Raw genomic sequence first — 57,671 nt, 5'->3', positions numbered from 1 at the left:
CAACTTGGAGGGTCTCATCAGGCGATAAATTTCCGTTCGGGAAAGGTTCCGCAGGGCGTCATTGCTGATGCGGCGGCGGTCGAGCCAGATTCCGTAAGCGGTGGGGTCGAGGTACTGATCGAGTTCGGCGGCCGTAATGGGTTGCACTTCTTCGGTCAGCCAGCGGAGGCGTTTTTCCGTTCGCGGCAGCAGCCATTCCCGGACCGTCAGGTCGGGATCAATGCCCTGGTGCATGGGGTAGGGCGTACAATCAGGGTTGCGTTCCTGTGCTTTCTTGGTCCAGACGTCCCAGTACGCAGCGTAGGTGAGGTCGAGGTAGGGTTTCAGCTGCTCGTAGGTGGGTGGGGGTGGTGGCGGACAGGGAACGGCCTGCGGTGGTGCCGGAGGAGCCGGCGGCGCGGGGGGAAGGGGACTGACGGAAGCTGCCGCGGGCGCGGGTGGTGCTGGAGGAGCAGGGGGCGCGGCCGCAGGTGCCGGGGGAGGCGGTGGAGACTGGGCGTAGGCGGTATGCCCGAACAGCAGTAGGAGCCCCATCCAGGCGGTAACGATCAGGCCCATTCTCAGGGTCAGGTTAGGGGTGGAAATTCCGGGATGCTGAAGCATGAGAAAGCGTTTTTTGGTGAAGGAAAAGGGGAGGTAACTTCCGAGTGGACTGCGGGCCCGATGGCCACTCAGGACCTCCAGCAAAGCCAGCTGATAACGGGTTGGGCTCAGACGCAGCGCGTGCATCGCGCCCGTATCGGCCAGTAATTCGTGGTTGTGGATGATGGCCCGTTCAAAGAAGAGGAGCAGGGGGTTGAACCACCAGATCACCCGCAGCAGCCGGATGAAAAGCCGGTCGAGGGTATGGCGCTGGCGGACGTGAACCAGCTCGTGGGCCTTCACCGCCGGTGCGGGTTCCCGTTCGGCGCAGTAGAAAATGCTGCTGCCGAAACTGTGCACGGCGACGGGAGCGTCAAGGGCGTACCAGTTGGCACCTCCCTGGGGGTAGGTCCTGATGGCCCGTTGCTTTTGGCGGTGAAGCCGCCACCAGGCCCGCAAAAGCCGGATCAGTCCAAACAGTACACCCACCAGATAAACGGTCAGGAGCAAGGTGGGAAGAACGGCTGCGTCGGCTTCGGGACCGGTTGAAGAGACAACAACTTCGGGCAAAGTGACCGGCATCAGGATTATTTCTCCGGGAGTGGGCACGACGATCGTCTGCACCGTGATGAACGGAACCAGGAAAGCGAAAGCCAGGCTCCCCAGCAGGTACCAGCGTTTGACCCGATGGTGGGGCGTGGAGGCCAACAGGAAGTGGAAGAGACCAAGGGCGCACAACTGCAGGAAGGCTACCTTGAGGAGATAGCTAAAGATCATCGCCGGAGAGTTTACGGTCAATAATGCGGCGGAGTTCGGCCAGCTGGGCTTCGTTGAGTTCGGTCTCTTCGACGAAGAGGGAAGCCAGGTCCGTGGGGGCGCCACCAAAGAAATCACTGATCATCCCCTTGAGCTGGTGGCCGAAGTAGGCCTGTTTGCTGACGCGCGAGAAGTATTCCCGGCTGTTGCCGTAGGTGCGATACCCCACCAGCTCTTTCTCGATCATGCGCTTCAGCAGGGTGGCCACGGTCGATTTGGCGGGGCGCGGCTCGGGTAGAGATTGCAGCAAATCCTTCATGAAGCAGGGTTCCTGCTCCCAGAGGTGCTTCATCAGTTGTTCTTCGGCTTTCGTCAGCATGTCTAAATTTGTAGCTTTTGTTCTACAAATGTAGACTTAAAATGCACGCACCGCAAGTTTTGGTGGGTACGGGGAGAAAAAATCGCAAAGTTTATCGGTTGACTGCGTGCACTGATGAGCAGCCCGGAGGAAGACCTATTCCGCCCAGATTCCGGTTTTCAGGGTCCAATCGTAATCGGTGTATTCCCGTTTGATGTCTTCTTTCTCGGCGGGAACCACCCCGAATTCCACGAGGAAATCGTCGATGCCGCCACGGTCGGCGAAGTCACCGCGGAACCAGGAGAAGAGGGGGCTGGTGTAGAGCACTTCCTTACCGTCTTCGGTTTTGATTTCACTGTGCTTAGCCAGGTACTTGCGGGTACTTTCGTTGATCTGCTCGTGGTAGGTTTCGGGGGAGTAGACGGCTACCGGCGGGCAGTCGGCGGCGCCACAATTGAGGGCAAAGTGAATCCGCGAGTCTCCTCCCTTAATCTTGAAAGTACGCTCAAATTTATTCTGGAAAAACTGGGGAATGATGCCGAGTCCGAGTCGGTTCTCTCCGCCCCGGATGATGCCGTGCTCGAGGTCGTTGGGACTCATGGTGTGCCCGGCGACGGTAAAGAGGTCGCCACTAAAAAAGGAACTCCGGTCGTCGTACAGACTCGGATCGTTGATCAGTAGGTGCTGCACCACACCGTTGTAGACGTTCACCCAGAAGGCCAGTTTTTCTTCCCGGGTTTGGAGGGCGGCCACCAGTTGGGAGGGTTCGTAGGCCGCGAGCTGGTCGATCATGGCCGTGGCGTCCTGTCCGGCCCGGATGGTCCGCAGAATCTCCTCACTCAACTCGTTGGGGTCGGGGGTGGAGTCGCTGGCGGAAAAGTCTTCGGCGGCCTGGTAGCGCCCGCAGGAAACAAAGAGCAGGAAGCTGAGCAGAACGAGGAAGGAGAAGCGTGACATGATAGCGTTATTATGAAGTGGAGACGGTCCCGAGTTTTGCTTCGCAGCTACCTTCGGTGGTCGCTTAGCTCGTCGGGATCGTTGATTTTTAAGAAAATGCAACGGCGTGCAGGTGCCATGAAGTTGGGAAAGAAGCATTGAATATAGGCATGATCGATTCATTCCGTTCATTGCTCCTTCGGTCATTTCCTTGCACCTGCGCGTAGGCGCCCTAACGTTCAGACAGGTTTTGTTCGTAAACGATCAGGCTACGTAATGGAGTAACAACATATACGGAGGAAACGTGCGGTGTGGATGCCGTGCTTGTCCGCAGGCGACAAACTTTTCCACTCCTTTGCTTCGGGATGTGGCGAAAAAAATGTGCGTATTTTGGCAAAAAAGATCATGCAAAGAAGAACCGTACTGGAACATCTGCTCCTGGGAGCAGGAGGCTTGATGTTACTGCCTGGCTGTACGGCCAGTAAGGAGGTAGCGGCCGCCCGGGAACGGGCCATCGGGGTCCAGCTGTTTACCATTCCCGGTCTGGTGGACCAGGACTTTTCCGGTACGCTCAAGCTGCTGGGAGACATTGGCTATCGGGAGGTAGAGACTTTCGGCCCCTATCCCTTCAGTGCCGAGGTCGCAAAAGAGCAATGGGCGGGAATGAAGCCCATGCTGGGGCTGAAGAACGATGCCTTCTACGGTTACTCTTCGGCGGAAACCGCCCGGATGATGAAGGATAACGGGTTGAGCGTACCTTCCGCCCACACGGACCTCATCACCCTGCGGACGGGCATGACCAAACTGCTCGACGGACTGGCTCCCCTGGAGCCCCAATACGTGGTACTGCCCGCCCTGAGTGACGTGAAGGATCGTGCGAATCTGGACGCCTACCGCCGCCTGGCCGAGGAATTTAACGGATTCGGGGAGCAGATGGCCAGCTATGGCATGCAGTTCGTGTACCACAACCACGGCTACGAACACATCGTCATGGACGGCCAGCAGCCCCTGGATTTTTTACTTGACAACACGGAGGAGGATAAAGTCGCCTTCGAACTCGATATGTTTTGGATGAAGGCCGCCGGAGCCGAGCCCATCAGCTACCTGAAAAAATATCCCGGCCGCTTCAAGATGCTCCACATCAAGGATGCTTCGGAGCCCTTCCGCTTTGCCGGAGACGGCAGCACCCCCGACCAGTGGATGGCGGGATTTGCGAAGATGGCCGATCCCGGAACCGGCGTCCTGGACGTAGCAGAAATCGTGGCGACGGCGGCAGTTAACGGGACGGAGCACTTCTTCCTGGAGCGGGACCTGGCCCCCGAACCGACCGAGACCCTACGGAATTCCTTTACGCAGTTGAAGGGGATGTAGGAGAGGGGGTAGTCTGTTGGTTCGTTGGTATTTTAGTCTGTTAGTCTGTTAGTCTGTTAGTCTGTTAGTCTGTTGGTTTGCTATTAGGCGCGACTGAACCAACAGACTAACGAACCAAATTACTAACAGACTAAGGAACCAAAATTACTAACAGACTAAGGAACCAACAGACCAAGCGTACTCCTTAAAACCACGTTTCGTTGAAAAGCGGGGGAGGCACCGCAAAATGTGGGTTTTGGCCGGGCGGTAGGGGGCATTCGGTAGTGTGTGGAAAAAATCCTTCATAGTTTACGTTCCGGTGAAGAATAAGGCGGGAGAAATCCTTTGTCACTTCGGGGAAAGGCCTTACTTTTGCGGCTCAATTGTGAATCCCCCGTACTCCTAAGTATCAATACATGGCTAACATCGGTCAAGTTAAGCAGGTCATCGGACCAGTTGTCGACGTAAGTTTCGACGGCGAAAATTCAACGCTGCCCGCGATCCTTAACGCTCTTGAGATTACCCGTCCCAACGGCGAAGTGCTCGTACTGGAAGTGCAGCAGCACCTTGGTGAAGACGCCGTGCGCGCCATTGCCATGGACGCTACGGACGGCCTTACCCGCGGAACGCAGGTAGCCGACACGGGACGTGCCATCGCGATGCCCGTAGGGGACGCCATCAAGGGACGTCTGTTCAACGTAGTAGGTGACCCCATCGACGGAATGCCCGCCGTAGAGAAAGGCGACAACGCCCGTCCCATCCACGCTACTCCTCCTGCCTTCGAAGACCTGGCTACCGAAAAGGAGCCGCTCTTCACGGGTATTAAGGTAATCGACCTGATCGAGCCCTACACCAAGGGTGGTAAGATTGGTCTTTTCGGTGGTGCCGGTGTAGGTAAAACCGTATTGATCCAGGAGCTGATCAACAACATCGCCGTAGGTTATGACGGTATTTCCGTATTCGCCGGTGTGGGTGAGCGTACCCGTGAGGGTAACGACCTTCTCCGCGAGATGTTGGAATCCAATATCATCAAGTACGGTGAAGACTTCATGCACGACATGGAGAACGGTGGCTGGGATCTCAGCAAAGTAGACATGAAGGAACTGGAGGACTCCAAGGCAACCTTCGTGTTCGGTCAGATGAACGAACCTCCCGGTGCCCGTGCCCGGGTAGCCCTCTCCGGTCTGACGATCGCCGAGTACTACCGCGACGGTGACCTGAGTGATCCTTCCGGTGGTCGTGACATCCTGTTCTTCGTAGACAACATCTTCCGTTTCACCCAGGCGGGTTCTGAGGTATCTGCCCTGCTGGGTCGTATGCCTTCCGCCGTAGGTTACCAGCCCACGCTGGCCACGGAGATGGGACTGATGCAGGAGCGGATTACTTCCACGAAGCGTGGCTCCATCACCTCCGTACAGGCCGTTTACGTACCTGCGGATGACTTGACGGACCCCGCTCCGGCAACGACTTTTGCTCACCTTGACGCCACGACGGTACTGAACCGGAAGATTGCTTCTCAGGGTATCTACCCCGCCGTGGACCCACTGGACAGCACCAGCCGGATTCTGGACCCCGCCATCATCGGTGAGGACCACTACAACACGGCCCAGCGCGTGATCAACATCCTGGCCCGCTACAATGAGCTGCAGGACATCATTGCGATCCTCGGTCTGGACGAACTCAGCGAAGAAGACAAACTCGTCGTTAGCCGTGCCCGCCGGGTACAGCGTTTCCTGAGCCAGCCCTTCCACGTTGCCGAGCAGTTTACCGGTCTGAAGGGAGTATTCGTAGACATCAAGGATACCATCAAAGGATTCAACATGATCCTCGACGGTGAGGTGGATAAGTACCCCGAAGATGCCTTCAACCTGGTGGGTAGCATCGAAGATGCCATCGCCAAAGGGGAAAAACTGCTGGCCGCAGCTCAATAAAAAGTACCGCGTAGTTTGCCGCCAGTGGGTGGCTGAATTGCCTGACTGTAATACGATAACATGACCATTTCCGTACTTACTCCCGATCGTAAGATCTTCGTTGGCCTGGCCAGTAAGCTTACGCTGCCGGGAACCGACGGTACGTTCCAGCTGCTTGACAACCACGCTCCTCTGGTATCCAGCCTTGCTGGCGGCCGGGTGGTGGTACAGGCCGGAGCCGGAGAATATACGTACTACGACGAAGCGAAGGACGAGGAAGCCATCGGCACCGAAAGCCGGAGCATCACCTTCACAATTGATGGTGGCTTCGTGGAGGTCCTGAATAATGAAGTAAATCTGCTGGTGCAGGGCGCGCGCAATATGCGCTAATGTCCGCCGGTAGTTGATACATGGCCGCCTTCCGAACGGGTTTCGGGAGGCGGCTTTTTGTTTGATCTGATGCTGCAATCAAAAACCACTCAATAGAAAAATGACCGGGGATAAGTCTCCGTTACTTTAGCAGAAGTAAAGCGTTAAGAAAATCTCAAACTCCGGCAACCTCCTAAACCCTCACTTCCCCCATTACTCCAAGGAGCGTAACTTTCAATACTATACCGATTGTACCATGAGAAATCCTAAGTACCTCCTCACCGCTCTCCTGATGGTGTTCACCTTTAGCCTCGCGTCCGCGCAGCTGGTCGTCAAAGTACGACCTAATGCTCCCAAGGCCGCCGTGCGGGTCGTGAAACCTGGCCCTGATTACATCTACATTGCTCCTTCCTGGGCGGTCAAGAAGGGCGTTTACGCTCCGGTAGTGGGCCGTTGGGTGAAGACCCGGCCCGGCTTCAAATACGTACCCGGAAAGTGGGTACGCGTTCAGGGTGGCTGGAGCTGGAGAACGGGAGTGTGGCAGCCCGTGCGTAAGGCCGTGCGTCGTGCGCGGAGAAATGGGTAGAAATTCTGTCTAAGTAGATCACGACTTTCGTGAGCGCCCCCTATCTTGCGGCCCATGAAAGCCATCATTCCCGTAGCTGGAACGGGCGTGCGGCTCCGGCCGCTCACCTACACCCAACCCAAACCCCTGATTCCGGTGGCGGGCAAGCCCATCATCAGTTTCATCGTGGAACAACTCATTGAGTTGGGCATCGAGGACTTCATTTTTATCATCGGCTACCTGGGAGAGAAAATCCGCGAATACATTGAGCGGACCTACCCGCAGCTCAACCTCACCTTCGTCACTCAGGAAGAGCGCATTGGCTCGGCCCACGCCATCTGGCTCGCCCGTGAGCACTACGCCGACGCCGAGGAGATCATGATCTTCTTCGGAGACGCCATCATTGATGCCGACCTGCAGGCCTTCAAGGACTCCAAGCTGACCACCATCGGGGTGAAAATGGTGGATGACCCCCGCAATTTCGGGGTGATTGAATTCGACGCCGACGGCAACATCCGGGGGCTGATCGAAAAGCCGACAATCCCCCGGTCCAATCTGGCCATGGTGGGGTGCTACAAAATCCGGGAGGTGAAGCAGTTCATTCAGGCCTGCACCCACAACCTGGAGCACAACATCCAGAGCATCGGAGAATACCCCCTGACCGACGCCCTGGCACGTATGCTGGAATGGGGCACCAAGTTGAGCCTGATCAAGGTGGACAACTGGTTCGACTGCGGCCGGCGGGATGTCCTGCTGGAAACCAACGCCATCTTTCTCGACCGCCCCGGCTTCGCCACCGACGATCCGCCACCCTACGATAACAGCATCATTATTCACCCGGTCCACATCGGGCCGGACTGCGACATCAGCAACTCCATTGTTGGACCCTACGTCACCCTGGGGGCCAACACCAGGTTAGAGCACGCCATCGTTGCCGACTCCATCATTGGCGATTACGCCCGAATCCACGATATCGTCCTGCGGAATTCCGTCGTCGGCAACGACGCCAGCATTGGCGGCCTGCAGCAGAGCCTCAACATTGGGGATAATACCGAAATCGACTTCAACGGGTAGTCTTCGGGCCTATCCCTCCCAGCCCAGAAAGGTCATCAGCTTCACGTAGTCCTCCGTCCGGTTGCGCAGCCGTTCCCGTTTGGCATACTGCTGGGCTTCCCGCTGCTGTTCCTGAGGAAGTAACGAGATGAGCTCCTTCATTTTGCCGATGGGCCGGGCTACGTAGGGCGCGATTAGGTATACCTCTTCGATGCGGCGAAGGCGCTTTTTGTAGTTGTCGGTATCGTAGGACGTTTTCTGGTAGTTGGGCTCCCGCCACTCAACGCGCTGGTAGAGGCACAATTTTTTACGGTCCGCTTCGGCCAACACTTCCAGCAGCGGCGCGGGTTGACCGACGATTAAGGGGCGGCGATAAGCGAGAAAACGACGGCCGTCTAGGGTGGTGATGGACTGTAAGGACTTGGCGTCAACCTGGAACTCCTTTCCATCCCGGATTACCTCCACGACCTGGTCGTAAAGTTGGATGCGGGCGGGCAGCGTATCCGTCAGTCCTCCCACCAGGGTAATAGAAGCGGGATGAAGCTCGGGATCGATGAAGAGCTTCTTTTTGTCGACTTCGTAGTCAATTTCCGGATTGTTTACGTAAAAGCCGCTACCGAAAATGAGGCGCTGTCCGAAATCCTGATTATCGAGCATCATCTGGGTGCTCTGGTCGACGGCAGACCGCCAGGGATTGGCCCCGACGCGGGTGCTGTCCTGCGCCCGCAGGCCGGATAGACTGAACGAAAGCAGCAGGAGGAGGAAGACAGGAAAAATATTGGTTTGGGGCATGATTTTGGGGCGTTAATGACCGAACGATATGAATTTCCTCGGAGAGTAACAAGATGACGAAACGCCCCGGCATTCGAGGGTGGAAATGCTCCCTCCTTTCGTCAGCGGGTAGACAATTAGGGGTGTTGAGGTGGCTTATGGTAGGTTGTTTTCTACGTCCCGAATGACCGATTTGACCATGTTAAACTTGGAGAGTTTGCCCCCAGAAAGGAGGCGGACAAACCAGTTTTCCTTCAGGCTCAAACGACGAAAAATTTCCCGGTCGCTACATCCCCTTTGGTGAAGAGTAGCAACGTCCTGAAAGAAGGCCTCCAGAAAGTGGAGCTTTTTGGTCAACTGTCGCTTTGCGTTGCTGAGCTGTGGCTTATGCCCGCAAAACATCACGTCAAAGTCCAACTCCAGGATTCTTTTGGTAGAGGCAATCTGTTCCGCCATACTCTCGTCGGCCAGGAAATAGTCGATGTAGGAGTTGATGTAGAGGTCGGCGGAAAAAAGCCAGCGTCGGTTGGGTTCGTAGAGGGCCACCATGTCGGGGGCGTGGCCCGGGATGGGAATGAGGTCAAAGGTGAAACGATGGGTTTCGATTCGCTCCACTTTGGGGATTAAATCCCGCTGGGGAGGCCGGTTTCCCCAGGTAATTTGCTGGGCCAGGCTCAGTGGGGGAGGGGAGTGCATGATCTGGCAGCATAGTGGGGAGGCGTAGACGGGGCACTGGTGGCGGGCCTTCAGGGCCCGCAGGTTGCCGGTGTGGTCTTCGTGGTGGTGAGTGATGAGTATTTGCTCGATCCCCAGCCCCTCCGAAGCCGATTGAACGTGGTGACGGACCCGGCTATGGCCCGTGTCGATGAGCAGTCCGTCGACGAAATACAGGTGGGAAAACAATCGCGGCCGGCCGATGGTCTGGTACCCAAACTTCAGGCCGAGAACTTCCTGATGCGTAAAGGAGTGGGTGATGAGCATGGCGGTTACCCGGTTTTGGAGGGAGCAAATGTAGGGATTAAGTGTAGCGTGCGGAGGTGAATTATCTTGGGTGGTTCAATGATCGCAAGGCCCTATCTGGAGCTGACGCTCCAGCTGCAGACCTTGCTCGTACAGGAGGACCCTTCCAGGGCCCTTCCCGTCAACACTGCATCCTGCGCTCCGGCGCCCAAATATTCAAGACCTTCCAGCAATAACTCATAAAACCCCGGCGATTAATCGGTGGCCGGGGGCGCCACGCCAATTGCCACTATCTTTGAAATACACCACCTGCCTTTTTCATGAGTTCAACGACTACTTCCTTCTGGGATCGCCTCAACAACTGGGCCCGTCGCTCGGTCACCCTGAAGCTGGCCATCATCGGCTTCCTGATCCTCTTCCTGCTCATTCCGACCAGTATGCTGGACGGCCTCATCTACGAGCGGCAGCAACTGCGGGATAACGCCCAGACCGAAGTGGCCTCCAAGTGGGGACTGGCGCAAACCGTCGGCGGCCCCGTGATCTCGGTGCCCTACTACTACGAGACCGCCGGAGGAGAAGACAAGATCATTCCCCATTCCGGCTACGCCCACTTCCTCCCGGACGATATCTCCATGACCGGCGAGTTGGTCCCCGAAGAACGGTACCGCGGCATCTACGTCGTGGTGCTCTACAACACTAAAATAGCCGTGGATGGCACCTTCGGTAATTTTGATGCGGCGGCCCTCAACGTCCCCGAAACCTCCCTGCGTTGGGAAGACGCCCTCTTTACGGTGGGCATCAGTGACATGACCGGCGTGCAGGCGGCCATCGACCTGCAATTCGGTGGCGAGACCTACGATCTCGGACCGGGCACCGTAACCAGCGACGTGTTCAGCAGTGGAGCGAGCGTGCCGATCAACCTGACCGCCGACCGGGATTCCATTGACTTCCGCTTCGCCCTCGACCTCAACGGCAGCTCGGCCATCTATTTCCGACCCTTCGGCAAACGAACGACCCTGGAGCTGACCGGCGGCTGGGCGAACCCCAGTTTCGACGGCACCTTCCTCCCCAAAGACCGGGAGGTCACCGGCGAGGGCTTTACCGCCAGCTGGGAGGTGCTGCAGCTCAACCGGAATTACCCGCAGCAGGGTACGGGAAGTTTTGCGCCTAAAGTACAGGGAAGTGGCATCAACGAATTCACAAATTCCTACCGGTACGACCAATACAGCGGTTTCGAGGACAACACCGACCGCTTTGGTTTGCGCCTCCTCCTGCCCGTGGACGAATACAAGAAGACCTACCGCAGCACCAATTTCGCGGTGCTGTTCATCTTCATCACCTTCCTGACCTTCTTCTTCATTGAGGTCCTCAACCGGCGGCGAGTGCACCCCATCCAGTACCTGCTCATCGGCGCGGCCATCATCCTCTTCTACGTGCTGCTGCTGTCGATCAGCGAGCACCTACTGTTCAACGCGGCCTACTGGATCAGTTGCGCGGCGATCGTGACCCTCATTACGGGCTACAGCTGGTTCATCCTGAAGAACGTCAAACTCACCGCCATTGTGGCCGGACTCCTGCTGGTGCTCTACGTGTTCTTCTACAGCCTGCTGCAGCTGCAGGACTACGCCCTCCTCTTCGGCTCCCTCGGACTGCTGCTCATCCTGGCGGTGATCATGTACCTGACACGGAACATCGACTGGTATAACTTGAATCAGGATTGAGGCTTGAGGATCTAGGATTTAGGCTTGAGGATGTAGGATTCAGGATGTTCCTTAGACCTAAATCCTCAAGCCTAAATCCTCAAACCTAGATCCTCTTTTTATGTCGCAGCGCGCAGGTGCCACCACCTGGGTGGGGCCGTGGTATACGTTAAAATTGGGTACCGGCCGTAACGGCCGGTAAAGTGTAGGCATTAAGGGGCAGTTTTTGGACGACCTCCCTTTGGTAAGCGCTCTCGGATTATCTGACCCTTTTAATTGCCTACCAATGCAACACTTATTTACCCGACCCCGAAGCCTCGGCTTCCTTTTGGTCTTACTGTTATCGTCCATGGCGCTCCAACTCCGCGCCCAGACCACCTTTGACTTTGAAGATTTTTCCGGCACCCTCACCACCAGTCCCGAACTGGAGGCGCTGGGTATTTCCTTCGGAACCCCCTCCGTAAACCTCAACGGCTTACCTCCCCTGACGAATCAGCCCCTTGGGCCGGTGACCGTATTCACCCGTGACGACGCGCCCTCCGGCCGCAACGTCGGGGCGAACTGCAGCAGCGGAATCGGCTGCGAATTTCCTTCCGGCGCGGTCCTCATTGAATTTGCCGAAACCACCGGCTCCATGTCCGTGGCCCTGCAGGGGTTCTCGGAGGACGCCTTTTTTGTCGTGTACGGCTACGACGAAAACGGCAACGTGGAGCGCCTGACCCGCGTACCCGTTTCCACCCAGTGGCAGACCGTCTCGGTACCCGGTGCTAAGGGCTACGTCATCGATATGGAGGGCGGCAACGCCGTACGTACCTTCTTTATGGATGACATTGTCTTCACGAGCCCGGAACCCGATCCCGGTCGGGAGTGCGGCACCGGAGACGAACTGCTGGAACGCCTCGAACTGGACCCGACCTTCCGCCAGGAATTTGAGCGCATCCGCCAGCTGACCGACACTTACCTGGAGGGACTGCTCAATGAACGCGGGGGACTCGCCTTCGGCGGGGAGGTGATCACCATTCCCGTGGTCGTCCACGTAGTTTACAACAACGCCACGGAAAACATCAGCGACGCGCAGATTCAAAGCCAGATCGATATCCTCAACGAGGCCTACCGGGCAACGAATACGGACATCAGTACCGTTCCCGCGGCCTTCGCCCCCCAGATCGGGGACCTGCGCCTCCAGTTTGCCCTGGCCAAACGGGATCCGGACTGTAACCCTACCACCGGCATCACCCGAACGGCCACGACGGCCAGTTCCTTTGACTTCATCTGGAATGCGTCCACCGCCACGGCCCGTAATCCCGTGAAATTCAACAGCACCAACGGGAAGGATGGATGGCCCAGTGACCAGTACCTCAACATGTGGGTCTGTGACCTGACCGGAGGCCTCCTGGGCTATGGCTCCTGGCCCGCCGACCTGGCCGGCCGACCCGCTGAAGATGGGGTCGTTATCGACTACCGCTACTTTGGTGATACCGGCACGGCGACCTCTCCCTTCGATCTGGGGCGCACGGCCGTGCACGAAGTCGGCCACTGGCTGAACCTCCGCCACATCTGGGGCGACGACAATCTGGAAACGGATAAATGTTCCTTCAGCGATGAGGTAGACGATACCCCCAACCAGCGCCTGCAGAATACCGGTTGCCCGACCTTCCCCAGCGTATCCTGCGAGAATGGCCCGAACGGAGACATGTTCATGAACTACATGGACTACGTGGACGATGACTGTATGACCATGTTCACCGTCGGGCAGCACGTTCGGGCGGCGGCGGCCCTGTTTACGGTGCGGACGGACATCCTCGGTTCGGAAGGAAGCCTTCCGCCACCCGAGGCCCCTAACACCCCCGATCTGTGGAGTTCCGATACCTACGATGACGTCGGAGATGAACCCAATGCGACCACGGAAGTGGTTTACCACAGTGCCGACATCTGGGTGCGCCCCACGAACGACGGGATGACCAATCAGGAGCACATCAACCCGGTCTACCGGGCGGACGGTACCCCGAATTACGTCTACGTACGCATCCGCAACCGCGGTTGCGGGGGAACGGAGAGCGGGAACGTTCGGCTCTACTGGGCCAAGGCCAGTTCCGGCCTTTCCTGGCCGGCGCCCTGGGACGGCTCCGTAGCCAGCCCCGCGCTGATGGGCTCTCCGCTGGGCGCCCAGGCCGTTTCCGTGGCCGGCGGAGAATTTACCGTGCTGGAATTTCCCTGGGTGGTCCCAAATCCGGCCGACTACGCCAGTTTCGGCGCGGACCGGGCGCACTTCTGCCTGCTGAGCCGGATCGAGGACGCCGACGGTATGACCTTCCCGGAGACGGGTAACCTGTGGAATAACGTCAAGAATAACAACAATATCGTCTGGAAGAACATCTCCATCGGCACGGAGACTACCCCCGGTGGTCGGCAGACCAACCAGGTCATCGTGGCCAACTACGAAGACGGTGAACGCCTCATTAACCTGGATTTTGACCTTCCGCAGGACGCCCAACGCTCCATTTATGATTACGGCCAGGTGTTTGTTAACCTGGGCCCCCTCTACGAACGCTGGGAGAATAACGGCGGCCAGGGGGCTGCCGTGGAGCCCCTGGGCGATGGCCTGGTAGCCATTTTGGACAAGGGGGCGAGCATTGAGGGCATCCCCCTGGAGCCCGGAGCACTTGTTCCGGTAGACGTCCTGTTTGATCCCTTTCCCCAGGGACAAATCAATACCGTTCACCGGTTGAACATGACGCAGGTCGAAGCCCAGACCAACGCACCCATTGGCGGTAACCAGTTCCGCTTTCCCACCTTCGCACCGGGGATTCTGTTCCCCGAACCCGGCGGGGGAACGGGGCAGAACTTCCCCCCGGTGTTCGTTGATTGTCCGGACGGCGTACCCACGGGCTGTGAGTTCCCCGTGACCGTCCGCGTGGACATGAGTAACGTTCCCGAGCCGGATAACTTCCTGGGTAACTTCACGGGCTTCCTGCGCTACGACCAGACGGTCATGGAGTACGTCGGCGGAGCGGAAGTACTCTCGGGATACGCCGGATTCGTCAATCCCCTGCCGGGAGTGATCGCCTTTAACGGGGCCGACGCCAACGGGCAGGCCGGAGACGTGGCGGTTTTCCGGGCGACCTTCCGGGCGCTGGCGGCCCCCGGGTCGGTGCTGGCCACCAATCTGGAGGTGCCCACCCTGGCCTCGGCGGTTACCTTCCGGGACCTTTCCACCACGGCCACCATCTTTGATTGTGAGTTCCCCGTCCTCGAAGAGCAGCTACTGGGCGACGTAAACGGTGATGGCCTCATCAACTCTACCGACGCCGCCATGATCCTGGCCTTCAGCGTCGGAAACCCCATTCCGGCCATCGCGCTGGAGCGGATTGAGGCGGGCATCGGCAACGTGGACGGTAACAACCGCACCAACGCCCGGGATGCCCTCATCATTCTGACCTACGAGATCGGGTTGCCGGTGGATTTCCCCGTCGGAACACCCGTTTGCCCGAATCAGTCCACGGATAGTTTCCGGGGAGAAGAAGGTGGCAGAAGTGCCCTGACGGCTCCGGTAGAAATCATGCCCGAGCTGGAGGAGGATGGTCAGTATCTGATTCCCGTGGTGGTGGATCTTTCCGACGCCCCCGAAGCGCTGGGCAGCTACCAGCTGCAGCTTGACTGGGACATCAACCGCTTCGCTTTCGCGGCGCTGGTACCTTCCCCAACCCCCGGTTTTGAGCGGGCCACGGTGAATGAGTCCCGCGTAGCCGAAGGCGTCCTTCGGATGGCCCACGCCAATCCGTTGGGTGCGGGCCAGCGCGTGACCATCGCCCAGCTCCGGCTGACGCCCCTAACCGACGAGGATCAACTGCCCGAAGTGGGGATTCATATCGAAGACCTGAGCACGGCTCATACCCTGCGGACCATTACGCCCGAGATCGTCCGTAACCAGACGACCTCCCTGGCTGACCAGGCCCTTTCCAACCTGAAGGTGACCGTGGTGCCTAACCCGAGCCGCGGAGAAACGCAGCTACAGTTTTACCTGCCCCAACCAACGCATCTGGAGGTAGCCGTTTTTGACGGACAGGGAAAACAGGTAGCGCTGGTGGCCGACGCAGCCTACGGAGCTGGACAACACAGCTTCCCCTGGCGTGCCCGGCAACAGTTGAGCAATGGCGTCTACTTCGTCCGGATCCGATCCGGGCAGGACGTACTTACGAAGCGCATCGTTTTGCTGCGCTGATGACCTAAGGAATGGGGGAAGTAACCCCGTAACGAACCCTCTCCGGTCCGCCGGGGAGGGTTTTTTATTACTGGTCTACCCGGCGGTTGCGGTAGGCGACCGCCGCCCGGTAAACGAGCAGACAGAAAATAGCGACCCCGATGCCGAGGTAGAGGTAATTGAGTTGGCCGGCCTTTCCCAGGACGGCCACGAAGGAAATCGTGACCAGGAAGAAGGTGGGTACTTCGTTCCACAGCCGCAACTGCCAACCGGAAAAGGGTGTTTGGCCGGCCTGCATGGGGCGCATGAGCTTCACTTTGGTGTAGATCTGGTAGCCTACCAGCATGACGAGCAGCAGCAGCTTCAGGTGCAGCCAACCGGGCGTTCCCGCAACGAAGTAGTTGACGTTGGCGGCGATCATCACCAGACCGGCGGTCCAGGTGATCATCATGGCGGGATTGACGATGATCTTGTAGACGCGGTCTTCCGTAGCGGAGTACTCCTCGTGCAAAACTTCCCGGCGAATTCCGTGGCGGAGCAGGGCATCCGCATCGCCCTCCGGCGCCGGTACGCTGACGGCCTCGGCGTGATTCACCAGCACCCGTCCGAGGTAGAAAAGTCCGGCAAACCAGGAGATGAAGCCCACCACGTGCAGGGCCTTACAGATCAGGATCAAGTTCATGGCCGCAAATTACGGTGCCGTCAGGTAGGAAACGGCGGATCAAATGGATCCGGCTCCGAATTTGAAGGTGCCCTGACGAATGGCGGTCCGGCGAACCTTTCCGCAGCAATTGAGGTTTGGAGGAATAACCGCCGGATACTCGCCGAATATTCTCGATTCCCCAAAGCATTGACCAAAAGAAACATTCTTAAAAAGGCCCTTAAATGGATTGGCTGGTTCATCACCGGCCTGGCAACCCTGTTGGTGGTGCTCTTTCTGGTCGTGCAACTTCCCTTCGTTCAGCAGTGGATTACGGGGAAGGTGGAAAATATCGCCCGAAAACAGCTGGATACGGATCTGGGCATCGGAGAAATCCGGTGGAAATTCCCTTCGGAGGTTTCGGTACGTGACGTTTATCTCAATAATCCCGCGGGAGACTCCATTGCCCGCCTGGAATATCTGCGGGTGGGCCTGAATATGTTTGCCCTGCTGGAAAAAGAAGTACTGATCACGGAGGTCACCGCCCGGGAGGTTTTTGCCGACATCAGAATGGGCGATTCCCTCGGTAATATTGGCTTCCTGCTGGAAATGGGCAGTCAAAGCGCAACGCCGGCCGCCGCCACGGACACCAGCACGGTCACCCCCTGGAGCATCCTGGCCAGTAACGCCAAGCTAGACCTGGCGGCAGTAGACATTTTTTACCAGGACGAAGCTACCGGAACCACCCTGTCCACCATCGCCGAACGCCTCGTGGGGCGGGTGGACGAACTCGACCTGGGGCAGCAAAAATACCTGCTCGACTACGCCGAATTGTCGGGAGCTAGCGTGAACCTGAGCCTGTTCCCGCAGGGCCCTACGGTTCCGGACACCACGGAATCCTCTCCTACGCCAATCGACCTGGCGGCGGAAGACATCACCATCACCGAAAGCGACTTCACGCTGCGGATGGATAGCCTGGGTCTGGCCCTGGGCCTTCCCCTGGCCCACCTCGACAACGGTACCCTGACCACGGAGGGGCTACTGGATTTCCGGGCGGCAGGATTCGAGCTCAGGGAGGCAAGCGTTCGCCTGGACATGCCCGCGCCACCCATTGCGGGACCGGGAATGGACTACAATCACCTGGACGTGTCGGCCATCAACGTGACCACCGGGGACCTGGCCTATCTCGGAGATTCTTTGCACCTGCGCTTGCGCCAATTGACGGCCAACGAACGTAGCGGACTGCAAATCCGGGAAACCGAAGGCACCCTCACGTATACGCCCGAATTCCTGGGGTTAGAGGAGTTTACTTTGCAAACCGGGGCGAGTAGCATCCGCAGCGATAATACCGCCATCAATTACGACTTTGCCGGGGGCTCCCCGGAGGACCTGATCGCCAGACTTCAACTGGATGGCTATCTGGGCCTGAACGACATTTATCTGCTGGCGCCGGAAATTGGGCGAGAACCGGTGATCGCCGGGAACCGCTCCCGGAAGTTGGATTTTTCCGTGCGGGCACGGGGCAGTCTGGCCGATATGGCCATTAGCCGGATCCAACTGCGGGGACCCGGCGTCCGGGTAAACGGAAGCGGACAAGTTCAACTCCCCCCGGACCAACGGAACATCAGCGGGCGTTTTTTTCTGAACGAGCTCAGTGTGCTGCCCGGCCCCCTGTTGCCGCTTATCCCGGAAGGAATGCTCCCCGGCGGTATCGACTGGCCGGAACGGATCGTGGCCGAAGGGCGGGCGGAGTACCGCAACGACCGGCTGCAACTCAACCTGTTTGCCGTGGAAAACCGCAGCTTCGGCAACGGTATGCAGTCACGGGTGCGCACCAATGGGGTCGTGGACGGACTGCAAAGTTACCCGCGAACCAGCCTGGACGTCAACCTGGATACCCTGCTGGCTACGCGCAGCACCCTGTTGGCCTACCTGCCACCCGGCACGCTGCCCGAGGACTACCGGATTCCCGACTTCGTCCGGGGCAGCGGAACGGTGACGGGGCCACTGGATTCTCTGGACGTGAACCTCCGGCTGTCCCTGCCGGGAGAGGAAACCTACGCCACCATCCGGGGGCAGATCAGTAACGTTTTGGAACCGGACAACTTACGACTGGACGTAGACGTATCGGACCTGGCCATCAACGTCAGCGACATTCGCTCCATCCTACCGGATAGCCTGCTGCCGGACAACCTCAACCTTCCAAACCTGAGCATCCGTAACGCCAGCATCTCCGGAACGCCGAACAACCTGACGTTTGACGTTCCCCTCAGCACCACCAACGGGCAGTGGACCATTCGCGGGAGGTACAATCCCAGCGACCTGGACGTCAAAGTAGACGTTAAAGACCTGAATTTGCCGGAGCTGTTTACCGGGCAGTACCGCGATACGCTCGAGACGCTACGTCTTGGCCGATTGGACATTGCGGCGGAGGTGCGCGGTCAACTCACGCCCGAGAACCAACTTGCCGTAGCGGCCTCGATCTCCGAAGCGGGCAGGGGAGAAATTATGGATTTGACGGCCACGATCAACGGAAGTGATTACGCCGGGGAGTTCAACCTGACCCATCCGGCATTCCTGGCCGAAGGTAGGGGTAACTACCGGATCGGACCCGACAGTGTCGTCCTGGCCGAAGCCGAACTGAACATGCGCCGGGTGGACCTGCAGCGGTGGGACATCACCGAGGCGGATCTGCTGCTGGAGGGCCGGTTGACGGCCCGCACCGTGGGCCTTGACCCCTACAGTACGGAGGCACTGGTGCGGTTTGAAGACGTTTTCCTGCGGGGCCCCGCCGGTAGCAGCTACGTGGATAGCCTGGTGGTGGAGGCCAGCCTGCAGGATTTGGACAACGAGATTTACGTACGCTCGGACGTCCTTGACGCGGAACTGCTCGGGCGGTTCGACCCCGTCAAGACGCCGGCGAAGATGGTGCAGTTCATCCGGGCTTACTGGGAGGAGGATTTACGGCAGCCCGTGCCCGTGGAGGACGGTGAGCGCCTGGATTTTACGCTACAGCTGAAGCGCCCGCAACCCCTCACCGGAGGGCTGATTGATGGCCTCGTGGCGCTGTCGCCCATGCAGGCGTCGCTGCTTTACCGGGATGCGAGCCCGGAGCTGCTGATGAACCTTGATTTGCCCGAGATCAATTACGCCGGGCTGGAGGCCCGGGGGCTGGCCTTCCGGGCCGTCGGGGATCCGGAGCAGTTGACGTGGGAAGCCGACTGGGCCGACATCAGCTACGCAGAGCAGGTCGAACTCGGGCGGACCCAACTCAGCGGAGAAACGGTCGATGACCAGCTGCTGGTGGAGCTGAAGCTGTATTCCGAAGAGGATAGCCTACGGCACTACCTCGGCCTGTTGGCCGATCCGGAAATGGATACCATTCGTCTGGCCCTGGAACCCGAACAACTGCTCAACTTTGAGCCCTGGGCGGTGCCGGTCGATAACGAAATTCTCATCGCGGGCGACCAGCTCATCGTCCGCAACTTTGCGCTGCGGAACGGCGAGCAATCCCTGGAAGCCAACAGCCTGGAACCGGGGGACGTTACCGTACGCTTTTCCGACTTTGAACTCCGCACCCTGAGCCGGATTGTGTTCTCCGAGGAAGAGGTCGCCCGGGGAGTGGTTAACGGAGAGGCGGAACTGGATAACGTCCTGACCAACTTCGGCCTGCAGGGAGACCTGCGGGTGGATAACCTGGGCTGGATGGGAACCAAAATCGGGGATTTGCGGGCGGAAGTCGGCAGTGCAGACGAGCAGACCTACCTACTGGACGTATCCCTCACCGACGCCGGAAACCGGCTGACGCTGGACGGGAGCTACGCCCTCGACGGTCCGATGGACCTGGACCTGAATATTGAGAAGTTGCAGCTGGCCAGCGCCGTACCCTTCAGCCTGGGCTACCTGGTGGACCCTACGGGCTACCTCACGGGGTCGCTGCAGCTGGGGGGCACCATCGCGTCCCCCACCTTCGACGGTAGCGCCAGCTTCCGGGAAGCGTCGCTGATCATCAGCCTGCTCGGAGAAAGGTTCCGCCTGGGCGAAGATCCCATCCGTTTCCAGAACAAAACCGTCAATTTCGGGGATAACTGGTTGATCTACGATTCGCGGGGCGCCGAGGCGCAGGTGCAGGGCAATGTGCGGGTGCAGTCCCTGGACCGCATCCTACTGGACCTTCGGGTGGTGGCCAACGATTTCCTGGCCATCAACAGTACGGAGGAAGACAACGAAGATTATTACGGCTATATGCCCGTAGACGCCGAGGTTGACATCGGAGGCACGGCCACCCTGCCGCGCATCACCGTGGACGCTTCGGCCAAGGAAAACTCCCGCATTACCTACGTTTACCGGATTCCCGAAGAAGGCCTGGTGGAAAGCGAAGGTGTGGTGGCCTTCATCGAGCAATACCGCTGGCGGGACGTTAACCGCAGGGATACCCTGAACCAGGATACCGTCGGGCTGCAGCGGACGGGCATCGACCTGGTGCTCAACCTGAGCGTTACGCCGGATCTCCTCGTCAACGTTATCGTAGACCCCATCAGCAAGCAGCAGTTTACGGGGCGGGCCACGGGTGACCTGACGATCCGGGTGTACCCCGACGGGCGGCAGGAAGCCGCCGGCCGGGTGGTGCTGACCGAAGGCTACTACGATTTCATTTATCAGAACATCATCAATAAGCGGTTTCAGGTGCTCGCCGGAAGCTCGGCGAGCTTCAACGGTCCGCTCATCAATCCTCAGTTGGACCTCAACATCCGCTACCTGTCCCGGACCTCTCCCTTGCCACTGGTTCAGGGCGTGCTGGGGGAAAGCGCTACCGTGGCCGGACTTCGGCGCCGGCAGACCTTCTACGTTGACGTTGGGTTGAACGGTGATTTACAGTCCAGCAACATTACCACCAATGTCTCCTATCCCGAAGACGCCGAGGGCAACCTCGGCCTGGACGTGGTCTCGGATGCCCTGGGTACCCTGCGCCAGGACGAAAGCCGGATGACCACCACGGCCTTCCAGCTCCTGGCCTTCAACAGCTTCAACGTACCCCTGCTAGAGCAGGGGGCCGGCCAGGAAAGCCTCGTCAACACCACCCTGGATCAGCTGATGGGCAACTACCTGAATAGTTTTGCCGATCAGCTCATCGGCTTCGTCGAGCTGGATTTCGGGGTAGACAGCTACCAAAACGAAAACACCGGTACGACGGAGCGGAACCTACGGGTAAGTCTGCGCAAAAGCTTGTTTGACGACCGGGTCATCATCAGTGTGGACGGCGTCGCGGGTACGGCAGAAGACGAACTGTCCGGAACCAATCAGACCTACCTCGATAACATCACGGCTGAATACCTCATCAACGAAGACGGCAGCTTCCGCCTGAAATTCTTCAATGACCGTGACCGCGACATCCTCGTGGGGGGTAACGTCGTTCGCTTCGGGGGGCGACTCACCTTTGGTAAAGACTTTGACCGCCTGGGGTGGAGCAGAAAGAAGGACCAAGAAAAAGAAAAGGAATGATGCCCGGGAAACACCACACTAATCATTTTCTTTTTGCGGGTCGGGAAGTCCGGCCGGAAGGGGCGGGTCCGTTCGGCTTACCCGTCTGGTTTTTCCTGTCCCTGTTGTCGCTTGCCCTGGGAGCAAGCAGCTGCAACGTGACCAAGTACCTACCCGAAAACGAATACCTCTACCGCGGGGCATCGGTGACCATTGAGGCCCCCGATTCGGTCAGCGTGGGGGATTTGGAGTTGGCGGCGAACGGCGTGCTGGAAAACAGCACGAACCAAAAAGTACCCCTGCTCGGCTACTATTCGGTGTGGCGCTATTACCGCTGGCAGGAAAAGGCAGACAAGCGCCCGGAGAAGTACGAGGGCCGCGAAGAGAAGGGCGACGAACCCATTTTCTATGACGATCGCCTGGCCGGAACGGTGAGCACCCTGCTCGAAAACCGGGCCAGCAACAGCGGATACTTCAACAATGAAGTTTCCTATCAACTGGACACCAACCGGCAGACCCGCGAGATCAGCGTCGCCTACGAACTGCGGGTGGGGCATCCCTACCGACTGGACTCCACGGCCTACTTCCTGACGGACTCCTCGGTAGCAAAAGTGATTCGGGACCCGGAGGTTCCCAACCTCCTCGAACCCGGCACCCAGTATAATCTGGACCTGATCAAAACCCAGCGGCAAAACTGGGAGTTGGCCCTGCGGCGTGCGGGCTATTACTACGCCCGCAGCGACGACTTTCTTTTTCTGGCCGATACCGTGGCGGGAAATCACCAGGTAGACATGCTGGTGAAACTAAAGGATGGCGTTCCGCCAAACCATCTGGCGCCTCAGCGGATCGTAGAGGTTAACGTATACCCAAACCGTGATCCCCAGGTCCGGGCTGCCGCCCGCCGTCCGGACACCACCCGGGTGGGCGGACTGACCATCATCTGTGAGGACTGCCCCCTGCGCCCGGAAATCGTCGATGAGGGTTTCGCACAATCGGCGGGTGATCTTTACAGTCCCGTAAAGCACGACAAGACCCTGCGGCGTCTGGCGGATTACAACACCTTCCGCTACATCAGCCTGAACTACGAGCGGGTGCCGGGGACGGATACGGCCCTGGTGCTCAACGCCTACCTGCAGCCCCGCCTCCGGCGAAGATTTGAGGGCGAAGTTGGACTTACCTACAATAACGCCCAGTATTTCGGACCCAATTTGCGGTTGGCCTACATCAACCGTAACCTGTTCCGGGGGGCGGAGTTGCTGCGCATTGAAGGAGACTTCAGTTACGCAGTCTTTCTGGGGGATGACAACAGTTCCCGGATTCCGCGCTCGGGTATCTATGGCCTGACGGCTAGTCTGCAGGTACCCAGGATGTGGCTGCCCTGGCAGCGGAAGGAAAACCCGCAGCTGATCACCAGTGGAACGGTAGTCGAAATGAGTGGCAAGTTGGAAACGCTGAACCTGAACCTGGCCGGATTTTCGGGGGAGATCGAAACCCAGTCCCTGGGGGAACTGGCCGAGATAGTGGAGACAGATTCCACGGCCAGCGAACGGATCAGTCTGCTGCAAATTGGCACCAAGCTTGGGTACACCTGGCGGCAGCGCATCGATAAGACGCACCTGTTCTATCCCTTCAGCCTGCGGTTTCAGAACCCGGGAGTACGTAATGAGGAGGTCCTGGACCTGGCCCGCGGCCTCGGGGTGGCCCCGGGAACGGAAGTGGCCGGTCCGAGTCGGTTTGACCGGATGATCGTCCTCTCCCCGGAATACATCTTCAACTACGATACCCGCAAGGATGGAACCGGAAAGCACGAGCTCTTCTGGCAACAAACGGTTTCCCTGAACTGGAACAACATCTTCCCCGTAGGCACCCGGAACTTTTCCGACGGTCGGGAAACGAGCATTTACCCCATTCTGGAAACGGACCTGCGCTATTACTGGTCCTTCAGTTCCCAGCAACAACTGGCCATTCGCCTGCACGGTGGAATTGCCTACCCCTTCTCCGAGCGGGCCATCGTTCCCTACTTTGACCTGTTCACCATTGGCGGTCCGAACAGTCTTCGGGGGTTCATCCCCCGGCAGCTCGGTCCGGGCCGCACGGCGCCCATCAACAACAACCTACTCACCTTCGGTGGCTACGGCAACGTGCTACTGGAGAGCAGCGTGGAATTCCGCCAGCGGCTGTTCTATCCCCTGGAGCTTGCCCTTTTTGCGGATGCGGGAAACATCTGGACCTACCGCACGGAACTGGAACCCCTGGATACCGACTTCCGGGCCGCCAACTTTTTCCGTGAACTGGCCCTGAACGCGGGCGTAGGCTTCCGCTTCGACCTGCAATTCCTCGTGCTCCGCCTAGATCTGGCCAAACCCCTCCGGATTCCGTACGAAGACATTCTGGCGGATCAACGCATCCCCAACCGGGTCGTGGGGGATGCCCCGGATCGCTCCCTGCGGTACGTGATCGCTTTCGGATACCCTTTCTGATCGATGGGGTGCCGTTTCCGGAGCAGGGCCTTAGCTTTGACGCAGCAAAATTAGCTGTATGGCCACCACCGACCGACTCCGCCCCTCCCGCTACCCGAAGCGGGCGCACTACGATGCCGAAACCATCTATCCGATTCTCGACGAAGCGCTCTTTTGTACCATGAGTTTTGTCTGGGAGGGTCGGGTACGCAGTATTCCCCAATCGATCGTTAGGGTGGGGGACAGCGTCTACTTTCACGCCTCGGTGGGCAGCCACTTCTTCCGCAGCCTGGCCCAATTGGATGAGGTATGCATTACGGTGACCCTGGCGGACGATATCGTGGTGGCCAAAACGGCCTTCAACCATTCCATCAACTACCGCTCGGTGGTGCTTTACGGGAAACCGACCGTGATTGAGGACCAGGAATTGAAGTACGAAGCCTTCAAGCAACTGACAGAAAAAATGGTACCCGGTTCCTGGGATTACCTGATCCCAATGACCCAAAAACAAATGGACAAGACGATGGCCATCGGCGTGCCGATTACCGAAGCTTCGGCAAAGGTTCGGCAGGGACCACCGACCTTCGTCGAAGCGGAAGCGGACCACCAAATCTGGACGGGACTGATCCCCATCGCGCCGCAGCGGGGAGCGGCCGTTACCGGGCCGGATGCGGGCGATATTCCGCTGCCGGACCACCTCAAATAAAGGTCAACGGTCGCGTGGTGCGGGTAGGTACCCCCCTTCCCGCAACGCCCGTTCTCCCGCTACCGGATGTATGCTTCCGTCTTTAAGAAGGAAGTTGCGGTCCGCAATCCGCAGCACGTGCCGGTAGTAATGGTCGGTCAGCAGAATGCCCTTGGATTTCTTTAGTTCGGTGAGCCGTTCTTCGATCAGTTCTGCGTACTGCGGATCAATCATGGAGAAGGGTTCATCGAGCAGCAAGAAGGGGTGGGGTAGGTGCGCCACCAGCAAAATTTCTACGTACTTCCGCTGACCGACGGACAGCTCTGCGGGGGTGCGATTTTCGATCTGCGAGACCGTCGGGGCGTAGAAGATGCTGTCCAGCGTTTCCTCATCCTGGAAATAGAGCGGTACGATGTTCCGAATGCGCATCCTGGCGGGCAGAAACTTGTGCTGGGGCAGATAGGCGACCCACTGATCGGGGATGACGCGTTTCGGGGCGATCATTTTCTCGTCCATCGTCAGACGGAGGGCGTCGGAGCGTGTAGCGGAGCGGAATCCTCGATTTGATCGGGACAGGGTGCCAAAGATCATCCTGAGGAGCGTAGATTTTCCGCTTCCATTTCTCCCAAAGAGGCCCACGATCTCTCCGCGTGATACCTCCAGGGACAAATCAGAAAATACCCATTTTTTCCCGAAAGACTTGGTGGCGTTCCTGATGGACAGTTTCATGAGAACAGCTTGCTGATGATGGCGAACGCGCCAAGCGCGATGACGACCACGATGAGGTTGAAGACCCATACCCGCGCCATCAATGCTCCTTTGGTGTAACCCAGGTTCCGGTAGAAATAATACTCGGCTTCCCGGAAATAGCCGTACCCCAGGAAGCCAACGCCCGTACCGAAGGAAGCAAAGGTGAGCAGCGACCACACCGGACCGGCGTAAAGCCCCACGAGGATGGAAAATCCCAGATTAAACAAGGTGGTATCAAGGTAGTATTTCCAAATGGCCGGCATATCAATCGGGGAGTGCTCTTTCCTATTGACGCCGCCTTGCCGTCCCTTGTGTTTTAAGGAAAGGTTAAAGTGGAGCAATTCATCCCGGATGATGGCACCCGGGAATGATCTGGGCACCTGCTCCGCCATAATTCAACTACTCCACCGTAAACCGAAAAACTCCCTAAGGACTCCTGTTTCAGTGTTGGCCGCGCTGATTGCTTTGCTTTACGACCGGCCTGCGCTTGCCCGACCATGCCCACCACGGGCGGGGAGTAAGCTTCTTCCAGGGGGGGGGCTTTGGACTGGACCTTAATCTTTGCCATTACGACCGGCTTGCGGAGCAAGCCTATTCCGGTGGATTTCGTTCAGCCTTCTTTGCCTCAGCCCAACGATCGGCTTGCACTTGCCGACCATGCCCACCACGGGCGGGGAGCAAGCCTATTCCGGTGGATTTCGTTCAGCCTTCTTTGCCTCAGCCCAACGATCGGCTTTCACTTGCCGACCATGCCCACCACGGGCGGGGAGCAAGCCTATTCCGGTGGTTTTCGTTCAGCCTTCTCTTTTGCCTCAGACCAACGATCGGCCTGCGCTCGCCCGACCATGCACACCACGGGCGGGAAGCAAGCTTTTTCCGGTGGTTTTCGGTCAGGGTAATCAATGGTGGACTTCACCCCAACTGAATACCGGATTTTGGGACTCACCCCGCACCGGGGAAGCCCCGCCACTCCCTTACTTCAGCTTCGCCAGTCGTTCCTCGATGTCCTGCACGTTGGCGGCGTAAACCTCCTGGTCCATGTCCTCTTTCTGGCGTTTGAGTAGGCTGAGACAGGTGCCGAAGCCTTTGCGGGCAGCCCCGATTTTCCCCATGCTCGCCAGCAGCATAGCGTGTTCTTTGGTCAGCCGAAAATTGTCTGGATACTGCCCGAGCGACCATTCCATCAGGGCCACCGCCTGCTCGGTATGTTCCAAGCGCTCCAGCTCCCTGGATACCGATCGGAGATAGCGATCGGAGGGCAGGTCCGCAAAACCATACTTCGATTTATTCTTAGCGTAGAAGGCATCGAGTCGTTCCTTAAGGGGCGTGCTCCCGTCCCGGGCAAAGTCGACGATGTTTTTCATGTCCGCCCGAAAGGCCCGGGTCTGCCGCAGGGCGCCGTCCAGCACGGAGGGGCCGACGACGGACCAGTGGTCCAGTCCCTCGAAAATCGTTTTTTCCCAGTACAGGCCGTGATCGGGCTGGGACTGCAACAGGGCATCGATGCGTTTGACCGCTCCGCCGAACAGCTCCTCCCGCTCCCCGACGGTGCCGGCCGAGCAGTACAGAAATTTATGGAGGGGCTTTCCCTGCGCCAGCCGATCGGTGGCATCGGGCAGGATGTTGTTGTTTCCCGGCCGCAGGGCCGGGCTGATGGCCACGTAGCCATCAAATAAGTCCGCGGCCTTCCCAAAAAGGGTATGCAACACGAACAGCCCCCCGCTTGAATGACCAATGATGGATCGATATTCCTGCCGGTCGGGATACAGAGAGTCGATTAGTGGAAAGACTTCATCGCGGAAGTGTTGCTGCAGGGCGTCCGCCCGACCCTCCCGTTCTGCTTCGGGAGACATGGGCATCGTGAATTCCTGTCCCCGTCGCCTGGCGTGGATGCCCACCACGATGGTGGGCGTAATCTTGCGAGCGTTCACGTTATACTCCAGGGTTTTGACCACCAGGTCAATGAAGGGAGCGTAGTGACCATCGAGTACGTAGGTGACGGTGTATCTCACCTCCGGACGATTGTAGTAGTTGGGAGGAAGGTACACCGTCACCTTTCGCTCGTCGCCGAAAGCTTGTGAGGTAATGGTGTGCTCAATGGAAAGTGGCTGGGTATCCTGGGCCCGCACGGGTGTCAGGCCCATCAGGAGAAAAAAGGCAATTACTAGTCTCATATCCTTAGGGACGTAAGTTTTCGGAGAACGTTGCCTCTAAAAGCAATCTGCCCCGCCGGAATTGTCCGACGGGGCAGATTTTAGAGTTGGCCTGGATAATTAAGCCTGTATCCTCAATCCTCAGGCTTATAGCCTCATGCTCACTTCACCTCCAGCATGGTTTTGGCCTCCTGGTCGCCGACGCTGAGTTTGAGGGTGTATTTGCCGGCCCGGAGGTAGTAGGCACCATTGTCGGCGGCCTTGACGTCAACGGGGTCCTCGTCTTCTTTTTTATCCTTGTTGAGGAGGGCGGTGTAGGCCGCCACCTTATCGGCGGCGACGGAGAGGTCGTAGCTGAGGGTGCCGAAGCCCTCCGCCAGCTCTACTTCCATACTTTGCAGGGTGGTGCCGTCGTCGGCCATCACCTCCAGCATTCCCTTGCCGGCTACCGGGGAATAGACCGCTACGTCCCGTTTTGGGCTGGTGTCATCGCTGTACCAGCTACTGGCACCGTAACGGGAGGAATAACGGGCCGGAGCCACTTTACCCATCGTCAGCGACGGTGACGCCTGACCGGCAATTTGTTGCAGCAGGGTGACGTCGGTGCGGTAGATGGACCGACCGTGGGTGCCGATGACGAGGTCTTTGGCCGTCGTCTGCACTACGAGATCATGGACGGCCACGTTGGGCAGATCCAACGGTCCGGCGGAGAAACTCTTGCCGCCATCCATGCTGACGTAGAGGCCGTGGTCGGTTCCTACGTACAGCAGCTCGGGGTTGGCCGGGTCCTCCAGAATGACGTTGACCGGTTCGGCGGGGAGGTCCATCCCGATGCGTTCCCAGGTTCCGCCCTGGTCTTCACTTCGGTAGACGTAGCTGTTGAAGTCGTCGTAGCGGTAGCCGTTCAGGGTCAGATAGACCACGTTTTCGTCGTGGTGACTGGCCTCCACGCGGCTTACCCAGAGGTCTTTGGGTAGGCCGTTGTTGAGCTTGACCCAGTTGGCGCCGCCGTCAGTGGTGCGGTGCACCAGGCCGTCGTCGCTGCCGACGTACAGCAGCCCGAAGCGGAGCGGACTTTCGTCGATCGTCGTCAGGGTGCCGTAGGCCACGTCTCCCTTCTTGCCGCCCTGGGTGAGGTCGGGGCTGATGATCTCGAACTTGTCGCCCCGGTTGAAGCTGCGGTGCAGGAAGTTGCTGCCCATGTAGAAGAGTTCGGGCACGTGCTTACTGACCAGGATGGGGGATTGCCAGTTCCAGCGGTAGGGGCGCTCCCCGAGTTCGTGCTTGGGGGTGATGAACTTGCGTTCTCCCGTTTTGGGATTCACCCGGGCGTAGTTGCCGAATTGCAGACCGACGTAAACGGTTTCGTTGTCGCGGGGGTCCACTTCCACCTGCATGCCGTCACCACCGAAGAGGCGTTCGTAGGGGTACTGCCCGCCACCGTGCCAGCCGCGTCCGGGGCGGTAGTTGCCCGGTCCGCGCCAGGTGCCGTTGTCCTGCAGGCCGCCGTATACGCGGTAGCCATCGGGGTGGTCGTCTACGGCAATGGCGTAGAATTGCCCCACGGAGGGCATGTTGGCCTTGAACCAGTTTTCTCCGCCGTCGTAGCTGATGTTCACCCCGCCGTCATTGCCGTTGATGAGGTGATCCGGCCGGTCGGGGTTGATCCACAGCACGTGGTGGTCACTGTGTACGTTGTCGCCGTTGGCGCCACTCCAGGTTTTCCCGCCGTCGGTAGACTTGACCATGGGGACGCCCAGGGCGTAGATGGTGGACGGATCTTCCGGATGCACGGTGAGGAATCCGAAGTAATAGCCGTAGCTGAAGTAGATGCCGTCGAGGTAGTCCTCGTGGGTGCGCGTCCACTTACGGCCGTCGTTGGTGGTGTGGTAAAGTTCGAAACCCTTCACCGGCGTGTCGAACAGCAGGGAATTGGCGTCTTCCAGGTATTCTACGAGTTGGACGGGGCGCAGTTCTCCGTCGGCCACCCGTTTTTTGAGGGCGCTCGGCTTCAGGTCACGGGGGAAGCCGTTGCTGCGCAGGAAGCTGCCGAGCTCCTTATCGTCGACGTCGGCGAAAGCCGCGGCACTCATGTTGCGCAGGGCGTCCTTGGTGAGGCCGTCTTCCTCCTCGTCAGTTTTATCGCGGCGGAAATAATTGTCGATACTGGCGTACAGGTGGCGGTTGCCGCGGTCGTCGTAGCTGACGGCCAGACCGATGCGGCCGGCGCCCTCTCCGGTGGGGAAACCGTCACCACCCGTCGTGATCAGCTTCCAGCTGTCGCCTCCGTCCTTACTGTGGTAGATGCCGGAGCCGGGACCAGACTCCAGGAAGTCCCAGGCCCACCGCTGCCGCTGCCAGGTGGCGGCGAAGAGTTCGTTGGGATTGCGGGGGTCCTGCACGAGTTCCACGGCTCCCGTCTGGTCGTCTACGAACAGCGTTTTGGACCAGCTCTTGCCGCCGTCGGTAGTTTTATAGATGCCCCGCTCGAGGTTGCGGCCGTAGAGGTGTCCGAGGGCGGCCACCCAAACGGTGTTGGGGTCTTTGGCGTCCACGATTACGCGACCGATGTGGTGGGTGTCGTCCAGCCCCAGGTGCATCCAGGTTTTTCCACCGTCGGTACTCTTGTACATTCCGTTACCGGCGTAACTGGAGCGACTGGAGTTGACTTCACCGGAGCCCAGGTAGATGGTGCCACTGGGCCAGTGCACGTCAATGGCGCCGATGGTCATCACGGCTTCCCGTTCGAAAAGGGGAGAGAAGGTGATGCCGTTGTCGTGGGTTTCCCAGAGGCCACCACTGGCGTAGGCGGCATAAAAGTGAGTGGGGTCATTAGGATCCACGGCCAGATCCGTTACCCGTCCGCTCATGATGGTGGGGCCGATGTTGACGGCCTCCAGGCCGGCGGTGGGGCTGTTCTTTTCCAGGGCCAGTCGCTGCTGGTATCCCGCGTCGCGATCCGCCACCGAGGTGCTTTTTTGGGCGAGGACGCAGGTGCCGGAAAATAACAGGAGGAGCAAAGAAAGTAGGAAGTTGTATCTCATGAATGTGTGCTTGGTCAGGAAAGAAACGGGAAGATAGGTGATGTTGGAGATTTGACGTTTGACGTATGGCGTTTGATTTTTGATGTAGAGGAGAGTACGCTTCTCTGAATAGTGTTGACGGCGGGAGTTGGAATTTTGTGCATTCGGGGAAATACGGTCACCGTGTCAGAAGCAAAGCAGTTGAAACGCGCGGAAAAAATTAGGCAATTGTGAAACCGGAAGCCTCGCTTACCTCGTAAGTAGAAGTGTAATTCATTCACCCCCTTTTTTACTGCAGAGGATTGCACTTGCCGGGCCCTTAAGCCCATCGCGCAAGCAGAACACCCTTTGCCCAAATGCAAACTATTATGAATTTCTTCCGACTTCCAATTGTTTTTTTATTACTGCTTTGGGGCATAAATATGCAGGCCCAAAGCTTACTAAGTGGCTTCATGAACGGTAAGGGAAAAGGCACGATCGCCCTTTCTTACACCGCTGAAAGCTACGACAACGTGTTTTTGGTGCCCACCGATGCCGAAGGTGTACCCGTATTTAATGAGGTTGACGTCAACAGCGTTTCCATATTTGGTACTTACGGACTGAGTGACCGCTGGGACGTAGTGGCGGCGCTGCCCCACATCAGCACTACGGGCAACGCTTCGCAGGGCGTACTCGATGAGCTGGGCTTCGAAAATAGCCGCAGTGGCGTCCAGGACCTGTCCGTTTTCCTGCGCTACAACCCCGTGAGTTTCGCCGTAGGTGAAAACGACCTGCACTTCATGCTGGGCGGTGGTATCAGCGCGCCAATTGGCGATTATGCGGTTGACGAAGGCTTGCAGTCCATCCTGGCGATTGGTAACCGGGCCACGAGTGTCACTGGTTTAGCCATGGCGCAATTCCGTATGCCCTCGGGGGTATTTCTGACCACCCAGGCTGGCTACAGCTTGCGCAGCAACGATGTACCCAATGCCGTCCTGGGAGAAATCCGGGCGGGCTACGCCGGCAGCAAGTTTTACGTGGATGCTTGGTACGCTGGTCAGGTTTCGACCAGTGGTGTAAATATTTTGGGTGAGGGCTTTACGGGCTTTTTCCCGGCTACTGACGTCAGTTTTTCCCGGGCGGGCGTCACGCTCTTTGCTCCGGTAGGTGGAGGATTCGGCCTGTCGGCCAGCGCCAGCCGGTACCTCAACGGCAGAAACGTAGGGCAATCAACCGGGTTCTCCGGCGCCGTAACCTACAGTTTCTAAGCCCCGCTCCACCAAATCTTTAACCAATACAATTAGACAAGAATGTCAATCAATAAATTTTTTGCTGCGGCCATTACGGCCCTCGTGCTCTTTAGTTTTTCAAGCTGTGAAAAGGACGAACCCGCCCGACCGACCATTGCGGCCATCGCGGTTACCAATGCGGATTTCAGCCAACTGGAAGCTGCCGCCGTTCAGGGTGGGGTAGCCGTCACACTCTCTAACCCAAACCCCAATGACCTTACAAGTGATTTCACGGTTTTTGCCCCCAACAACGCGGCCTTTGGCCGATTGGGGTTGGTCGCGGAAGGTGATTTTGCGGTCCTCAACAAAAGCTTTTTGACCAATACCCTGCTCTACCACGTTTCCAACGGCAACCTTCCTGGCGCCGAGGTTGGAGAAGGCATGGTGTCCGGCTCCCTGTTGGGCCCTGATCGCCGCTTCATCAATCGTGATGGAGACCTGTACATCAACGGTTCCCAGATCCTGGCAACCGACGTGCAGGCCGAAAACGGTACGGTGCACGTCATTGACAAGGTCCTCCTGGCTACCGGCGTTGATATTGTGCAGTCCGCCATCGCCCTGGCCAGTTCGGAGGTTTTCCGGACGCCCGAGCTTACCTTCCTGGTGGAAGCCGTGGTCTACGCCGAATTGGCGGGGGCTTTGACCGCCGCGGAGGGTAGTCCGTCCTTTACGGTATTCGCGCCTTCGGATGCCGCCTTCCGCCAGTTGGGCGAAGACCTGGGCGTGTCCCTCGAACAGCCCGAAGACATCCGTAAGCTGCCCAAGGAAACCGTGGCCGCGGTGCTGCTCAACCACGTCATCGCCGATGGCGGTAAGTTTACTTCAGAGATGAACCAGGGGACGATCACTCCGCTGGGAGAAAGCCCACTCAGCGTGGGCGCCTTCAACAACGGCGTACTTACGGTGCAAGGTAATAACAACAGCCAGGTGGCTAACATGCTTATCCCAGACGTACAAACGGTGAATGGGGTGGTCCACATGATTGACCGGGTGCTGCTGCCGTAACCGACAATGATAATATCATCTCCCAGGAATGCGAAACCGTAAGGTTCGATCCCCCTGGAGATTGCAAGCCCGACAAACTCGGACCTACGGGTCCGAATTTGTCGGGCTTGCTTATTTTGGGGATATGCGTTTTGTAGTCCAGTCGGGTGTCTGATAAATATTATCCAACCTGGCCGTTAAGGGGATGGGCTGGCACCTGCGCTTGCGCCAAAATTGCGTTATCCCTCTACACCAAACCCGTTTCCATGAAATTCTGGCGTGCGCTCCTCATTTTTACCCTGGGCTGCATCTCCGTGGGCCTGAGCGTGACCCTGGGCACCGACTACCTGCAACGCCACGACCCCGCTACCGCCCGGTTACGCGCCGAGATGGCGGAGGTGCTGCTGGAGCAGCAATTTGAGCAATATGCAGTAGAAGTAGTCCGTGCGGAACGGTTACTGGAGGATAAGGCAAAGGAACAGTTCAGGTTTATTCTTGGGTTTAACGCCGAGCTTGAACGGGGTTTTGCGTCGGTGGAGGAGTTATTGACTGACTTTTCTCCGGAGAAATATTTGCCAGTGCGAGGACAGGAGGTACTGCGTACGGCCCTGACGGAAAGTCGGTGGCAACAAAGCCGGTGGCGGGAGAATTATCAAGCCCTGTTGTTGGGGAAACAGGAGTTAGTTGGATTCCGCCCCGCCGATGTAATCGCTCATCTTCACATGCTGGACCGAGAAGTTTACGCACTGGAAACCATTGCGGAATTACCCGAATTTCGGGCCGAAAGCCGGGAGGCTTACCGCTACGCCAGGGCACAAATACTTTCGCTTTTACTACACAACCAGATGCGGCTTTTTTCTGCGTTGAATTCAATTTATACCGTCCGACAAATATGTGGATGGGATTACAACTTGCCCGTGATTGCGAATATTCCCAGGGACGTACGTCCGGGAGATTCTCTCCACCTATCCATGCAGCTCGCCTACTTTTCGGACAATTACGGGCCGGATCGTGCCTGGGTCGTAATTAACGGGGATACACTGGCGACCAAGGAAAACGGCGAGGTGGAGTATCGGGGAATTGCGCCCGCAGATATTGCGCGGGGAATTCATATTGAAACCCTGGTGGCGAACCCCCTGACGGGAGAGGTGAGGTCTACGGAACTGCGGCATCTGCTGGATAAAGAATAACGTGAGCCGACGTTATGAGTGACCAAATTGGATGGAGCTTCCAACTGATGAAAAGCAAAATGAAAACAGTACAGTTGTTCTTCACCTTTTACCAATCCTGCGTGCTGGTGGGCGTATTGATTAATGGCGCCTGTACGATCATTCTATCCACCTGGGGGATCGCGACGTTCAAGTACCTGTTTTGGTTTAAGGTGATTACCCTATTATTGACCTACTATTTCGTCAGCGAGATTAAAGCCAAGGAATTCATTTACTACAAAAACCTTGGTGTATCTAAACGGCTACTCTGGACGGTCGCAGCATTCGTGGAGGTTGTCCTTTTTGCGGCCACGATCATGATTACCTTCACTCTGAGATGAAGCACGTACTGGAAGTTGACGGGGTAATGCTGGCGTTCGATAATGAGCCGGTGCTACGGGATGTTTACCTGAAATCAGCGACGGGTAGGATCACGGGAGTATTGGGGAGGAACGGCACGGGTAAGTCCAGCCTCTTCAGAGTAATATTTGGTGAGTTAGTCGCCAGTTCGCAATCCGTACGGCTCAACGGTACGGCTTACGGTACTTCCCGACGCTCTCCGCAAGATATCATGTATTTGCCGCAGCACAATTTTGCCCCCCGGCACCTGAGGATCAGGAGAGTTTTTGATGATTTTGAAGTTGAGCTTTCGGATCTGTTCCATCATTTTCCCGAGTTCACCCCGTACCGAAACGCTCGGATGTCCGCGCTTTCATCGGGGCAAAGACGCATCGTGGAGGCTTTCGTGGTGCTCACTTCGAAAACGAAGTTTTGTATCCTGGACGAGCCGTTCTCTCAGCTTATGCCAATTCACGTCGAAGAATTAAAGAAGGTAATCCGACGGGAGCGAACCAACAAGGGGATTATCCTTTCGGACCATATGTATCGGGATATCGTTGACCTATCGGATGAATTGTACCTAATCCAGGGGGGGAAGGTTCATCTGATCAAAGGGGAGGATGATTTGGAAAGATTGGGGTATTTGCGGTCTTGAGCCTAAGGTTCTTCCTCAGGTATTAGACAATTGGACGAGGTTGAGTCAGTGATTAGGCGGAGACTCAAAGGAGCGTTGGACCGTAAGGTCATTGTTGAGCGTATGGGCTAGGTGTGGAGCTTCTATTGATCGTAACGTAAGTTCGACAAGAGGAGCGAGAAGACTGTAGGATTTTGACATCTATTGGCAACACCACGTAAGATGGGCCCCGCGATTAAATTGATCTGAATAGTGACGAAAAAGAATTTTTACGCTGATCGAAGTCAATAGTAGGATTAATTCGAATAAGTAAATTTCAATTCCAACATACATTTTGCAATTAGCTTGCCCACAGGGGAGTAGGTTACGCTCGTTGATTCATTCCCAATAATGGTGATTGGGGATGCTAATTGCATTTAACATGGATTTCAAGCCCAATCATAATGGAAAGCAGTTCACCATTAGGGAGTAGTCAGCAGACGGACCGCCACCAAGGGATGGCTTCCTCTTTTGTGGGGGATGGGCAACAGCAACCCAAAATCTCACTTCCTAAGGGAGGTGGTGCCATTCAGGGCGTGGGAGAAAAATTCCGGGTTAACCCGGTTACCGGAACTGGACAACTGACCGTTCCCCTTGCGATCAGTCCGGGCCGAGCGGGATTTACGCCTGAGTTGTCGCTGTCTTACGATTCCGGCACGGGCAACTCCGTCTTTGGGCTGGGCTGGAGTATCGGCTTGCCCTCCGTTGCCAGAAAAACGCAGAAGGGGCTGCCCCGCTACCAGGACGAAGAAGAAAGCGATGTTTTTCTGCTTTCGGGAGCGGAGGATTTGGTGCCCGTGCTCGAAGACGAAGCACCGCTGCCAGTAGTAGATGGCTATACCGTGAAGCGTTATCGCCCCCGTATCGAGGGGTTGTTCGCCCGCATCGAAAAATGGACCGCAGCCGAGGGTACTACCTTTTGGCGATCCATCAGTAAGGAGAATGTCACGACGGTCTACGGACGAAGTGCCTCCGCGCGTATTGCGAGCCCGGAAGATGAAACCAAAGTCTTCGAGTGGTTAATGGAGTACTGCTACGATGACAAGGGCAACGTGATGTATTACCGGTATAAACCGGAAGATCAGAAGAAAGTAGACACTACCCTTGGACACGAAAAAAACCGATCGGCACCGACCAACCGCTATCTCAAGCGAGTCTACTACGGGAATAAAGTTCCCTACCTAAATGAGGGACTCACGGCGGAGCCTCCCACTCATAACGAATGGAATAAACCAAATTCTTGGTTGTTCGAATTGGTCTTCGACTATGGCGAGCATCTCTCTGGTGAGGAGTCCAATGCGGAAGAAGCCCCTACTTACGAGGAGCAGCAACCTTGGTCGTGCCGCCCCGATCCCTTCTCGAGCTTCCGCTCGGGCTTCGATATTCGCACCTATCGGCTTTGCCGGCGGGTGTTAATGTACCATCACTTTGAGAAAGAATTGGACGCGAAGGATTATTTGGTTCGCTCTACTGATTTAAAATACGATCAGAATGAGATGGCAACTAAACTCATTGCTGTGACTCATACGAGCTATCGCAAAAAGGGTGAAACCTATGAAAAAGCTGATTTTCCGCCCCTAAAATTTACCTATTCAAAAGCGGAGACCAGGACAAAGCCTCCTCTACTCCCTTTAACAATAGAGGATATCAAAACGGATTATCCTGTAGGTAAACTGATCAATCAAAATGAAGCCCAGTTTGTCGATTATGATGGCAATGGTGTATCAGATATCCTGCTAAAGAAAAACGGAGGTTGGTATTGGGCAGAGAACAAAGGGAATGGCCAATTCGCCAAATTAGCAACAGTACCAGATCTGCCCTCTCTGGCTAACCCACAACGTACGGCAGGACAGTTAGTAGATATAGATGGAGACGGTCAACTAGAATACGAAGTACACTCACCACAAGTAAAGGGTTATTTTGCCAGAACTGAAGAAGGACGCTGGAATAAATTACGACACTTTGATCATCAGCCGAATATCAACTTTCAGGCACCCGACCTTCGAAGAATTGATTTAACTGGTGACGGTATCCCGGACTTACTCATCACGGAGCAGGATCACCTGGTATATTATCCTTCAGAAGGTAAAGTTGGCTACGGGGCGGCACAGCGCATAGCCAAAGCCCTGGATGAAACCAAAGGACCCCAGATCGTTTTTAGCAATCCTGAACAATCCATTTATCTGGCAGATATGACCGGTGATGGGCTAACCGATATCGTTCGCATTCGAAAAGACAATATCTGCTACTGGGCAAATATGGGCTATGCCCGTTTTAGCCCAAAGGTTGAAATGGAAAACTGTCCCAAATTTGATACCAACGATCAGTTTAACCAACGTTACATCAAGCTAGCCGATATTGATGGTTCTGGCACTACTGACATTATTTATCTCGGTGGAGAACAAATACAGTTTTGGCACAACGAAGCGGGTAATAGCTGGCGCGATCCAGTACCGATAAATATACCTCTGCCGATAGATAGCCTTACCACTGTCCAGGTCATTGATTTCCTGGCAAAAGGAACTGCCCAGCTGGTGTGGTCTTCACCGGTGCCTTCACACCAGGAAAGCCCTTTGCGCTACGTAGATCTGATGCCCGAAAAGCCCCACCTGCTAATCGGCATTCATAATAACCGGGGGGCGGAGATCCGCCTGACTTACCAGCCTTCTACCGACTTTTATTTAGCTGACAAAGCTGCTGGAAAGCCTTGGATCACCAAGTTACCTTTCCCGGTGCTTGTACTTACCCGACAGGAGACTTATGACCACATCAGTAAAAATAGCTTCGTAACCCGCTACGCTTACCACCATGGCTATTACGACCGGGCGGAGCGAGAGTTCCGCGGTTTCGGGTTGGTGGAGCAGTGGGATACGGAAGACTTTGCAACGCTGCGTAAGGATGAAGCCTACACCCCGCCCGGTAGCAACTGGTCTGAGGTCACTGACGTCCCCCCGATCTATACCAAGACCTGGTTTCACACCGGCCATTATTACCTTCCAGACCACACCCGCACGCCCTATCGGGCGGAATACTTCCGCGAACGAGACGAGGCCGGAGAACCTACCCACGCCGATTGGCCCCTGGAAGATTCGGCCTTTCCGCCCGATCTGAGCACGGAAGAGCAACGCGAAGCCTGCCGGGCCCTGAAGGGCCAGCTTCTGCGGCAGGAGGTTTACGCGGACGACGGAACGGAAAGAGCCGGATTGCCCTACACCGTAACCAGCAACAACTACCAGCTGAAGCGGCTGCAGGCTAGAGGTGAAAATCGGCATGCGGTATTCTTTGCGGCGCCCCAGGAAAGCCTGACGTATCACTACGAGCGGGACATGGCGGACCCACGCGTGGCCCATAAATTACCAGTAAACACTCTGGGGAAATAACAAAAAAACCACAGTATTATGAAGCTAGTTGCTGCATACCTAATCACATTCTTGTTCGTATTAGTAGCCCTTCTACTATTCACTTTGAGTGGATATTCGCCCTCTTGGATCTCGGATTACAATGTAGTAATACAGTGCTGCTTTGCTGGTGGCTTTGGAGCCGTCAGTTACTGCCTCTGGGCAATATATTACCATTACTCTAGGGAACAAGATTGGGACGATGTTTGGATTCCCTGGTACCTTCTCCGACCGATACTTGGTATTATTATCGGAGGCTTCACCTACTTCTTAGTAGCAGCGGGTCTTTTTGTTTTGGAAGCTTCTCCGGATGCCGACGCTTCTTACCTCGGCATTTTTGCTTTAGCGTTTATCGCAGGATTGAATACTGATCAGTTTATCGCGAAAACGGAAGATCTGGTTTCCAATATATGGGGCATAGAACCTTCGGGCCTATCCAAAACTGTATTGAAAAAAGCACCTAAGAGGTAAGGGTAATTAAGGTTTGTACATGAGTTCACCCTAATCGTGCTTCATGCTAAATAGGAACTTCAAAAAAAAAGATAAATTTCTTCAGTAAAATAATTGAACAAACAGAATAAGCTAAACGTGATTGCCAGATCTTTGATAAAGAAAGCCCAAAACGCCACCGAAAAAGCCTTCCCGCTATCCGCAAAGCGGGAAGACTGGGAATATTTGGGTTATGTCGGAGCTGCGATTGAAACCCAATCCGGAAATGTATTCACCGGGATAAACTTAGCATTGCTTTGCGGTATCGGTTTTTGTGCTGAGCACAGCACCGCCGCCATGATTCAAGCGGGAGAAACTCAGTTGAAAAGGATGGTCGCCGTCGCCCATGATGGGAAAGTATTGCCGCCCTGTGGCCGTTGCCGAGAATTGATCTATCAGTTAAACAAAAAGAATCTGGATGCTGAGGTGATACTTGACGAAGCGGAGCGTTCGGTCTTACTTCAAACGTTGTTGCCGGAAACTTGGCAGAAGCGGATTAGAGTTTGATGCCTTCAGTAAGGTCAATATTAAATTAATCATACAAGGCTACTAAAATGGATTTCCTACAAAACCTTCTTCAAGAGAGCATTTCTTTAATTATCCTGACAGGAATCATTGGGTACATCATCTCTCGGCGAGAGACACGTTTGAAAGAACAAATTGCGGATGAATTCAAGCAACGTGACCGCTATCTCGAAGCCCAATTCGATTATAAACGACGAGCTTTAGAAGAACTGCTGGGCCCAATGGTGATGCAACTCAAGCGAAGTAAAATAGCTTTGGGGGCGTATGAGCCTAACAACGCTTACCAAGAGGCGATTTTGAAACAGTGCAATGAAACCATCCGCAAGTTGCTTTTAGATAAAGGGTACCTTATTCCTGCCAGCCACATGGAATATGCTGGGGATTTACTCAAGCATTATGATGACTGGCTGGGGACGCTTCACCAAGTCCGGGAAATAAATGATGATCAGGAAACGAAGCACGTCTTTACCTATAATTTCCCACATGATGCGGAGCGAGCTTTCGTAGCACTATATCGAGAATATCGCGATGCGCTAAACATCGAAGGTAGACTGAGCAATACCTAGAGTACCCTGGATATTAGCCAAAGAAATAAACTCACAAGGTTTAAATCAATAATGGTCTCTATTGATATATACTTACTCCTAACTGTCTCAACAGAGAAATAATCGTAGTGTTAATCTGTAAAAAGGAATACTTGATCTGTCAGACAGTGCATTTTGATTGAAAGGAAATCTTACAGCCTAAATTCCTTTTTCCTTTTCGAATCGGCCCTCTAAAAGCCCAGTAGGGCTGATTTGAAGAGGAAAAAGGAAAAGCAGTGACTGTCGCATGAGGATCGTTTCAATGTGTCCAATTTGTCGAATCGTGTAGTGGCTATTACAGTTAATCACCTACCCAATTAATTGAGCACATTGTTAGAAGGGTACGCAAATTGTATCTACCTTGCCGGTAGAACTAAAGACCCTATTAATGCTCCGTCTAATATTAATGTGCTGCTACTTAGCAGCTGGATTTTCTCTTTTTTCCCAGGCAACCGGCAAGGTAGTTTTCGAAATTACGCCGGGTAATGCCATCGTAAAAGTTGATGGAAAGACGATTTCCATCGAGAACCAAAAAGAGGTTTCTTTACCCGCAGGAACTTACCCCATTGAAGTGTGGGCGCCCAGGTTTGAAGTGTTTCCGGCGGAGGTAGTGGTAAAACCTGACGAAACCACCTACTTCAGAAAAGGTCTGACGACGCAATCGCCGAGGTATCTGGAGCACGTTGAAGCCGTACGAATTCACAACAATAAAATGTTGGCCAGGCGGATCGTGGATGTCGGGCTAGTTGGTGGTACCGTAGCCCTGGCTTATCTGGGAACCCAGGGAAACCGTAAGGAAGTGGACCGACTGGCAGATTTAATGAGCAATCGGGCGGCAGCATATCGCCTGGTGGCCGAAATCGAAGAGATCAACCAAATTCGGGAAGAATACGATTTGGCGGTAGCGGATTATCAGGATGCGGTGGAGGTACACAACAACCGTACGGTACTTTATTTGTCGGCCGCGGGGGTAATGGCGGGAGCGACCATTGTCTATTTTATCAAGAAGGGTAAGAAAACCATGAAGCGGCCAGTGTACGAACCCCAAAATCCCTTTGCGCAGGTATGGCGAAACGCAGATCCGCTCATCGCGGTAGATGCCCGGTCAACGCAATTAGGCTTTACCCTCAAATTTTAGTGATGAAAAATATTCTTTTCCTTTTACCCCTCCTATTGCTGGCCTCCTGCATTGAAGAAGAAATTCCCCGTTTGCCGCCAAACGTTTTTGCCGAGGAAGACACGGAATTCTTTACCATTTTGTCGGTGGAATTCACCACGGTAGACTTTGATGAGCGTACCGCCAGAGTGGAGTTCGAATCCATTTATAACCAGTTGTCCACTGAACTAAAGGATGAAATATCCGGGATAGTGGTCGATGGCCCCGGCATCAGCCGCGGCTTTGCGGCGGACCGCACCCACTTCGTCACCAACAATATTTTCGTGGGGACGCGAGCCTGCTATACGATTCGCTTCTCGGGAGCGTCCTCGTCGAGAACCGAGTTTTGTTTTGATGTGGAGTAGCCGGTGAGGCAATCCTGATTTACTGGTACCGGACGCTACTCCCCCAGCAGACCGTGTAGCCGCCCCACCAGCGGCATCATCCAATCTTCCCCGCTGGAGGTGAGGAGGACGAAACCGTAATCCCGGTCCGGGTAAAAGGTGTAGAAGGAGGCAAAGCCGTCCATGTCTCCGGCGTGGCCGTAGATGGTGTTGTCCCATACCTGCAGGCCGTAGCCGTAGGTGTCGCGTGGGTCTTTCCCCTTGGTTTTTTGATCATGACTGATGATCAGGGGGGCGACTTTAACTTTCCGTAAGTATTTTGTTGAAAATATTAGCCGTGAAACGTTTTCTACTGCGAGCGCTACTGGGAGTCTTGTTTATGTTGCTCCTGTTGGCGGCCTTTCTGGGCTGGAAGGAATACGAGCAGCGGAAGGAACGTGCCGCCTACCTGGCCACTCTAACCAATACGGCCGCCCCCAACGTGATGACCCTGCCGGATACTATCCTGGTTGATTACCTGGGAAAGAAACGTACGCTTTACGTCTTGCTCCCCGAAGGGTATCGGGAGCGGGACAGTCTGCGGTATCCGGTACTTTACTTCTTTGACGGAGAGGCCCTGTTTAATGAACTCGAGAATAAGGGAACGGAATGGGAGGTGGATGAAGTGATTAACCGGGTGGCCGGCCGGGGAGGGCCGGCGGCCATCGTCATTGGCATCGCGGATTCCGACGAGAGACTTACCGAATACAAGCCCTTCCCGAGCCCGGACTATCCCGATAAGGTACCCGTTACCGGCGCGGGGCACCTGGATTGGGTAGTGAACGGACTAAAGCCCTGGGTGGACGCGAACTTTCGGACGCTCACTGACCGGGAGCATACCGGTCTTGGTGGCTGCTCCCTGGGTGGATTGATGGCTTACTACGGGGTAATGACTTATCCGGAGGTCTTTAGTCGCGGCCTGATTTTCTCTCCTTCGCTGTGGGTGAACGAAAAAGTATTCACGCTTCATGAATCCGTAGACCTTACGCAGATGCGCCTCTACTTCTGTGCGGGGGAAGAAGAATCCTCCACCGTAAACGATAACCGAAAAATGATGACCGTCCTACGAGACGCTGGCCTTCCGGATAGCCTCCTGATGTCGGACGTTTTCCCCGGAAAGGGACACGGCCATGACACCTGGCAGCTGGCCTTTGCGTCGGCCTATCCGTGGATCATGGAGTAGGGAATAAGTCTAATGTGAATCCACTGTTCTGAACACGCTTAGGCTCATTATCCCAAGCGTGAAGTTTTACTCCCTTCAGTCTAATGCGTAAGACATTGATTCCTCTAGCTGTTGACCAGTACCGGAAGCAAATTTCCCAGGTCTTCACAGAATCGCCGGAACCGTTCTTCCTTGCGTCCGTCGGAGACCAGGGCTCGGATGCGTTGAAATCGATGCTGGAAATCCTCGTCGGTGATGTTTCCCTCCCGCCACTGGGCCAGATCAACCATTACGGGAATGGAAGGTAGGTAGCTGGCTTTGGCGGAGTAGTCGCGGTCTTTTTCGAGCAGCTTATACTGACGGTTGAGGCGTAGAATTTTTTCGTAGCGTCCCTGCAGGAGAATGGCCTGGAGGTAAATGGTGAAGAAGAGGTGCCAGCGGTAGCGCAGGATGTCTTTCCGGTAGGCCCGCAGGTAGGTGTCTCCGTAGGATTCTGCCTGCCCCGTGCGGCCGTTTTTGATCAGCGCCTCCAGGTAGAAAGCCACGTAGCCGATGCGGTTGTGGGGGTTGACCGTTTCCCGGGCGACTTCCCGGGCAGATTGCAGGAGCTGCAGCGCCTGCTGCCGCTGGTTGAGCCGGAGTAGCACGGCCGCCAGGTTGTTGACGTAAAACAGGTAATCGTAGTTGCGGGCGCGCACGGAAAGGCGACCGTAGTAGACGGCCTTTTCGTATTCCTTACGCTGGGAGTGGAGCAAGAGTCGGTTGCCGTAGTAATTCGTGAGCAATCGGCGGGAGTAGTGTTTACCCTCGGTAAAGGCTTTGTCCATCTGATCGAAGTGCTGGAGCACCCGATCATAATTTCGGTAGTTAAATCCGATGAAGGTCAGCCGGACCAGGGCCAGGTAGCGGTTGAGCCCGTCCATGTCGGTGTCCATGAAAATACCTTCCAAAAGATCTTGCCAGTGGTCGCTTTGGAGGGATTGTTCGGCGTACTGCCCCACCACGTCCTGCGTAATGGCGTGCAGGTGATCGTAGCATTTTTTGCTGCGGTCGTACTGTTCGGCGTAGGAGCGGACGAAGTCATCGACCAGCTTGTGGTCCCGGTAGCGGAGGCGAATCTGGAGGAAGTGGCGGTAGTGCTGCAGTACTTCATACAGCTTCATGAAGTAGTAGGCCGGATGCTCGTACCGTCGGACCATCTTAAGCAGCTTTTTCTCGTCGGCGGGCTCAATGGTATCCGTCATGATTTTACGTTCCAACTGCAGGAGCCAGTCGTGTTGTACGTCCACGTCAATGGACTGCAGCCGCTCCTCGATCCAGAGCTTGAGGTGGTGGTACTTCCGCTTGTTGATGTTGGGGTCGTAGGGGGTGAACTGCTGGATTTGGCGGCAGTTATGGTCAACGCGCTCCAGGATGGCAATGCGCTCCTGATCTTCCAGCCGATGGGTACGCAACAGGTAGGCCGTTTCGTGGGGAAGCAGCTGGTTGGTAAAATCGGTGAAGGCCTGAAGGCGGTTGCGCATGGAAGGAGTTTTGGGAACGCTAGAGGACCAGTCCTCCGTCTACGCTCAGACAGGTTCCGGTGATGAAGCTAGCCGCATCGGAGGCCAGAAAGGCGTAGGCATTGGCGATGTCCTCGGGCAGACCAAGGCGCTGCATGGGAGTTTTCTCTTCCATCCCCTTCAGGATGGCTTCCGGCATTTCGGCCGTCATTTCGGTAGCGATGAAGCCCGGGGCTACGGCATTTACCGTGATGCCCTTGCGGCCAAATTCCCGGGCCCAGGTTTTGGTCATGCCGATCAGGCCGGCCTTGGTGGCCGCATAATTGGTTTGGCCGAAGTTCCCGTAAAGCCCCACTACGGAAGAGGCGTTCAGGATTCGGCCGTAACCGGCCTCGGCCATGAAGGGGAAGACGGCCTTGGTGGCGTGAAAAACGCCCGTAAGGTTTACGTCCAGGACGAGTTGCCACTGCTCGGTGGTCATTTTTTTGAAACTACTGTCGCGGGTGATGCCGGCATTGTTGATGAGAATATCAACCTTGCCAAAGTCTTCAACGACGGAAGCGGCCGCCTGCTGGCAGGCCATCTGGTCGGTGGTATTCACCAGGTAGAATTTGGCGTCGTGCCCGGCACTGGTCAGGGAGGCAACGAGTTGTTGTCCGGCCCGTTCATCAATATCCCAGGCAGCAATGGTAGCCCCGAGCTGCGCGAATTTTTCGGCGGTTACTTTTCCAATTCCCCGGGCAGCACCGGTAATGATGGCCACGCGGCCGGTAAGTTGTAGCATGATGTTGCTTTGTGATGATCTTGGCGGGAAAACTACCCCGGCAAGAACCGTGGGAGCGGACAAGGTAAAAAGAAAAAAGTGTTGACTGGGGGATATTTTAGTAAGTAAAAAGCTGATTTACAGAAGTGTAAGGCTATTTTTTTAGGGGTGGACTAACCGAAAACATTGCTTTTCGGGAAATGCCCGGCACCTGCGTCCTCGCCCTATTTTGGCCCAATCCAAACTGACCCGTATGCGACCTCTGGTTTATTCTTTCACCCTACTGGCCCTGCTCGCTTTTTCCTGCGGTTCGGTGGCCCAAAAAAGTACCATGGACTCCTGGCAATACCCCTTTCCCGTGCACTACCACGACGTCAATGATTCCCTTCGCCTGGCGTACGTAGACGAAGGGAAGGGAGAGCGGACGTTGGTCTTTGTACACGGCCTCGGCTCTAACTTGCAGGCGTGGAAGAAGAACGTAGCGGCATTGCGGAAAGACTACCGGTGCATTGCCCTGGATCTGCCCGGATACGGGAAGTCCGGTAAGGGGGAATTCCCCTACAGCATGGATTTTTTTGCCGAATCCCTGGACGCACTGATTCGGGGACTAGAGCTGGAAAAAGTGACGCTGGTCGGGCATTCCATGGGGGGACAAATCGCCATGACGCTGGCGCTCCAACGGCCTGATTATCTGGAGAAAATGGTCCTTGCCGCTCCCGCCGGACTGGAGTCCTTCTCCGAAACGGACCGGACCTTTTTCGCCACCTACGTACGTCCGGAAATCCTGATGGCCACCCCCGAAGCCCAGATCAAAAAGAACTTCGCCGTCAACTTTTTCGATATGCCGGAAGACGCACAGTTCATGATTCAAGACCGCCTGGCGCTCCGCGAAGACTCGGCGGCCTACGCTGCGTATTGTGCGATGATTCCGCGCTGCGTAATGGGCATGCTGGACGCTCCGGTGGCCAATCGATTGGGAGCAATTGAGGTGCCAACCCTGATCCTTTTTGGGGAGAATGATCAGCTTATTCCCAATAAGATTTTGCATCCCACCCTCACCGTCGCCACCGTGGCGGAAGTAGGCGAAAAAGGAATTCCGGGGGCGCAATTATCCTTCCTGCCGGAGTCGGGGCATTTCGTGCAGTGGGAAAAATCCGACCGCTTCAACACCTACCTGCGACAATTTATCCAGTAAGTATTCCCCGGAGTCCACCCCCTTGCGGACGGTAGCTAATTCCGGGAAAAGCTCGCGATTTTCGTGAATCGGGGCCTCTTTTTTTTGTTCGGTCCACCCTCTTTTAGTGAAATGGAGGAAGGAAATTGCGGCGGACAGACAGCTACTTTGCCCCCGTTGAATTTTTGTTCGGCCGTGCGCCACCGTGGGGGAATATCCTCTTTTCTGTTGCCGCAAATGGCCGAATAAATGTCTGCTCTAACTAAGGATCAATCATGCGCTACACACTACTAATACTATTATTCAGCCTCGGCAGCGGGGTGCTTTTTGCCCAACGGGCCACCGTATCCGGCCTGGTAGCCGCCGACGACGGATCACCCCTTCCGGGCGCAACCATTGGTGTTTCCGGGAGCTCACTGGGTGCTTTTTCCGACGCGGACGGAAGCTATTCGCTGACGCTCGATCCCGGAACGTACACCCTACAGGTTACCTTCATCGGCTACGCCAACGCCACGGAAGAGATTACGGTATCGGCCGGTCAGGCGCTGACCCTGAACTTTACCCTGACGGAAGGTTTTGAACTCAACGAAGTGGTGGTTTCCGGTTCCCGGCAACCGGAACGGATCACGGAAAGTCCGGCCACGATTGAGACCATCTTCAGTCGGGAAATCCTGGAATACGCCGGTAATCCGGCGGAACTGGTGGCCCGACAGAAGGGGGTCGACTACTTCCGCGCCGGCCTGGCCGCCCCGGCCTTCAATATCCGGGGTTTCAACTCCAACTTCAACGCCAAGAACCTGCAGGTAACCGACGGCCGCTTCAGTACCCTGGTGGCTACCGGCCTGCCCTTCGGTCCGCTGAACACCACCATCAAGGAAGACATCGAACAGGTGGAATTAATCCTGGGGCCAAACTCCACCCTCTACGGGCCTAACGCCCACAACGGCCTGCTGAATACCATTACCAAAGATCCTCGCCAGTATCAGGGAACGACCTTTACCCTCAACCCCGGGGTTACCGGCGACGGCGATGCCTTTTTCAGCGCGCGCATCCGGCACGCCCAGGTGCTCAGCGATAAGTTGGCCTTTAAGGTGACGGGGGAGTACACCACCGGAACGGAATTCGAGTGGGCGGACTCGGTCTTCATCGACCGGGTTGGCGCCGTGGATACGCTGGGCAATCCCATTCCAGACGGACAGGCCGAAGGCTACGAAGAACTGGAACTGGACCGCGACGTTGAGTTCCTGCGCGGTGAATTCGCCCTGCACTACGACCCCTCCGATAAACTTAACTTCAAGCTGGCCGGTGGTATGAGCAACAGCACCTACCTTTCCCCCACCAACGTAGGCCGGAACCAGATTAAGGACTGGCAGGTGGGCTACCTCCAGCTCAAGGCGAGCGGAAATCACTGGTTTGCTCAGGCCTACTACACTTCTTCCAAAACCGATTCCACCTACTCCATTGACGACCGTACCAAGCAGTATTACCGCCTGCTGGACGCCGGCTTTTCGGATGCCGAAGCCCGCGGGCCGCTGTCCTACGCCAGCGGTGCCCTGTTCCAGGACGCCTCCAACCGACTCAACACGGAGTTTCAGTACTACAACACCTTCGGACAGTTGAAGGTAGTCGGTGGGGTGCAGTATCAACTGGACCGGGCCAACAGCCGGGGAACCTACCTGCTGGACGAAAACGAAGACGACTTCATCGAGGTCAGTCAACTCGGTGCCTACGCCCACCTGACCTACGATTTTGGGGGTGGCTGGCGCGGCCTGGCCGCGGCCCGGGCGGATAACCACGAAATCTACGACTTCAACTTCGTGCCCAAACTCGGCCTGCTGAAAATCGGGGAGATGGGCACCTGGCGACTCACCTACGGGCAGGGCATTGCCGCCCCCACCATCCTGAACATGTTCGGTAACCTCTTTGGTGGCCTCATCCTCGGCAACGCGGAAGGCTTTACCCTGGCCGATGGGTCCATGGTGGAAAAACAGCGGGTAGAAAAAATTTCCACCTTCGAACTCGGCTACCGTGGACAACTGAAAAAGAGCAAGCTCTTCCTGGACGCTAATGCTTACTACAACATCTCCCGCGACTTTCTTAGCCCGGTCACCGTGGTGGGGGTAACCACTGAGCGGGGCGATACCCCCATCGAGGAGGTGCAGGCCGCCTTCGGCACCTTCGGTGGCCTGGTGGCTACCTACATCAACTTCGGGGAAGTGAATACCTTCGGGGCGGACTTCAACCTGACCTACTACTTCCAGCCCGAGTTAAGTGCCTACGTCAATTACTCCTACTTTGATTACAGCGTGGACGAGGACAACACCGAGGAAAACGACTTCAACGGTGACGGCGTGGTGAACTTCCTGGACATCCTCGTCAATGCGCCCACCCACAAGGTTGGTGCCGGACTGAATTACAGCGGAGATAAGTGGTTCGGAAGTCTCTTCGGCCGTTGGGTGCAGGAATATGATTACTTCAGCTCTTTCCAGATTGCGAGCCGCAGCTACCCGGACCTCGTCTACCGCGGACGGCCCATCATTGAGGACGCCCGGTCGGCGGACTCCTACAACTACGGACCACTGGGTGGATTCGTCACCTTTGACGCCAGCGTCGGCTACCGCTTCAGTGACCGGGTAACCCTGTCGTTGGCCGCCAATAACCTCTTCAATACCGAACTGAGAGAGTTTACCGCCTCAGCCCCGACCCGCGGACTCTACACCCTGGAATTCCGGGTAAACCTTCCCCCTCGCCGGGCGAAATAATCTAGCTTAGTACCCGGAAAAACTTTCTGTCGACGATGGCGTGGACGCTATTCATTCTCTATCTGGTGGCAACCTCCTATCTGGGCTGGCTTGGCCTGCGCAAAACGGATGGGTTCAGCAGCTTTGCGATTGGCAAGCAGGACTTGTCTCCGCTCCAGGTAGGGGTGACCCTGGCGGCCGCCACCGCCTCGGCGGCTACGTTCATCATTAATCCCGGTTTTGTTTACGTTGATGGCCTGGCGGCGTTTATGCATCTCGGTCTCAGCGTGTATTTAGGCTTCGTACTGATGCTGCTCCTGTTATCCTTCCGGTTCCGGGAGTTGGGAGCAGCATCCCACGCCCTCACCATTCCGGACTGGATCGGGAAACGCTATCGGTCCCGGAATTTTTCGCTGTACTTCGCCGTCATCAATCTCCTGAGTTTCGCCTTCATCGTCTTGCTGGTCGGGGGCATCTCCATCGTGATGCAACAGTTGCTGGGCGTTTCCAATCTGGTGGCCCTGGTCATTACCCTGGTGTTCGTGACGGGCTACGTCCTCATCGGTGGCACCTACGCCCACGTCTACACCAATATGCTGCAGGGCTTCCTGATGGTGTTGGTCACCATCCTGGTGCTGGGGGTAGGCATTTATCTGATGGTGGAAACCGATAATTTTTGGGGCGAGGTCGCAGGTGCCGGAGATCATCTGTTGAGCTGGGTTAATCCGGATAGCGTCTTTTATCGGGACTTTTTCTCTACTTACGTCGCCGGTTTCTGCATCGGCGGGGCCCTGGTGTGCCAACCTCACATCCTGACCAAAGCGCTCTACGTGAAAACCAACCGGGACGTTGGTCGCTACATTGGCGTCTTCTCGGTGGTCTATCTGCTGTTCACCCTGCTGCTACTGGTGGGCTTTTGGGCCCACGCAGCCGTGCCGGAAGCCGCCCTCGTGGACCCGGATTCCGGGGCCTTTCGGCAGGACCTGGTGATGACGGTTTTTCTGAAAGAAACCTTCCCCGACTGGCTGTTTACCATCGTCAGCGTGGTGCTGTTGGCCGCCGCAATGTCTACCCTGGACGGACTGTTGGTGGGCATTTCCACCATCACGGCCAATGACCTGGTACTCAATTTTCTGCGTCGTTCCGGAACGGACAACGAGGAACAGCACCTGAAAAAAGCCATGCGGGTCAGCCAGCTGGTGTTGGTGATCGTGGCCATCGCCGCCTTCGTGGTGGCCCTCAATCCACCGCCCCTGCTGGGCATTTTTGGCCAGACGGGCGTGTACGGGCTGGTTCTGGCGGCGGTGCCGCCGCTCCTCGTCGGAGTGCTGTTCCCCAATCCTTCCCGGACTTTGGTCTGGATCTGTTCCGGGGCGGCCCTGGGTATTCATTTTGGCCTTTACGTGTTCGGGCGGGAGCTTTTTCCCACTACGAATCTCCCCCTGGAAAATCCGGGGGTGACGGCCAGCATTGCTTTCCTTCTCACGGCGGTTCCCGCCGTATTCATCACCTGGGTTCGTCCGTCGGCGACGAGCTCCTCCTCACAAGAATAACCTTCCCATGCGGAATGCTACCATCACGGCCTGCGGTGCCTACGCACCGGCGCGTGTTTTACCCAACGCCTACTTCGATGAGCTCCTCGGCCAGGACGTATCTACCTGGCTGGAGGAGAACGTAGAAATCTTCGAACGCCGCTGGGCGGCGGCCGACGAGAGTACGGCGGACCTCGCCGAGCGGGCGGCCCGGCAGGCCCTGGATCGGGCCGGCGTGAAGGCCGAAGAACTGGACCTCATCATTCTGGCCACCGATACCCCCGAGTTCGTCTCTCCCTCCACCGCCGCGGTGCTGCAGCACCGCCTGGGAGCCTCCCGGGCGGGAACCTTCGACATCAATACGGCCTGCGCCGGCTTCGTCACGGCCCTGGACGTCGGGGCTAAGTACATCCGGGCCGACGAACGCTACCGGAAGATTCTGATCATCGGTGCCTACGCCATGAGTAAGTACCTGAACCTAACCGATAAAAAGACCGTAACGCTCTTCGCCGACGGAGCGGGAGCGGTCATGCTGGAAGCAACCGAGGAAGAAGGGAAGGGCTTTCTGGCCAGTGAATTGCGCACCAAGGGAGAGTACAACGAATGGATGGGCATATACGGCGGAGGAACCCGTCACCCGCTGCATCAGGAGGGACAGGATCCCGTACAGTATCAACTCCAGTTCGTGCATAAATTCCCCAAAGAACTCAATCCGGAGACCTGGAGTGATATGGCCCGGCAGTTGTCGGACCGGATCGGCGCCAATCCGACCGACGTGGACCATTACATGATCACCCAGATCAACGTCAATGCCATTCGCGAAACCCTGGACCTGCTCGGGGTGGACCGCGACAAAGGGCACACCATTATGCATCACTATGGCTATACCGGTTCCGCCTGCATTCCGATGGCCTTTAACGATGCCTGGGAAAAGGGGCTGATCAAAGCGGGAAATCTGGTGTACTTTATCGGTTCCGGTGGCGGACTGGCCTTCGCCAGCGCAGCTTTCCGGATGTAAGCTTTCCGGTAACCCCAAATTCAGGAAAAAACCATGGACGAAGTAACGGACTGGTCGGCACAGTGGGCGATGTATGCCCCTGATCGAATGGCCTTCAGGGACGGAGATACGGGAGATTCGCTGACCTTTACGGCACTGGATGCCGGCGGCAGCCAGCTAGCCCTCGCCCTTTTGGGGGAATGGGGGCTTACCCCCGGTGACCGGATTGCCATCCTCGCCGAAAATTGCCTGGCGTATCCGTTACTCTTTGCGGCCGCTCAGAAGGCAGGATTCATTCTGGTACCGATTAATTACCGCCTCAGTCCCCCGGAAGTCGCCTTCATTCTCGGGGATGCCGATCCCGCAATGGTTATCGTCGAGCCCTGCTTTGATGCCCTTCTGTCCACCACCGTTTTGCCGGAGAGAGTACACCGCCTTCCCCTTGCGGACGTCTACGCCATCAGCCAATCGGTACATCCCCGCCAAGATCGGCCGGTCATTGCGCCCGATGACCCCATTTTTATTCTTTACACCTCCGGGACTACCGGTTTCCCCAAGGGGGCGCTGTACACCCACAAGATGCTTTTCTGGAACAGCGTCAATACGGCCCTTTCCCTCGTGGTCAACACCGAGAGCCGTACGGTTAACGTAATGCCGCCCTTCCATACGGGCGGTTGGAACGTTTTGCTCACGCCCTTTCTGCACCGCGGAGGCTATACCTGCCTGCTGCGCAAATTTGATGCGGGCCGGCTGCTCAAGGTGGTGGAAGCAGAAAAAGCAACGGTATTGATGGCGGTGCCTACCATGCTGCGGATGATGGCCGATGATCCGGCCTTCGCAACGGCAGATTTCGATGCGCTGCGCTACGTGATCGTTGGGGGGGAACCGCTAAGCCCCGAGCTCATCAAGCGTTGGCATGACCGGGGGGTGCCCATTCGGCAGGGATTCGGGATGACCGAAGTGGGGCCCAATCTCTTTTCCCTCCATCAGGATGACGCGGACCGTAAACGGGGCTCCATCGGCCGCCCGAATTTTTACGTTCAGACGAAGATTGTGGATGCGGAGGGGAGGACCTGCCCGGCAAACCAGGCCGGAGAGCTCTGGCTTCGGGGCCCCATGACCACCCCGGGCTACTGGCGCAATCCCGAAGCCACGAAAAAGGCCTTTGCCGGGGAGTGGTTTCGGACCGGAGACATCGTTCGGCGGGACGAGGATGGCTACTTTTTCGTGGCCGGTCGCCTCAAGGAAATGTACATTTCGGGGGGCGAAAACGTCTACCCGGCGGAGGTTGAACGGTGGCTGGAAGCCCATCCGGCCATCCGGGAGGCTGCCGTGGTGGGAGTGGCCGACGAACGCTGGGGGGAGGTCGGATACGCCTATTGGGTGCCGGAAAGCGAAGTGGCAGAGGTGGGGGAAGACCAGTTGGTGGCGCATTGCCGGCGGGGGCTGGCGAGGTTTAAAGTGCCGAAGTACTTCACTAAAGTGGAGGAACTACCCAAGAACGCCACGGGAAAGATCGACAAAGTCACCCTGCAAGAGCAAGCAAAGGAGAGCGTTAGTCAGTAGGGTGATGGCCCATTGCTCCTGACCAAACTGCTGGCACCTGCGGTCTCTCGCCCAAAGTAGCGCCATTAAATTTTCTGCCGCTACCGTTTGCCTTACTGATTAACCGCGATTCTTACCGAATCGCTGATGAAACATCACGGAACGGGCTACATCCAACGGGCACCTACAGTTGGCTCAACTCAATCGCTTCGGTCGCTGTTCATACTGGCAATCCAGCCTCACAGCATGCCCAAAGTTCTTATTCTATTTGCGCACCCGGCCCTGGAAAGGTCCCGGGTAAACCAGGTGTTGATTCAGGGCGTCGGGGACATCCCCAACGTCCACTTTCATGACCTGTACCAACACTATCCCGATTTCTACGTCGACGTGCAGCACGAACAGGAGCTGCTGCTGATGCACGATATCATCATCTGGCAACATCCGCTGTACTGGTACTCCGTCCCGCCCCTGCTCAAGCAGTGGATCGACCTGACCCTGGAGCATGGATGGGCCTACGGCTCGAAGGGCGTATACCTGAAGGGAAAACGGGTGCTGAACGTCATCACCGCCGGCGGCGGACACGCGGCCTATGAAGCGGGTGGGTACAACGGATTTACGATGCACGACTTTTTGCGTCCGCTGGAACAAACGGCGAAACTCTGCGGGATGGAGTATTTGCCACCCTACCTCATTCACGGCACCCATCGAATCGATCAGGCCGGGGCCGAGAAGGCCCGCAAGGATTACCACACCTTTTTGCGTGCCCTCGGGGCCGGGGAGGTGGACCCGGAGGAACTCAAGCCTCTTTACTACGCCAACGATCACCGCATCCTCAACCCCGTTAAGTAATTCATCATGGGAGACACCTTGTTATTTGACGCCATGATCTATTTGTCCGCCGCTGTGCTGGTGGTGCCGTTGGCCCAGCGCCTGGGGCTGGGCTCCGTGCTGGGTTACCTGCTGGCGGGCATCATCATTGGCCCCTTTCTGCTGGGTTTTATCGGTGAGGAAGGAGACGAACTCCTGCACTTCGCCGAATTCGGGGTAGTGATGATGTTATTCCTCGTCGGACTGGAGCTCGAACCCCGTTTGCTGTGGAGGCTCCGCACGCCCATTCTGGGCATGGGAGGGGTGCAGGTACTGGCCTCCACCGCGGTGATCGGGATGATCGCCTACTTCACGGGCTTTCAGTGGAACGAGGCCCTCGCCATCGGGATGACCTTTGCCCTTTCGTCCACGGCCATCGTGCTGCAGACCCTCAACGAAAAAGGACTGATGAAAAGCCGGGGCGGACAAAGCTCCTTCGCCGTGCTGCTCTTTCAGGACATTGCCGTGATTCCCATCCTGGCCCTGTTGCCCCTGCTGGCCCTGGGCCACGGTGGGGGAGGAGAAGGTGGCGATGGCCACGGCCACGGAGGTGGTGCCATGGACGGATTACCCGCCTACGTGCAGACCCTCCTGACGCTGGGGTCGGTTGTCTTTGTCGTCCTGGCGGGACGTTACCTGGTTCCCCGCCTCATGCGCATCGTGGCGGCCACCCGACAGCGCGAACTACTGACGGGCGCAGCGCTGCTGCTCGTCATTGCCGTTGCGGTGCTGATGACCCTGGTGGGATTAAGCCCGGCGCTGGGCGCATTCGTCGGGGGTGTGGTGCTGGCAAACAGTCACTACAAGCACGAACTGGAGAGTGATCTGGAGCCCTTCAAGGGACTGCTGCTGGGGCTTTTCTTCATGGCCGTCGGTGCTTCCATTGATTTTAACCTCGTGGCCAACAATCCGGTCCTGGTCCTGGGGCTGGTGGTGGCGCTGCTGATCGTGAAGGCGGGTATTTTATTCGCCATCGGCAAATCCTTTGGGATGGGACTCGACCAGAACTTCCTCTTCTCCCTCGGATTGGCACAAACCGGTGAATTTGCCTTCGTGCTCCTTTCCTTCATCAAGCAGGAAGGAATCCTGCCCGGAGATTCGGTTGCCCTGCTCCTCGTGGTGGTAGCCATCAGTATGGCGGCAACACCGCTGCTGATGCTGTTCAATGAGCGGGTCCTACAACCCCGGTTCGGAACGCGGGAAAAGGTGGAACAGTCCCGGCCCGCCGATACGATCGAAGAACAACGCCGTGTCATCGTGGCGGGCTTTGGCCGCTTTGGTGCCGTGGTCGGGCGTTTCCTTGGGGCCAATGGGGTCCGAGCTACCATTCTGGATAACGACAGTGATCGGGTGGACCTCCTGCGTCGCATGGGTTTTGAGGTCTACTACGGCGACGCCACCCGTTTTGACCTACTGGAATCCGCGGGCGCGGAAGAAGCGGAAGCCATCATTATCGGATTACCTACTCCAGAGCAAAACCTCATGCTCGTGGAGGTGGTGAAAAAGCACTTCCTTCACCTGCACATTGTTGCCCGTTCCTTTGACTACATGGACACCTACGACCTGATGGATGCCGGGGTACTCCATATTTTCCGGGACACCCTCCGCAACGGCGTGGCCGCCGCCGGAGAAACACTGAAGCTTCTTGGCTTCCGGGCCTACCAGGTTGACCGTCATGCCCACCGCTTCCTGGAACACGACACCAACGCCCTGCGCTCCCTGGCGGCGGTCCGCCAGGATGAGGGGGAATACGCCGATATGGTGCGCGGAACGGTCTCCGATCTGGAGCAGCAAATGAAAAGCGACCTCGGTCCCAACACCTATCCCCGGGATTACGGCTGGGATTCGGAGTCCTTGGTGAAGGAGTTTGGGGAGGCCTGATGTTTGATGTTTGAGAACTGATGTTTGATGTTGGGGGAAGTAGGATGGAAAAGAGGGGGCGTGCTCTTTTTCGTAGGTCGGAATAGCCAGGATTTGCTATAACAGGGTTGATGCCTCAGGATTTTTCGCAGTGGGTAAGGTTATATGCTCTTTTACGCTTTCGGGTTAAATTCACGAACCAAACCCTATTGCAATGACTAGATGTATCACCCTTGCCCTTTTGGTAGTAATTTTTTGCGGTGCCTGCAAAGAGGTCGTTTACCGGATCGACGAAAAGTCCTTTACCGTTTTTGACGAAAGCGCCCAACGACGCTACGTGGACGTGGAGGCCATTGATCAATTACCGGAGCGAAAATTGACCCTATTGGTGGCCGCCCAGGATACCCTTTACCTTCGTAGAGATCATGAACTCAAATTGAAGTCTGGTTGGACGCTAAGGGGAGAGACGGGGAAGGAAATCATCATCAAAGAGCGCTCCACCACCACCTCGGCGGTCCGGATTAAGCAGGCGGACCGGGTAAGCCTTCGGGACCTCAACATTATTGCCGCCAAGCCCTACATCCCCGCGAGTGGGCAAGCATTGGTGTTGATTGAAAATCCCCCCGGGTTCAAACGTGGTATTCTGCTGAAGGAACTTACGCTTGCCGGGCACTACAGTGGAATTACCGTTCGAAACGGGCAAAATATATCCATCCAGGATTGTCTGCTCGAAGCCAACTCTCACCAAATTTACCTGGGCGAATTAGATACTGCGCGGGGACCGCTCAAGGACTTTCGGGTAGATGACGTGGAAATCCTTCGGACGAGGATTTTGCGTAGTCAAATAGATACCAGCTTTGGCAATGACGGAATAAAAACCCGCTCCAACTGTACCAATATCCGCATCGCCGATTGCTACATCGAAGATAACTGGGGGGACGCCATTGATCTGTATCCAGGAGGAGTGGACGTTACCATTTCCGGAAATAGGTTATCCAACAATCGGGTTCACGGAGTGGAGGTTAAAATGAACTCCTCCGTTTTTAAACCCGAAGACACCGGTCAAATCAGGAACGTAGTGATTGATGGCAATACTATTGCCAGAAATGATGATTCAGGTGTCCGGCTAATTGACAATCCTGGTGATCACTATGCGCGGGGCATTCAAATTTTACGGAACCAGATCGACTCTAATATGCGGTACGGTATCCACGCTAATCTACCCGTGACCATCAAAGAGAATCATCTGTCCTGGAATGGGCTTGTCGCTCCTGATCGAGTTAATACTACTTTCGCGGGAATATACCTGCTCAATGTTGTTCGCCCGGGAGTAGTTGAGGTTAGCAATAATCATGTCTTTGATCAGGCGCCAATTCCAACCCCGGCGGATCAGGCAAATTGGATTAATTTGAATAATGTCAGGGTTCCTTTTATGCTCCGAAATAATCGTTTGGTAGTCACTTCAGATTACCCCGACACCGTAACCAAAAACCGTTATGGAATTAATGTATTTTATATTGGTGTTCCAGTTGAAGTTGAAAGCGTCAGAGCAAACAATCGTTGTGTGGGAGACTTCAAAGACTGTGTCTTGGGGAAAGATAATCCTTAATATCTAGGTAAGACTGTGGGGCCAGAAATTGGACTGACCGTCCATTTCCTAGAATTGGATTTACGAGTAGAGTCATCTTAATTGGGATAGTTCAATAAACTGTGTCTGGTTAAAAGTTATTCCTGAGTGCTTTCCACATTCTCCCGCAAGAAACCCCTTCGGGGATTTATTTCGGCGCGGAGAATGTGGAAAGGACGGTCCCAGGCTCTA

At 56.4% G+C, this 57,671-nt stretch carries 43 protein-coding genes (1 of these 43 running past the window's edge); 30 read left to right on the top strand and 13 right to left on the bottom strand.

Annotated elements, in window-relative coordinates; translation table 11 throughout:
• The 3 genes from E1J53_RS21030 to E1J53_RS21020 form a co-directional block, all read right to left on the bottom strand.
• Window positions 1-1,359, bottom strand: the 5' portion of a protein-coding gene (locus E1J53_RS21030; RefSeq protein ID WP_134274402.1) for a M56 family metallopeptidase. Its footprint begins 120 nt before the window's first position; only the first 1,359 of its 1,479 coding nucleotides appear in the window; the start codon lies at window positions 1,357-1,359; its stop codon lies off the left edge, out of view.
• Complete coding sequence (locus E1J53_RS21025; RefSeq protein ID WP_134274403.1) at window positions 1,349-1,717, bottom strand: BlaI/MecI/CopY family transcriptional regulator; 369 nt, start codon at window positions 1,715-1,717, stop codon at window positions 1,349-1,351. Before E1J53_RS21025 ends, E1J53_RS21030 begins: the two co-directional genes overlap by 11 nt.
• Window positions 1,718-1,852: 135 nt before the next feature.
• Window positions 1,853-2,653: a DUF547 domain-containing protein gene (locus E1J53_RS21020; RefSeq protein WP_173021589.1), complete on the bottom strand. Its 801-nt coding sequence runs from the start codon at window positions 2,651-2,653 to the stop codon at window positions 1,853-1,855.
• Between the two features lie 384 nt (window positions 2,654-3,037).
• Between E1J53_RS21020 and E1J53_RS21015 the strand changes: the two genes are divergently transcribed.
• From E1J53_RS21015 to E1J53_RS20995, 5 genes are all read left to right on the top strand, one after another.
• Entirely contained in the window at window positions 3,038-4,003 is a 966-nt protein-coding gene (locus tag E1J53_RS21015; RefSeq protein WP_173021588.1) for a sugar phosphate isomerase/epimerase, read from the top strand.
• A 395-nt stretch (window positions 4,004-4,398) separates the two neighbouring features.
• Window positions 4,399-5,913, top strand: a complete 1,515-nt coding sequence (gene atpD, locus E1J53_RS21010) for a F0F1 ATP synthase subunit beta (protein WP_134274406.1) — start codon at window positions 4,399-4,401, stop codon at window positions 5,911-5,913.
• A gap of 60 nt (window positions 5,914-5,973) precedes the next feature.
• Window positions 5,974-6,282 (top strand): F0F1 ATP synthase subunit epsilon, encoded by a 309-nt coding sequence (locus tag E1J53_RS21005; protein WP_134274407.1) that lies wholly within the window; start codon window positions 5,974-5,976, stop codon window positions 6,280-6,282.
• A 235-nt stretch (window positions 6,283-6,517) separates the two neighbouring features.
• Window positions 6,518-6,847 (top strand): hypothetical protein, encoded by a 330-nt coding sequence (locus tag E1J53_RS21000; protein WP_134274408.1) that lies wholly within the window; start codon window positions 6,518-6,520, stop codon window positions 6,845-6,847.
• Window positions 6,848-6,901: 54 nt separating this feature from the next.
• On the top strand, window positions 6,902-7,900 hold the full coding sequence (locus E1J53_RS20995) for a sugar phosphate nucleotidyltransferase (protein ID WP_134274409.1): 999 nt from the start codon (window positions 6,902-6,904) through the stop codon (window positions 7,898-7,900).
• A 9-nt stretch (window positions 7,901-7,909) separates the two neighbouring features.
• Here E1J53_RS20995 and E1J53_RS20990 read toward each other — a convergent pair whose 3' ends face one another.
• Complete coding sequence (locus E1J53_RS20990; RefSeq protein WP_134274410.1) at window positions 7,910-8,671, bottom strand: hypothetical protein; 762 nt, start codon at window positions 8,669-8,671, stop codon at window positions 7,910-7,912.
• Between the two features lie 135 nt (window positions 8,672-8,806).
• A complete protein-coding gene (locus E1J53_RS20985) occupies window positions 8,807-9,631 on the bottom strand; it encodes an MBL fold metallo-hydrolase (protein ID WP_134274411.1) in 825 nt (274 codons plus the stop codon).
• Window positions 9,632-9,930: 299 nt separating this feature from the next.
• Between E1J53_RS20985 and creD the strand changes: the two genes are divergently transcribed.
• On the top strand, window positions 9,931-11,331 hold the full coding sequence (gene creD, locus E1J53_RS20980) for a cell envelope integrity protein CreD (RefSeq protein ID WP_134274412.1): 1,401 nt from the start codon (window positions 9,931-9,933) through the stop codon (window positions 11,329-11,331).
• 265 nt (window positions 11,332-11,596) lie between these two features.
• Window positions 11,597-15,532, top strand: a complete 3,936-nt coding sequence (locus tag E1J53_RS20975) for a M43 family zinc metalloprotease (RefSeq protein WP_145913067.1) — start codon at window positions 11,597-11,599, stop codon at window positions 15,530-15,532.
• Window positions 15,533-15,599: 67 nt separating this feature from the next.
• On the opposite strand, the gene E1J53_RS20970 is transcribed toward E1J53_RS20975, so the two are convergent.
• Window positions 15,600-16,193: a CopD family protein gene (locus E1J53_RS20970; protein WP_134274413.1), complete on the bottom strand. Its 594-nt coding sequence runs from the start codon at window positions 16,191-16,193 to the stop codon at window positions 15,600-15,602.
• 168 nt (window positions 16,194-16,361) lie between these two features.
• On the opposite strand from E1J53_RS20970, the gene E1J53_RS20965 reads away from it, so the two are divergent.
• The 3 genes from E1J53_RS20965 to E1J53_RS20955 are packed head-to-tail and all read left to right on the top strand — an operon-like array spanning window position 16,362 to window position 24,797.
• Entirely contained in the window at window positions 16,362-21,653 is a 5,292-nt protein-coding gene (locus E1J53_RS20965; RefSeq protein ID WP_173021587.1) for a translocation/assembly module TamB domain-containing protein, read from the top strand.
• The gene (locus tag E1J53_RS20960) at window positions 21,650-24,112 is read left to right on the top strand and encodes a BamA/TamA family outer membrane protein (protein ID WP_134274415.1); all 2,463 of its coding nucleotides are present in this window, start codon (window positions 21,650-21,652) and stop codon (window positions 24,110-24,112) included. The genes E1J53_RS20965 and E1J53_RS20960 overlap by 4 nt, the downstream gene beginning before the upstream one ends.
• A 58-nt stretch (window positions 24,113-24,170) precedes the next feature.
• On the top strand, window positions 24,171-24,797 hold the full coding sequence (locus tag E1J53_RS20955) for a pyridoxamine 5'-phosphate oxidase family protein (protein WP_134274416.1): 627 nt from the start codon (window positions 24,171-24,173) through the stop codon (window positions 24,795-24,797).
• Window positions 24,798-24,800: 3 nt separating this feature from the next.
• Here the strand turns inward: E1J53_RS20955 and E1J53_RS20950 are convergent, their stop codons facing one another.
• From E1J53_RS20950 to E1J53_RS20935, 4 genes are all read right to left on the bottom strand, one after another.
• On the bottom strand, window positions 24,801-25,505 hold the full coding sequence (locus E1J53_RS20950) for an ATP-binding cassette domain-containing protein (protein WP_173021586.1): 705 nt from the start codon (window positions 25,503-25,505) through the stop codon (window positions 24,801-24,803).
• Window positions 25,502-25,906 (bottom strand): hypothetical protein, encoded by a 405-nt coding sequence (locus tag E1J53_RS20945; RefSeq protein ID WP_134274418.1) that lies wholly within the window; start codon window positions 25,904-25,906, stop codon window positions 25,502-25,504. Before E1J53_RS20945 ends, E1J53_RS20950 begins: the two co-directional genes overlap by 4 nt.
• A gap of 594 nt (window positions 25,907-26,500) precedes the next feature.
• Window positions 26,501-27,700: an alpha/beta hydrolase gene (locus tag E1J53_RS20940; protein ID WP_134274419.1), complete on the bottom strand. Its 1,200-nt coding sequence runs from the start codon at window positions 27,698-27,700 to the stop codon at window positions 26,501-26,503.
• A gap of 140 nt (window positions 27,701-27,840) precedes the next feature.
• Window positions 27,841-30,723, bottom strand: coding sequence for a glycosyl hydrolase (locus E1J53_RS20935; RefSeq protein WP_134274420.1), 2,883 nt, complete (start codon window positions 30,721-30,723; stop codon window positions 27,841-27,843).
• Window positions 30,724-31,070: 347 nt separating this feature from the next.
• On the opposite strand from E1J53_RS20935, the gene E1J53_RS20930 reads away from it, so the two are divergent.
• From E1J53_RS20930 to E1J53_RS20880, 11 genes are all read left to right on the top strand, one after another.
• Entirely contained in the window at window positions 31,071-31,949 is an 879-nt protein-coding gene (locus E1J53_RS20930) for a hypothetical protein (protein WP_134274421.1), read from the top strand.
• Between the two features lie 42 nt (window positions 31,950-31,991).
• Window positions 31,992-32,975: a fasciclin domain-containing protein gene (locus E1J53_RS20925; RefSeq protein ID WP_134274422.1), complete on the top strand. Its 984-nt coding sequence runs from the start codon at window positions 31,992-31,994 to the stop codon at window positions 32,973-32,975.
• A gap of 245 nt (window positions 32,976-33,220) precedes the next feature.
• Window positions 33,221-34,144 (top strand): hypothetical protein, encoded by a 924-nt coding sequence (locus tag E1J53_RS20920; protein WP_134274423.1) that lies wholly within the window; start codon window positions 33,221-33,223, stop codon window positions 34,142-34,144.
• A 14-nt stretch (window positions 34,145-34,158) separates the two neighbouring features.
• Entirely contained in the window at window positions 34,159-34,503 is a 345-nt protein-coding gene (locus E1J53_RS20915; protein ID WP_134274424.1) for a hypothetical protein, read from the top strand.
• Complete coding sequence (locus E1J53_RS20910; RefSeq protein ID WP_134274425.1) at window positions 34,500-35,156, top strand: ATP-binding cassette domain-containing protein; 657 nt, start codon at window positions 34,500-34,502, stop codon at window positions 35,154-35,156. Before E1J53_RS20915 ends, E1J53_RS20910 begins: the two co-directional genes overlap by 4 nt.
• A 422-nt stretch (window positions 35,157-35,578) precedes the next feature.
• Complete coding sequence (locus E1J53_RS20905; RefSeq protein ID WP_134274426.1) at window positions 35,579-38,554, top strand: SpvB/TcaC N-terminal domain-containing protein; 2,976 nt, start codon at window positions 35,579-35,581, stop codon at window positions 38,552-38,554.
• Window positions 38,555-38,572: 18 nt separating this feature from the next.
• A complete protein-coding gene (locus E1J53_RS20900) occupies window positions 38,573-39,043 on the top strand; it encodes a hypothetical protein (RefSeq protein WP_134274427.1) in 471 nt (156 codons plus the stop codon).
• A 93-nt stretch (window positions 39,044-39,136) separates the two neighbouring features.
• Window positions 39,137-39,568, top strand: coding sequence for a cytidine deaminase (locus E1J53_RS20895; protein WP_134274428.1), 432 nt, complete (start codon window positions 39,137-39,139; stop codon window positions 39,566-39,568).
• Between the two features lie 47 nt (window positions 39,569-39,615).
• Window positions 39,616-40,152, top strand: coding sequence for a hypothetical protein (locus E1J53_RS20890; RefSeq protein ID WP_134274429.1), 537 nt, complete (start codon window positions 39,616-39,618; stop codon window positions 40,150-40,152).
• Between the two features lie 406 nt (window positions 40,153-40,558).
• The gene (locus E1J53_RS20885; protein WP_134274430.1) at window positions 40,559-41,308 is read left to right on the top strand and encodes a PEGA domain-containing protein; all 750 of its coding nucleotides are present in this window, start codon (window positions 40,559-40,561) and stop codon (window positions 41,306-41,308) included.
• A 2-nt stretch (window positions 41,309-41,310) separates the two neighbouring features.
• On the top strand, window positions 41,311-41,691 hold the full coding sequence (locus E1J53_RS20880; protein ID WP_134274431.1) for a hypothetical protein: 381 nt from the start codon (window positions 41,311-41,313) through the stop codon (window positions 41,689-41,691).
• Window positions 41,692-41,726: 35 nt separating this feature from the next.
• Here the strand turns inward: E1J53_RS20880 and E1J53_RS20875 are convergent, their stop codons facing one another.
• The gene (locus tag E1J53_RS20875) at window positions 41,727-41,954 is read right to left on the bottom strand and encodes a serine hydrolase (protein WP_368671768.1); all 228 of its coding nucleotides are present in this window, start codon (window positions 41,952-41,954) and stop codon (window positions 41,727-41,729) included.
• Between the two features lie 53 nt (window positions 41,955-42,007).
• On the opposite strand from E1J53_RS20875, the gene E1J53_RS20870 reads away from it, so the two are divergent.
• Complete coding sequence (locus tag E1J53_RS20870) at window positions 42,008-42,892, top strand: alpha/beta hydrolase-fold protein (protein ID WP_134274433.1); 885 nt, start codon at window positions 42,008-42,010, stop codon at window positions 42,890-42,892.
• 104 nt (window positions 42,893-42,996) lie between these two features.
• On the opposite strand, the gene E1J53_RS20865 is transcribed toward E1J53_RS20870, so the two are convergent.
• Window positions 42,997-44,394: a hypothetical protein gene (locus E1J53_RS20865; protein WP_134274434.1), complete on the bottom strand. Its 1,398-nt coding sequence runs from the start codon at window positions 44,392-44,394 to the stop codon at window positions 42,997-42,999.
• 19 nt (window positions 44,395-44,413) lie between these two features.
• Window positions 44,414-45,157: a 3-oxoacyl-[acyl-carrier-protein] reductase gene (gene fabG / locus E1J53_RS20860; RefSeq protein WP_134274435.1), complete on the bottom strand. Its 744-nt coding sequence runs from the start codon at window positions 45,155-45,157 to the stop codon at window positions 44,414-44,416.
• A gap of 232 nt (window positions 45,158-45,389) precedes the next feature.
• Here fabG and E1J53_RS20855 point away from each other — a divergent pair, with 232 nt between their 5' ends.
• From E1J53_RS20855 to E1J53_RS20820, 8 genes are all read left to right on the top strand, one after another.
• Complete coding sequence (locus E1J53_RS20855) at window positions 45,390-46,331, top strand: alpha/beta fold hydrolase (RefSeq protein ID WP_253932209.1); 942 nt, start codon at window positions 45,390-45,392, stop codon at window positions 46,329-46,331.
• A 254-nt stretch (window positions 46,332-46,585) separates the two neighbouring features.
• Window positions 46,586-49,072 carry a TonB-dependent receptor gene (locus E1J53_RS20850; protein ID WP_134274436.1) on the top strand — a complete coding sequence of 829 codons (2,487 nt, stop codon included), beginning with the start codon at window positions 46,586-46,588 and terminating at the stop codon, window positions 49,070-49,072.
• Window positions 49,073-49,107: 35 nt separating this feature from the next.
• Entirely contained in the window at window positions 49,108-50,604 is a 1,497-nt protein-coding gene (locus tag E1J53_RS20845; protein WP_134274437.1) for a hypothetical protein, read from the top strand.
• 7 nt (window positions 50,605-50,611) lie between these two features.
• A complete protein-coding gene (locus tag E1J53_RS20840; RefSeq protein ID WP_134274438.1) occupies window positions 50,612-51,601 on the top strand; it encodes a 3-oxoacyl-ACP synthase III family protein in 990 nt (329 codons plus the stop codon).
• 33 nt (window positions 51,602-51,634) lie between these two features.
• Window positions 51,635-53,146 carry a class I adenylate-forming enzyme family protein gene (locus tag E1J53_RS20835; protein ID WP_134274439.1) on the top strand — a complete coding sequence of 504 codons (1,512 nt, stop codon included), beginning with the start codon at window positions 51,635-51,637 and terminating at the stop codon, window positions 53,144-53,146.
• A gap of 225 nt (window positions 53,147-53,371) precedes the next feature.
• Window positions 53,372-53,974 (top strand): NAD(P)H-dependent oxidoreductase, encoded by a 603-nt coding sequence (locus E1J53_RS20830; RefSeq protein ID WP_134274440.1) that lies wholly within the window; start codon window positions 53,372-53,374, stop codon window positions 53,972-53,974.
• A gap of 6 nt (window positions 53,975-53,980) precedes the next feature.
• Window positions 53,981-55,873, top strand: a complete 1,893-nt coding sequence (locus tag E1J53_RS20825; RefSeq protein WP_134274441.1) for a monovalent cation:proton antiporter-2 (CPA2) family protein — start codon at window positions 53,981-53,983, stop codon at window positions 55,871-55,873.
• 193 nt (window positions 55,874-56,066) lie between these two features.
• Entirely contained in the window at window positions 56,067-57,461 is a 1,395-nt protein-coding gene (locus E1J53_RS20820) for a right-handed parallel beta-helix repeat-containing protein (protein ID WP_134274442.1), read from the top strand.
• Window positions 57,462-57,671 lie beyond the last annotated feature (210 nt).

It is taken from the genome of Lewinella sp. W8 (genome assembly GCF_004375085.3).
GTDB lineage: Bacteria > Bacteroidota > Bacteroidia > Chitinophagales > Saprospiraceae > Neolewinella.
This window is presented reverse-complemented; position numbering and strand designations above follow the sequence as displayed.

Bases quoted from the DNA above. Each gene is read 5' to 3' on its own strand.
- E1J53_RS21000 (WP_134274408.1), top strand. From the start codon at position 6,518: ATGAGAAATCCTAAGTACCTCCTCACCGCTCTCCTGATGGTGTTCACC.
- E1J53_RS20910 (WP_134274425.1), top strand. From the start codon at position 34,500: ATGAAGCACGTACTGGAAGTTGACGGGGTAATGCTGGCGTTCGATAAT.
- creD (WP_134274412.1), top strand. From the start codon at position 9,931: ATGAGTTCAACGACTACTTCCTTCTGGGATCGCCTCAACAACTGGGCC.
- E1J53_RS20850 (WP_134274436.1), top strand. From the start codon at position 46,586: ATGCGCTACACACTACTAATACTATTATTCAGCCTCGGCAGCGGGGTG.
- E1J53_RS20905 (WP_134274426.1), top strand. From the start codon at position 35,579: ATGGAAAGCAGTTCACCATTAGGGAGTAGTCAGCAGACGGACCGCCAC.
- E1J53_RS20835 (WP_134274439.1), top strand. From the start codon at position 51,635: ATGGACGAAGTAACGGACTGGTCGGCACAGTGGGCGATGTATGCCCCT.
- atpD (WP_134274406.1), top strand. From the start codon at position 4,399: ATGGCTAACATCGGTCAAGTTAAGCAGGTCATCGGACCAGTTGTCGAC.
- E1J53_RS20930 (WP_134274421.1), top strand. From the start codon at position 31,071: ATGAATTTCTTCCGACTTCCAATTGTTTTTTTATTACTGCTTTGGGGC.
- E1J53_RS20970 (WP_134274413.1), bottom strand. From the start codon at position 16,193: ATGAACTTGATCCTGATCTGTAAGGCCCTGCACGTGGTGGGCTTCATC.
- E1J53_RS21025 (WP_134274403.1), bottom strand. From the start codon at position 1,717: ATGCTGACGAAAGCCGAAGAACAACTGATGAAGCACCTCTGGGAGCAG.
- E1J53_RS20940 (WP_134274419.1), bottom strand. From the start codon at position 27,700: ATGAGACTAGTAATTGCCTTTTTTCTCCTGATGGGCCTGACACCCGTG.
- E1J53_RS21020 (WP_173021589.1), bottom strand. From the start codon at position 2,653: ATGTCACGCTTCTCCTTCCTCGTTCTGCTCAGCTTCCTGCTCTTTGTT.
- E1J53_RS20950 (WP_173021586.1), bottom strand. From the start codon at position 25,505: ATGAAACTGTCCATCAGGAACGCCACCAAGTCTTTCGGGAAAAAATGG.
- E1J53_RS20825 (WP_134274441.1), top strand. From the start codon at position 53,981: ATGGGAGACACCTTGTTATTTGACGCCATGATCTATTTGTCCGCCGCT.
- E1J53_RS20935 (WP_134274420.1), bottom strand. From the start codon at position 30,723: ATGAGATACAACTTCCTACTTTCTTTGCTCCTCCTGTTATTTTCCGGC.
- E1J53_RS20985 (WP_134274411.1), bottom strand. From the start codon at position 9,631: ATGCTCATCACCCACTCCTTTACGCATCAGGAAGTTCTCGGCCTGAAG.
- E1J53_RS20890 (WP_134274429.1), top strand. From the start codon at position 39,616: ATGGATTTCCTACAAAACCTTCTTCAAGAGAGCATTTCTTTAATTATC.
- E1J53_RS20840 (WP_134274438.1), top strand. From the start codon at position 50,612: ATGCGGAATGCTACCATCACGGCCTGCGGTGCCTACGCACCGGCGCGT.
- E1J53_RS20955 (WP_134274416.1), top strand. From the start codon at position 24,171: ATGGCCACCACCGACCGACTCCGCCCCTCCCGCTACCCGAAGCGGGCG.
- E1J53_RS20975 (WP_145913067.1), top strand. From the start codon at position 11,597: ATGCAACACTTATTTACCCGACCCCGAAGCCTCGGCTTCCTTTTGGTC.
- fabG (WP_134274435.1), bottom strand. From the start codon at position 45,157: ATGCTACAACTTACCGGCCGCGTGGCCATCATTACCGGTGCTGCCCGG.
- E1J53_RS20855 (WP_253932209.1), top strand. From the start codon at position 45,390: ATGCGACCTCTGGTTTATTCTTTCACCCTACTGGCCCTGCTCGCTTTT.
- E1J53_RS20900 (WP_134274427.1), top strand. From the start codon at position 38,573: ATGAAGCTAGTTGCTGCATACCTAATCACATTCTTGTTCGTATTAGTA.
- E1J53_RS20960 (WP_134274415.1), top strand. From the start codon at position 21,650: ATGATGCCCGGGAAACACCACACTAATCATTTTCTTTTTGCGGGTCGG.
- E1J53_RS20820 (WP_134274442.1), top strand. From the start codon at position 56,067: ATGACTAGATGTATCACCCTTGCCCTTTTGGTAGTAATTTTTTGCGGT.
- E1J53_RS20915 (WP_134274424.1), top strand. From the start codon at position 34,159: ATGAGTGACCAAATTGGATGGAGCTTCCAACTGATGAAAAGCAAAATG.
- E1J53_RS20865 (WP_134274434.1), bottom strand. From the start codon at position 44,394: ATGCGCAACCGCCTTCAGGCCTTCACCGATTTTACCAACCAGCTGCTT.
- E1J53_RS20995 (WP_134274409.1), top strand. From the start codon at position 6,902: ATGAAAGCCATCATTCCCGTAGCTGGAACGGGCGTGCGGCTCCGGCCG.
- E1J53_RS21015 (WP_173021588.1), top strand. From the start codon at position 3,038: ATGCAAAGAAGAACCGTACTGGAACATCTGCTCCTGGGAGCAGGAGGC.
- E1J53_RS20925 (WP_134274422.1), top strand. From the start codon at position 31,992: ATGTCAATCAATAAATTTTTTGCTGCGGCCATTACGGCCCTCGTGCTC.
- E1J53_RS20885 (WP_134274430.1), top strand. From the start codon at position 40,559: ATGCTCCGTCTAATATTAATGTGCTGCTACTTAGCAGCTGGATTTTCT.
- E1J53_RS20845 (WP_134274437.1), top strand. From the start codon at position 49,108: ATGGCGTGGACGCTATTCATTCTCTATCTGGTGGCAACCTCCTATCTG.
- E1J53_RS20920 (WP_134274423.1), top strand. From the start codon at position 33,221: ATGAAATTCTGGCGTGCGCTCCTCATTTTTACCCTGGGCTGCATCTCC.
- E1J53_RS20990 (WP_134274410.1), bottom strand. From the start codon at position 8,671: ATGCCCCAAACCAATATTTTTCCTGTCTTCCTCCTCCTGCTGCTTTCG.
- E1J53_RS20880 (WP_134274431.1), top strand. From the start codon at position 41,311: ATGAAAAATATTCTTTTCCTTTTACCCCTCCTATTGCTGGCCTCCTGC.
- E1J53_RS20830 (WP_134274440.1), top strand. From the start codon at position 53,372: ATGCCCAAAGTTCTTATTCTATTTGCGCACCCGGCCCTGGAAAGGTCC.
- E1J53_RS21005 (WP_134274407.1), top strand. From the start codon at position 5,974: ATGACCATTTCCGTACTTACTCCCGATCGTAAGATCTTCGTTGGCCTG.